The organism is Vibrio sp. E14, assembly GCF_020515785.1.
Taxonomy (GTDB): domain Bacteria; phylum Pseudomonadota; class Gammaproteobacteria; order Enterobacterales; family Vibrionaceae; genus Vibrio; species Vibrio diabolicus.
Genome location: NZ_JAHPJI010000004.1, coordinates 285,922 through 343,592, shown reverse-complemented (window position 1 = coordinate 343,592; position 57,671 = coordinate 285,922). Strand labels below are relative to the sequence as shown.

Sequence of the window (57,671 nt, the reverse complement as noted above, 5' to 3'; positions counted from 1 at the left end):
ATTGACTCGAATACCAACAACAGCACCTTCAATCTGACTTGAAGCCATGTCATCGAGCAAAGTATCCGAGCTTTCTTCAGGTTCGATAATGCCTTGCTCAACCGCCTCTTTTTCTCCGAAGTGCTCACTAGCTAAGGCTTCAAATGCCTTGATTGCTTCACTGGATTGAGAGCCGAGTGCGCACAGCGTGATCGTCTCTTGGCTACGAACACCAAGTTTCGCAATGCTGTTTAAGCTTTTCGCGTTCACACGGCGCTCGCCTTTTTTCAACCATAATTGGCAGTCAAAAGGCGCGAGTGCACCAACAATGGCCGCAGCGGGACGAGCATGTAATCCATGCGGATTTTGCACTACCCAATCAAATGTCCGCTCGTGTTCAAAGTTCTCTGATACTGGCGCTATCTCAGTGGATATTGTTGGCTGATCGCCAAGGTGCTCTCGTTTTACGCTTAACGCATTCTGTGCCTCTTCGACTACCGTCGATAAAGGCAGTCCGGCGGCAGCAGCCACCGACGCCGCCATGGTCCCTTCAACAATGGGGGCCGAGATAAGGGTGACATTTTCCCTCACGTGATCATCAATCAGATCCAGAGCCATTTCCGTGCTAAGCAACGCGCTGCCAAGATCCATCAACACAACAACCCCTTGTTGATCATGTACCTGCTCAATCGCTTCCATCACGGCAATGGCATCGGTTCCGATCGGGTTCTCTGGATCATCAATCCCAGCCGCAATCGCAAGCTTGGCTTTGCCTTGCGTCATTTGGGTGGCAAGTTCTGCCACCCCTTCTGCAAGGCGACGACTATGAGATACAACTACAATTCCCACCATCTTAATTACCTGCTATTGCCTGCTGTAGTGCTTTAATCATTAACAAAGAAGAGGTTGCACCGGGATCTTGGTGACCAATACTGCGTTCGCCTAAATAGCTTGCTCGCCCTTTTTTCGCCAACATTTCAATCGTGGCAACCGCACTCGTTTCTGCTAGCTCAACCATTTCATTCAGTAAGTGATCGGCGCTCATGCCATTTTCTAACGACGCCTTCACGCTAACTAAAACGGGTAACCAAACATCACACATGGTTTTATCACCCAGTTCCGCTTTACCACGAGACACCACGCCATCCACACCGCTTTTTAGTGCATCGACCAACTCTTCAAACGTTAGTTGCTCTCGGGTTCCGACAGCGGCAGCCGTGCGAATAAACAGCGTGCCATAAAGCGGGCCACTTGCCCCACCGACACTAGAAAGCAAGGTCATGCCCGTATTCTTGAGAATGCTGCCGATATTTTGGTCCGCAAATTGCGGCAGTTTCTCAGCAACTTTTTTAAAGCCTCGGTTCATATTGAGACCATGGTCCGCGTCACCAATATCACGATCAAGGTCGGTCAGAAAATCTTGATTCTCTTGATACGTTTTTGCACATAACTCTAACCAGTGAACGATATGTTGTTTTTCAATTTGCATGTTTGCTCCCCTCCCTGTTACCACTTGATCGCGGCCGTATCGACAGGAGCATCAAACAGCTCCAACATCTCTTTATCTGCTTTCAGCAACGTAATTGAAACGCCTTCCATATCGAGTGACGTACAGAAGTTACCAACCATATTACGCACGATACGGAACCCCGCTTGCTCGCAGTTATGAGCAAGACGGCGGTATACTCCGTAAAGCTCTGAAGTTGGCGTACCACCCATACCATTCACCATCACAATATAGTCGTGTTCAGAGGCGAAAGGCTCAATGCTGGATTCCACTTCATCCCATTCACCTTCGTCACGATTCCAAATACGCAAAGTGCGCTGATAAGGTGTGTTTTCAGCAACTTCAGCAAACATTTCATCCACTAACGTATCGACGTCGGTGTACTTCACTCGCTTGATACCTGGTTCACCATGGATACCAACACCAAACTCCACTTCATCATCTTCCAGAACAAAAGATGGTTTACCCGCCGCTGGCACAACACAAGCATTAAGCGCCACGCCAAATGAGCGACAGTGATTATTAACGCGACGAGCCAGAGCTTCACATTGCTCCAACGAATAACCTTTGTTCGCGGCAGCCCCAACTAACTTCTCAACCAATACCGTTCCAGCGACGCCACGGCGACCAGCGGTATACAGGCTGTCTTTGACTGCAACATCGTCATCCACCAACACCGACCCAACTTTAATGCCATCGGTATGAAGGAGCTCCACGGCCGTTTCAAAGTTCAACACGTCGCCGGTGTAGTTTTTAATGATAAACAGCACGCCCTCACCAGTATTCACTTGGTTACCACATTCGTACATTTGATCAGGCGTAGGTGAAGTAAATACCTCACCAGGGCAGGCACCTGTCAGCATGCCTTTACCAATAAAACCTGCGTGCAAAGGTTCATGACCACAGCCACCACCAGAAACCAATGCCACTTGCCCCGGCGTTTCCTCGTGCCACATGTAACGAGGCTCGTAGTTGGCTTTTAGCTCAGGGCGGGACAATGCCAGGCCCTCCATTTGCTGCAATACAACATCATCGACTTGGTTAATTAACTTTTTCATCGTTCTATCTCATTCCATTTATATTTTTATGTAGGGTATGAATTCATCTTAAACAGAGAAAAAACGTGCTCAACAAAAATCAATCTGTTTCATATTGAAACAACGACTTCGGTATTTTTGTTTCAATATGAAACGAAAAACGATAAATTCGCTTGAATAGTGATCGGCGCCATAAAGCATGCTGATGCTTATTACTTCTGACAGTCGGTTTGACACAGAGGTCATAAAAGCATGGAACAAAACCAGAGATATCCTTCACCACTTACCTCACCAAACCTAATATAAACCTTATCACTACAATGGATTTTCATTGCAGTCCAAAACACACATAAAAAAGGTTAAAGGTTTGAATTATGGACAAAATTATTATCAGCCCAAGCAAATACGTCCAAGGTGAACAAGTACTTACATCTATCGCTCACTATGTGAAAACATTAGGTGAACGTCCGTTAGTCATTGCCGATGAGTTCGTGACTAACCTGGTTGGTGATGACGTCAAACAAAGCTTTGCTGACGAAAAGCTTCCACTCACTATGAACATTTTTGATGGCGAATGTTCGCGCGTTGAGATTGAACGCATCACGGACATTTGTGCGACTCAAAAACACGATGTCATTGTCGGTATTGGTGGCGGTAAAACCTTAGATACAGCAAAGGCCGTTGCGTTTTACACCAAAATTCCTGTCGTGGTGGTTCCTACGATTGCCTCGACTGATGCGCCAACCTCTGCTCTTGCGGTGATATACACACCAGAAGGTGAATTTGCGGAATACTTGATGATCCCTAAAAACCCAGACATGGTCATCATGGATACATCAGTCATCGCAAAAGCCCCAGTTCGCCTACTGGTATCGGGGATGGGCGATGCGCTCTCCACCTACTTTGAAGCTCGTGCCAACATGACCTCTGGTAAGGCAACAATGGCCGGTGGTTTAGCGACGCGTTCAGCGCAAGCTCTTGCGAAACTTTGCTATGAAACCTTGCTTGAAGATGGTGTAAAAGCAAAAGCTGCGGTAGAAAATGGTGTGAGCACCAAAGCGGTAGAAAACATTATTGAAGCCAATACATACCTAAGCGGTATCGGTTTTGAAAGCAGTGGCCTAGCAGGCGCTCACGCTATTCATAACGGCCTAACCAAGCTCGAAGAGTGTCACCATCTCTATCATGGTGAGAAAGTCGCGTTCGGCACGCTTGTTCAATTGGTGTTAGAAAACGCAGCGATGGAAGAGATTAATACGGTTCTCGCCTTCTGCCGATCTGTAGGTCTACCAACCAACTTATTTGATATGGGCGTTAAAGAGCTTAATCACGATAAGTTGCGCGAGGTCGCCGAAGCTTCAACGGCCGAGGGAGAAACCATCCACAATATGCCATTCCCAGTGACGGCAGAAAATGTCTACTCTGCAATTCTAACCGCTCATCAACTGGGTCAATAACCCAAATAACTTCAAACAAGTTTGAGTCCCAAAGGCAAGCCTTAGCTTGCCTTTTATGCTTCAACTGACTTATCACTTCCATTGACACTTGACGATGGCAACATCATGACAAACTGCGTCTTTTCTTTATCTGATGTTACTTTTATCTGTCCTTCATACGCTTGCACGATAGATTGGGTAATCGACAAACCTAGCCCTGCACCGACGCTGCCGACATGTTGGCGAGACTTATCTGCGCGGTAAAAACGGTCGAAAAGGTACGGTAAGTTTTGCTCGGCAATGGTGTCACCTTGGTTGCTGACCGATATCGTCACCCATTCATCAACCACTTGAACGTCAATCACAATGGTTGAATCAGCATACGCATGACGAATCGCGTTGGAGAGCAAATTGCCCACCGCACGCTCAAACATGTTTTTGTCCATATAGAGCTGACCGTCGCCTGAGTTCACGATTCGAACCTCGGCATCTTCGGCCAATATTTCAAAATACGCGACCAAGCGGTCGATTTCCTCCCGCACCGCAAACACTTCGTCATGGCGATGAATGAGCTTGTTTTCAGCCTTGGCAATGTAGAGCAAATCGTTGATGGTTTTCGTGATGCGGTTGAGTTCTTCTAACGTTGAGGCAATCGCATCCTGATATTCCTCAGGCGTTCGACATGCACCTAAAATGACCTGATTTTGCGTAGTAATGTTGGTGAGTGGCGTTTTTAACTCATGTGCTATATCAGAAGAAAACTCGCTCAAGCGGCGAAAACCAGTTTGCAACCTATCGAGCATCGCGTTGTGTTTGTTGGCTAACTCGCGCAGTTCTATTGGCAACGAATCGGGGTCGAGACGAATGCCCATTTGCTCTGGGGATATCTGTTGAATGTGCTGATTCAACCCCACAATCGGCTTCAACCCACGTTTTACAATCCAACCGCTCAACGCGGAAGAAATCACAAACGCCAAACCGAGCGCCCAAAACAAAATCCAGTCGAGTTTATCCAAAAACAAAATATGGTGGTTGATACTCATGCCGAGCACCACCTGATACTCCCCAGCTTGAAACGCAAACGCGCGGATATTCAGCGAGTCCTCACTCCATTCGATGGCGCGCTCGTGATTTAAAACCTGAGGTGAGCTAATGCTATAGGCTCGGTTCTGAGGAATCGTCAGGCTCGAATTCTGATACACGTTCTGCTTGCCTTCAAACACCCACATGTAGAGCGTGCTGTTATTCGCTTGCTTGAACACATCCTCTGGCGAGCGTTTTAACGCTTTCTCAATGGCATTGAACTTACTGGAAATATAGCTGAAATCTTGCGAATAAAAGTGGCGCTCAATGGCGTACTGTAGGATGAAAGCCAAAGAAAAATAGGTCACGAACGTCATGCTAACAAACATCAGCACGAGCTTATTTTTCATGGAAAAAGGGAGCGAAAACTTAGGCATCACAACTCTCTTCGAGTTTGTAGCCCATCCCTCTGACTGTATGAATCAGTGGTTTATCGAACGGTTTGTCCACTTTGCTACGCAGACGTTTGACCGCCACATCAATCACATTGGTATCGCTGTCAAAGTTCATATCCCACACTAACGACGCAATAGTGGTACGTGAAAGCACTTGGCCAGTTTTGCGCATCAACAACTCAAGCAGGGCATATTCTTTGGCGGTAAGCGACATCGACTGCCCCGCGCGCGTGGCAACGCGTTTGATCATATCAAGTTCTAAATCTGCCACACGTAATGTTTGCGGCGATGCGACCACTTGCGCGGAAATATGATGACGAAATACGTTTTGAATACGCGCCAGTAGCTCCGCAAACGCGTAAGGTTTTACGACATAGTCATTGGCACCCAGCTCAAAACCGCGCACGCGATCTTCCACTTGCTCCTTCGCTGTCAGCATGATCACTGGGGTGTGAATCCCACTACTGCGCAATGTATTAAGCACCTGCCAACCATCGAGTTTAGGCAACATAATGTCGAGGAGGATTAAGTCATATTCTTCACTAGTAGCGTGATACAGCCCATCGACCCCATCATGTACTAAATCCACCACATACCCAGATTCAATCAAACCTTTTTGCAGATATTCTCCGGCTTTGTGCTCATCTTCGACGATCAATATTTTCAAGTTCACTTACCTAGTGTGTTAGCGGGAGGATGAGAACCCAGTATAAAGCTCGAAAAAGAGCATGATGTGAACCACACCATATTCTTTCCCATTGGTAAACCATTATCGATTGTTATCGCGTTCGGCATAATGCACTTTGACATTCACTTTACCCAAATATTCCAACTGACCATCTTCATTCATGCGTTCTTGCACGGTCACGAAGCCACCATCTTTTAAATGCGTACTACGAGACTTCACATTAAATGTCAGGATATTGAGCTCTTTATTCAGTTCACGAGCCGTCATGGTTTTAAGTGAATTGAGTTCAGACAGAGCCTGTTGATAAGCCTCATCTGACGTTGCTGTCGGGGTAACTGAGATGGTTTTCATCTCTTCGCGGCTCACGTAGTTGCCACCAGTGAAAAGTGGTTGAGCGAATGCAGATGCGCTAGTCATTGCCATTACCGTTACAAAAAGAGCAGTTTTGATTGCGTTCATGTTGTTAACCTTTGAGTGCTTGTTTTCAATGAGGTCATTATTGAACACCGCCTCTGACACCACCCTTTCAACAAAATGACATTTTTGTCATGAAAGCAACCTACTGGCGAAGGCTCTTGAGCGTTCCATCACGCTTAGAATAAGACAAAAAAAAGCGGCACATACTCTCGCATGTGCCGCTTGGGATTTTTGCTGTTCAGCGTAATTACTCAACCGTTACCGCTTTCGCTAGGTTACGTGGTTGGTCTACGTCCGTACCTTTGATCAGCGCTACGTAGTATGACAGCAACTGCATTGGGATGGTGTAGTAGATCGCCGCCGTGATTTCACTAACGTGAGGCATCGTGATGATCTTCATTGTTTCATCGCCTTCGAAGCCTGCGTCTGCATCTGCGAATACGTATAGAAGGCCGCCACGTGCACGTACTTCTTCAACGTTTGATTTTAGCTTTTCAAGTAGGTCGTTACTTGGTGCAACCACAACAACAGGCATGTCAGCGTCAATCAGCGCTAGAGGACCATGTTTCAGTTCACCCGCCGCGTAAGCTTCTGCGTGGATGTAAGAGATCTCTTTCAATTTTAGAGACGCTTCCATCGCGATTGGATAGAATTCACCACGACCTAGGAACAGTGTGTGGTGCTTGTCTGCGAAATCCGTCGCTAGTGCTTCAATGTCTTTCTCGAAAGAAAGTGCCGCGTTGATTTGCTTAGGAAGTGCGTGTAGCGCTTCAACAATCTCTTTTTCTTTCTCTTTACTAACGCGACCTTGCTCTTTACCTAACGCCGTAACCAGCATCAATAGTGCAGAAAGCTGAGTCGTGAACGCTTTGGTTGAAGCGACACCGATTTCAACACCAGCGCGAGTCATGAATGCAAAATCTGACTCACGAACCAAAGAAGAACCTGCTACGTTACAAATAGTCATCGCCGCCATGTAACCTTTTTCTTTCGCAAGACGAAGTGCTGCTAGCGTATCGGCGGTTTCACCAGACTGAGACAACGTGATCAATAGGCTGTTTGGACGAGTCACAAACTTGCGGTAACGGAACTCAGAGGCGATTTCTACGTCACAGCTCACGCCAGCAATGTCTTCAAACCAGTAACGCGCTGTCATACCTGCGTTGTAAGACGTACCACACGCAACGATTTGTACGTGTTCTACTTTGCTTAGAATGTCAGCCGCATGCACACCGATCGCATCAGTTACAACAGAGTCTGCCGTGATACGGCCTTCCATTGTGTTGATCAACGCTTTAGGTTGCTCATAGATTTCTTTTTGCATGAAGTGGCGGTATTGGCCTTTATCGCCAGCATCATGTTCTGCGTTAGATTCTACGATTTCACGCTCAACCAGCTCGCCCGTTGCGTCAAAGACAGTAACTTCACGGCGAGTGATTTCTGCCACATCACCTTCTTCTAGGTACATGAAACGGCGCGTTACATTCAGTAGCGCAAGTTGGTCAGAAGCCAGGAAGTTTTCACCCACACCAAAACCAATTACGATCGGGCTGCCTGAACGTGCAACTACGATGCGTGAAGGATCTTTGCGATCCAACGCTACCGTGCCGTATGCGCCTTCAAGTTGTTTTGCTGTTTTTTGTACTGCTTCTAGTAGCGTTTCTGAAGTGCGAAGTTCCCACTCAACCATGTGTGCGATAACTTCTGTATCCGTTTGAGATTCAAACACGTAACCACGAGATTGAAGCAATTCACGAAGCTCTTCGTGGTTTTCGATAATACCGTTATGTACAACAGCAATATCGCCGGACATATGTGGGTGTGCATTAACTTCAGATGGTTCACCGTGCGTCGCCCAGCGAGTGTGTGCAATACCCGTTCCGCCGATCACTTTTGCTTCTTCTACTGCATCAGCCAATTCTTGCACTTTACCCAAGCGACGAACGCGCGTTAGGTTTGACTCGCCATCAACAACAGCAACGCCAGCTGAGTCGTAACCGCGGTACTCTAAGCGGCGTAGACCTTCAACCAAAATTTCTGCAACATCTCGTTGTGCTACTGCACCTACGATTCCACACATGTGTTTATCTCCGTTTGTAGTTTTGTTCTTCCCTAGCCATGTTTCAGATAGAGGCAGCAAGCAAAGGCCTGTATTCAGAGGGAAGTGAAATATGAAACTGATTACATTATTAGATTAGGCGCAAATGACTTTCACGCCATGTTGTTCAATCTGTATTTTGTGTTCTTGCTGAATATCAGCATCCGTCACTAGCACATCAATTTGATGCCAAGCGAGCTCTAAATTCGGGATCTTACGACCGATTTTTTCCGATTCGATCATGACGATCACTTCGCGCGACACTTCCGCCATTACCTTACTCAAACCAACCAATTCATTAAATGTTGTGGTGCCGCGTTCGAGGTCGATGCCATCCGCACCGATAAATAGCTGGTCAAAGTCGTAAGCTCGTAACACAGATTCGGCTACTTTGCCTTGAAAAGATTCTGAGTGCGTATCCCAAGTCCCGCCAGTCATCAGCAGTGTTGGTTCGCTCTCTAATTCATTAAGGGCGTTAGCAACATGCAACGAGTTGGTCATGACAACTAAGCCACGTTTGTCATTCAACTGTTGAATCAACGCAGCCGTCGTACTACCACTGTCGATCACGATGCGATTATGGTCTCGAATCAGTGATGCCGCTGCTTTTGCCAAGTTTAGCTTTCGAGTCGAAACATTAGCGCTCAATTCTTCGTGAATGACTTCTGTTGGGATAGCAATCGCACCGCCGTAGCGGCGTAGAAGTTGGCCATTTTTCTCTAAAGAAGCTAAATCCTTTCTAATCGTGACCTCTGAGGTTTCGAATTTCTGAGCGAGTTCGTCAACGCTGACTTCTCCTAGCTCAGAAACCAAGTTAGAAATGGCGTGTCTTCTTAGTTGAGTGTTTCGTTTCGACATTTACGTTTTGAATTTAAGTTTCGATGTGAAACTTATTATAGTCAAACCGAAACTTTCAAGTCCATTTATTTCGATCCAAAAAATTAATATTTCTCGATAAAACCTTGTCCTAAGACAATTCTTAAACAGTGATATTGGATTCATTCAGTGGTAGAATTCGCCACCGAAAAGAAAAAAAATTACAGAATTGAAGGCTATTTTTTTGCAACTTTCTGCATATAAAGTGGGATTAGTCACAAAAAGGTAACCAAAATCGCCGATCTTTTAGTCATAAAATGACTAAACTTGGTGAAAGACTTTCAGAATCTGAAGTACTGATAATGAGGCGAAAAATCGGTGGGTGACAGGCACTAAATGTCATCAATAACGCCCTAACTTCAGAGTAAACAACCGACTTTCAAATTGTAACTATACTTACCGGAGAGTATCTTCCATGAAAAAGACCAAAATCGTATGTACGATTGGCCCTAAAACTGAATCTGTAGAGAAGCTAACTGAGCTAGTGAACGCAGGCATGAACGTAATGCGTCTTAACTTCTCTCACGGTGACTACGAAGAACACGGCACTCGTATCGCGAACTTCCGTAAAGTAATGGAAGCTACTGGCAAACCACTAGCAATTCTTCTAGATACTAAAGGTCCAGAAATCCGCACTATTAAGCTAGAAGGCGGTAACGACGTTGATCTAGTAGCTGGTCAAGAATTCACTTTCACAACTGACACTTCAGTTGTAGGTAACAAAGATAAAGTTGCAGTAACTTACGCAGGTTTCGCAGCAGACCTAAACGTAGGTAACACTATCCTAGTCGACGACGGTCTAATCGAGATGGAAGTTATCTCTAAGACTGAAACAGAAGTTAAATGTAAAGTACTTAACAACGGTGCACTAGGCGAGAACAAAGGTGTTAACCTTCCTGGCGTTTCTGTAAACCTACCAGCTCTATCTGAAAAAGATAAGAACGACCTTAAATTCGGTTGTGAGCAAGGCGTTGACTTCGTAGCAGCTTCTTTCATCCGTAAAGCTTCTGACGTTCAAGAAATCCGTGAAGTTCTAGCGGCAAACGGCGGCGAGAACATCCACATCATCTCTAAGATCGAAAACCAAGAAGGTGTTGATAACTTCGACGAGATCCTAGAGCTTTCTGACGGCATCATGGTTGCTCGTGGTGACCTAGGTGTTGAAATCCCAGCTGAAGAAGTAATCTTCGCTCAGAAAATGATGATCGAGAAGTGTAACCGTGCACGTAAGATGGTTATCACTGCAACTCAAATGCTTGATTCTATGATCAACAACCCACGTCCTACTCGTGCGGAAGCAGGCGACGTTGCTAACGCGGTAATGGACGGTACTGACGCAGTAATGCTTTCTGGTGAAACAGCGAAAGGTAAGTACCCAGTTGAAGCGGTAACTATCATGGCTCAAATCGCGAACCGTACTGATTCAGCTCTAAAAGCTGAGCTAGGTTCTCGTCTAGACAGCCCACGTCTACGTATCACTGAAGCAGTATGTAAAGGCGCAGTAGACACAGCTGAGAAACTGGCTGCTCCACTTATCGTTGTTGCAACTGAAGGTGGTAAATCTGCACGTTCAGTACGTAAATACTTCCCAACTGCAAACATCCTAGCACTAACAACAAACAAGAAAACAGCAGCACAACTTGTTCTAACTAAAGGTGTGACGCCAGTTGTTGTTGATTCTATCGAAAGCACTGACGCATTCTACGTAGCAGGTAAAGAGCTTGCTCTAGAATCTGGTCTAGGTAACAAAGGCGACATCGTAGTGATGGTTTCTGGTGCTCTAGTCGCTTCAGGCACTACGAACACAGCTTCTGTACACGTACTATAAGACTGAATTTTTCATACTTCAGTTGATTGATAAAGAGGGCTTATGCCCTCTTTTTTTATATGGCTTTCTTGCTCTAATAATAGCCTAACTGTATCATTCACCATGCGCAGAATTGCGTACTGTTTAATTTTGTCGTCACGATTAAAATTTCTATGAGGTGTATGTGTCCAGTCCCACTCTTACCGACAAAGTATCAAAAATGATCCGTCAGGATATTCTCGATGGCGTGCTTAAACCGGGTCAAAAACTCGTGGTTGCGGAACTCAAAGAGAAGTACAACGTAGGAGCGTCACCCATTCGCGAAGCTTTGGTGCAGTTATCGTGGAGCAAATACGTCAAACTCGAGCCGCAAAAAGGCTGCTGGGTTGCACCTGTATGTAAAGATGAGTTGAATGACTTGTACGAGAGCCTACAAATGGTCTCTGCATGCCTACTAAATAAAGCAATTGTGATTGGCGATGAAAATTGGGAACTGGACGTCCTAACCGCTTATCACAAGTTATCCCGCTCTAAATCTGGCGAAAGCTTTTGCTGGAAGGAATGGGAAGAGCGCCATAATCAGTTTCTTACTGCGCTGTTTGAAGGCGCTGGCTCTGCCAATATGTTTGGGTTTTTCCGCGATCTACTCACGCAAGTTAAGCGTTACCAATATTTTGCTATGCAAATGTTAGGTACTGGAAACCCAGGGCACTGTAATATCGATGAGCAAGAAATGCTGATGAAGACGTCGTTAGATAAAAAGAGCCAGGATGCTTTAGGTTATCTAGAGCGTTATTTGAGACAGTCAATGCAGTGTATCGAAGCGGCCATCGACAACCAATATCGCATACTGGCTAGCGAATAACGCTGAGGCTAAAATAAGCATAAAAATCGGGGTCTATCCCCGATTTTTTGTTTTTGAAAAAGAGCTAAGCAATATCATCGAAACTATGACATAGTGATACGCAGTTACGCCCTGCACTTTTGGATTCATACAAGGCAATATCAGCACATTTATAAGTGCGCGTGCGATCGGAGGTTAAATCACTATACCCGGCGCTAACGGTAATCGCTCTATCACTGCGCAGTTGAACCGCCACACGTAACCGGTTCAATACAACTTCTGCTTCTTCGAGCGTGGTGTGCGGCATGATCACCGCAAACTCCTCACCACCGACACGAGACACAAAGTCAGTACTGCGCACCTCTTTAAGAAGAGTCTCAGCGACACTGCAAATCACTTTGTCCCCTTCATCGTGCCCAAGTTCATCGTTAATGCGCTTAAAGTGGTCAATATCAAACAACGCCAAACATGCAGGGGGACTGTCAGGATAACGCTCAATAATCCCGGCATATTGCGCTAATTGCTCTTCAAATTTTCGACGGTTCCACAAGCCCGTCAAACCGTCTTTTTCACTGAGGTTGCGTAGCTTTTCTTCCAGCTCTTTTTGCTCGGAAATATCCACCAGCGACGTGATGTAATAGCTTACTTTACCTGACTTGGTTAAGTTTGCCTGAATGCGCATAATGGCGGTAAATACGTGATTAAACTTGGTTCGACAACGAACCTCACCTTCCCAAACGTGCTCGTTCGCAAGCTTATTCCAAATATTGAGGGTCGACTCGAGATCTTCCGGTAAGAAAATTAGATTATGCGCATTCCAGCCTTGAGTATGCTTGGTTGAATAGCCCATCATGTTTTCAAACTCTTGGTTCACCATAATGATTCGATGCGACGCATCTGAGATCATCACCGCAGTCATGCCATCAAGTGCAGCCCGAGCTAACTTCGATTCCATACTATGACGTCGATAGTGCAGGGCCAACGCGGTCGTTGGTAAAGTAAAACCAAACACCAAACTTAATACAAAAAACGCTTCTTGGATTAAGTCATCAATATCTCGCTGAGATCGAGATAGTAATTGCTCATTCGTGAGATCAATCACTAGATGAAGTGGTTCACTAGAAACAAATTGGATCGTGCTATACGCTATCAAATTCGAGCCGTTGTACTCATAGCCCGAAACTTCTGAGATCATCGTGCGCCAAATGTTGGGGTACATCCGGCCAAAATTAAATTGAGAACGAGCTGGAATAATGTTGCCGTACAAGCGTGATGACTTAGGACTCGCGATATAAAAGCCATCACTTTTAATTAACTCAATATGAAAATCCCGCACCGGTGAGTAGTTGAGTCGAGAAGATAAATACTCAATATCAACATTAAGAACAAGATACCCTTCGCGTTTCCCATTGAGAGAAATCGGCATCATAATACGCAATGAAGGGCTATAAGGGTAAACAAGCTCACCATTTTCCCGCTCCAGCTCAATCCCCCACGACGCAATTTCATCATTACCTAAACCTTGCGCGTAATGAAAATAATCCCGCTCTGACTTGTCATGTAATTTGAGGGCGGGTGCAGCGATACCCGTTTTGAAATCGTAATTAATCCGTGCTTTTTCCTGACCGGTAACATCAAGAAAACGAATTTGTTTATATAGCTTTTGGTTGATCGCAACCGAGATCCACATATCTTCTAAGATAGAAAGGTTGACCCGGTTCGGCTGACGTAGATAGTCGTAAAGACTTTGGCTGTGACCGAGAAGATCGCTGATCGTCTCAATTTGATCCTGAATATTGTTGTATTCGCGACCAGTATAAGCCAGTTGGTGTAATGCTTCTTGAGCGGTATTCTCAACGTTACTCTCTAATAACGTCAGATATTTCTGATAATAGTAAACTGCAGTGAGCGCACTAAAAAATAGTGCTGTCGCCAACAATGTGCCGACTCGCTTAGGTATTTTCACGCGTCTACTGCCTATAATGCTTACTAAAACGACAATTATATCATTAATTGTTATTTTCTAAACAAAAAGCCACTTAGATTAAGTGGCTTTTCTATATGCAGTTAGATGGCTAAGGTTTGAGTGCGCGCTCACCTCGGGCAATGCCCACTACCCCACTACGAGCAACTTCGACGACTTCAGTTACTTCAGATATCGCTTGAATGAAGGCATCCAACTTTTCACTCGTGCCCGCAAGTTGTACAGTGTATTGAGCAGCAGTGACATCCACGATCTGGCCACGGAAGATGTCTGCCGTCCGTTTCACTTCTGCTCGCGCAAAACCGCTGGCTTTCACTTTCACCATCATCAGTTCACGTTCGATGTGCTCATACTCGGTGACTTCTTGTACTTTCAGCACATCGATCAATTTGTGTAACTGCTTCTGAATTTGCTCCAACTGCATCTCATCAGACGTCGTGGTAATGTTCATTCGCGAAAGCGTTTCATCATCTGTCGGTGATACCGTCAAAGATTCAATGTTGTAACCACGTTGAGAGAACAAACCAACAACACGAGACAACGCACCCGGTTGGTTTTCCAATAGCAGTGAAATAATGTGTCTCATGTTAAGTTCTCTCCGTTTTGCTTAGCCACATTTTATCCATACCCTCACCTTTGATTTGCATCGGGTATACGTGTTCGGTTTCGTCTACGTTGATGTCCACAAACACCAGACGATCTTTCATATTCAACGCTTTTTGTAGCCCTTCTTCGAGCTGATCAGGCGTTTCGATACGAATACCGACGTGACCATAAGCTTCTGCAATCGCTGCAAAATCAGGAACAGAACTCATGTAAGAATTAGAGTGACGACCTTGATAAATAATGTCTTGCCACTGTTTTACCATGCCTAAGAAGCGGTTGTTTAGGTTGATGATCTTCACTGGAATGTCGTATTGCATGGCTGTCGAAAGCTCTTGGATATTCATTTGAATACTGCCATCGCCCGTAACAACCACGACTTCTTCTTGTGGCATGGCAAACTTAACACCCATACCAGCCGGAAGGCCAAATCCCATAGTGCCCAATCCACCCGAGTTTACCCAACGGCGCGGCTTATTGAATGGGTAGTACAGCGCCGCAAACATCTGATGCTGGCCCACATCAGACGCCACATACGCGTCGCCATTAGTTAGCTTGTGCAGCGTTTCAATTACTTGCTGTGGCTTGATTCGTTCTGGAGACGTTTCATAAGACAAGCAGTTGCGGTCACGCCACACTTGAATGTCATCCCACCATGCGGTGATAGCATCTTGATCATTTTCACTACCTTGCTCTGCAAGCAGCCCGAGCATGGTTGTCAGCACTTTTTCCGCAGAACCTACGATCGGCAAATCCACTTTCACGTTTTTCGAGATCGATGACGGATCGATATCAATATGCATCACTTTTGCGTTTGGGCAGTACTTTTCAAGGTTGTTGGTTGTACGGTCATCAAAACGCACACCGATACCAAAAATAAGATCCGCTTCATGCATTGCCATATTAGCTTCGTAAGTGCCGTGCATACCCAACATGCCCAGTGAGTTTTTATGTGTACCCGGGAATGCCCCCAAGCCCATCAAAGTACTCACTACTGGTAGGTTCAGTTTGTCGGAAAGCTCTAAAATATGTTCATGGGCGCCAGAAATCACTGCACCACCACCGATATAAAGCACTGGTTTTTTCGCTTCTAATAGCGATTTAAGCGCTTTTTTAATCTGGCCTTTATGGCCCGAAGTTGTCGGCTTGTAAGAGCGCATTGAAAGCGTTTCTGGATATTGATAAGGCAGTTTGATTTGCGGGTTCATTACATCTTTTGGCAAATCAATCACAACTGGACCAGGTCGACCTGTGGTCGCGATATAAAACGCTTTTTTGATTGTTTCAGGAATATCTTCAGCTTTTTTCACTAAAAAGCTGTGTTTGACCACTGGGCGAGAGACACCAACGATGTCACATTCTTGGAAAGCATCATTACCAATTAGGCTATTAGGTACGTTACCCGAGATAACGATCATTGGGATGGAGTCCATATAAGCCGTGGCAATACCAGTAATGGTATTGGTCGCGCCCGGACCTGAACATACCAGTACGACACCCGGTTTACCGGTAGCGCGAGCGTAACCATCTGCCATATGAGTGGCGGCTTGCTCATGCCTTACAAGTACGTGTTTGATTTGATCGGTTTTGGCATGCAGTGCATCGTAGATATCCAAAACGGAGCCACCTGGGTAGCCAAAGATCTGCTCTACGTGCTCTTCTATCAGAGATTGAACCACCATCTCTGCGCCTGACAACATTGCTGTCATAATTGCTCTCCTTAGCCAGTTTCCTCACCGTAAGGTCAACGGATTGGTCTGGTTTTACATAGTCTAGGTCTTATTCGTAGCCTAATCGAAATACTTCCACGTTTTCGGCTATGTCTTGCGTTCGTCATAACATCCCGCAAGGTTACCCAACAAATGTAACGTTTTATTATCAACGGGTCTAATGAGAGATTGGTCTACTTTTTAAACAAGATGCTAGTAATTAGAATGTTAGTAGGAATAGCAGCCACACATACCTTATTTCACAGTACAACCTAAAAATTTAACGTTCAAAAAAAGAACATTATTTCAGAACCTTTTAAGTATAGGGTGCTAAATAGCTGTATTTGGTGAGCAAAATAGAAAGAATCAACACAAACAAAAATCCCCAGCAATGCGCAATAACATCACTGGGGATTTTTTCATCAATATAAAATCTAAGTCAGCTTAAGTTACTTTTTCTCTGACTTTTCCTTATACATTTCTTCAATTTCATCTTGGTATTTGTCATTGATGACTTTACGACGCAGTTTTTGAGTTGGCGTTAACTCACCATCATCCATAGAGAAAGCTCTTGGTAACAGTTTAAACTTCTTCACCTGTTCAAACTTTGCCAACTCTTTTTGGAGATCGTTAACACGCTTCTCAAGCATTTCGACCACTTGGTGATGCTTAATCAATTCAACGCGATCGTGATACTTGATATTCAGCTCTTTCGCATACTCTTCAAGAGAATCAAAACACGGCACAATCAGCGCCGAGACAAACTTACGCGTATCCGCGATAACCGCGATTTGCTCGATGAAGTGGTCTTTACCAATCGCACCTTCAATCATTTGTGGAGCGATGTATTTACCACCTGAAGTTTTCATCAACTCTTTGATACGATCAGTGATGAACAGGTTGCCATTTTCATCAATGTAACCCGCATCGCCAGTTTTTAGGAAACCGTGCTCATCAAAGGTCTTTTCGGTCTCTTCTGGCATTTTGTAATAGCCACGCATCACCATTGGACCACGCACCAGAATCTCGTTGTTCTCACCGATCTTCACTTGCGCGCCAGGCATCGACATACCAATAGAGTCTGGGTTAAAGCACTTATCATCCCAACACGATACTGTCGCCGTGGTTTCAGTCATGCCGTAACCTAACTTCACATTGATACCAATCGCGTGGAAGAATCGGCCTATGGTTTCATCTAACTTTGCACCGCCACACGGCATAAAGTTGATTTGTCCACCAAGTAACGCTCGCAGCTTGCTCAGAACCAATTTATCCGCCAGGGCATATGACTTGCGCAGCATGAGCGATGGCTGACGTTTTTCTTGATGACAAGCGGCCATTTTTGCGCCCATGTTCACAGCCCAAGTAAACATGATCTTGCGATGAATTGGCGCGCGAGACACTTTCTCGTGAATCGCAGAGAAGATCTTCTCATAGAAGCGCGGCACGGCACACATCACGGTAGGTTGCACTTGGCTCAGTGCATCACGCACCTGCATGGTGTCTTGCAAATAGCAGTTGGTCGCCCCTTTGTACAACACATAAAAGGTCCAAGCGCGTTCAAATACGTGTGACAGCGGAAGGAAACACAATGACACATCACTTTGAGAAAGGCTCAAACGTTGATCGTGCCCTTCCAATTGCGCCGCAATGTTTGCGTAGTCCAACATGACACCCTTTGGTTGGCCTGTTGTGCCCGAGGTGTAGATCAGCGTAAGTAGATCATCTTCCTTTGCTTGCTCTAAACGTGCGTCTAATTCAACTTGGTATGTGGTATCGCCTTTGGCGACAAATGCTTGCCAAGAGATAACGAAATCATGCTCGCCAAGTTCGATATCATCAGACATGGCAACAATGAGCTCTAACTGCTCGCACTGGTCGAAAATGCTCACTGCTGCGTCAAATTGTGGCTGCTCACCAACAAACAGCACTTTGACGTCTGCGTTGTCAATGATGTACGCCGACTGAGCGGCGGTATTGGTTGGGTAAATAGGTACTGTTACGCCGCGTAGTTGTAGCGCTGCAATATCAGCAATCGTCCATTGCGGCATGTTGTTCGAGAAAATGCCGATTTTATCTTGGACTCCTAATCCCTGAGCCAAAAGTGCAAGTGATAAAGCATCAACTTGCTGACCAAATTGCGTCCACGTAATACCTTGCCATTCCTCACCCACTTTATGCTTGAGTGCAACGCGTGTACCACCGTTCGCAATTTGTTCACGAATACGTTTAACGATATGAAAATCTAACTTGGCCATTCTTTTACTTACCTTTTGGCTTACAGGCGTAAGCTAATTGAGCGAACAAGTGTACTCACGGCTTGCTAAAACGCAACTGACCAGTATCAAACTTATCACTAATAAGAGACAACTATCACTTATACGTCGCGAACATACCCAAAACTGCTGAATGATTACTCTATTTAACTTACTGTTTCGATTGTTGATTGCTAAAACAAAAAGCCCCGAGAGACAAAAAATCTCTCGGGGACCAATGAATTGTAAAAATTGATTATTACCAATATGGTCTTAACCGATAAGACCAAACGTCATCTATTTTGCGGCAACCACTTCACCACAAGTGATCATCAGTTGATCGCGCAGCCAAATGTGGCCTTTATCTTTTTCACTTGATTCATGCCAGCTTAAGAAGCCGCTGATTTCCTTGTTTGCAAATGGGAAGTCTAGAATTTGCAGCTGATCGCTGTTTACCGCATTTTCTGCCATCCAACGTGGCGCGATAGTCACAAGCTCAGATTGACCCACCACATATAGTAGGTTGCTTAGACTAGAGCCTTCGTACGCGGCTTGGCAATCCAGTTCACGATATGCTTGTTCTGAGAAGCTGCGTTGACCGTGCACTTTCGATAACTTCGCATGTTTTTCGTTAAGCAGTTGCTCGGCCGTTACACCACCTTGAATGCGTGGGTGTGTTTTTGACGCGATAACCACTAATTCATCTTTGAAAATTTCAGTACTTGAGAAACCTTGCTCATCAAAGCGAGCATAATCGATCACGAAATCAATTTCTTGATAGCGCATACGCTCAGACAAAAGACGGTCAAATTCTGCATCTAGGTGAAGCTGAACGTTTGGTGCTTGTTGATTCACTTTTGCCATGATCTTCGGAGCAAAACGCATGTCACAAGGGCTGCAAATCGCCAACTTAAATAAGCGAGTCGAAGATTCTGGTTGGAATACGGAGCTAGGAAGTTCATTACGAATCAGCTGTAATGCTTGGCGAATTGGGCCAAACAACTGACGAGCGCGTTGCGTTGGCTGAATACCACGGCCCTGACGCATAAAGAGCTCGTCGTTAAACATCACTTTTAGGCGTGCCACGGCATTACTTACTGCTGGCTGAGACATGCCTAAGTTATGTGCTGCACGAGTAATATTTTGCTCTTGCATCACAGCATCAAATACAGTCAGTAGGTTTAAATCTACACCACGCAAAGTGCTTTCCATACGGTAGCTAGCAATTGCGCTCATCGCATCTTTCTTCTCTAACATTGAGTGCGCCTCTTTTGTAATCGTCAACTTTGTTCATTAAATTCATAACGAATAGAATCCCATCTCGCACAAAAGACGGCGGCTGGATTCGAATCATTTTACGAATAGATAACCTAACTTTTTATTATATTTGCCGTCCGGATACTTCCGGCTCGAACTGTACTATCAACTAATCGATTGCGGTTTCGCAACTAGATTGATATTTAATCAGTAAATTTTAGCCGATTAGGTATTTATCCTTTAAATAACAATGGCTTGATAAAAACATAAAAAACTATAAAACACGTAAAAGCGCATTCTTTGAGGAAGTATTTAGCAAATTGATGAGACGGATGGTCACCACACGCATGCATTTACCTCAGTTATTAGTCGAGAACAAACCAACAGATAACGACTATATCTCTGAGTGAAATTTGCACTTATCAGTCAAATTATCAGCAAATACACATTGAATAGAAATGAAAGAGAAAGAATAAAAATGCAGCCTTCTAGATTGAAAGGCTGCAACAAAATCGTGTCAAAAATAGGAAGGAACAATGTACTTAGAACAACGTACTTAAATGTTCGACACGTAACTTGGGAAATCAACTTGCTCCCACAACTGTTTGGATAACTCCGCTTGTGAATCCCACGCGCCTTGCAATACCCAATGGACAATGGCCTGAGCAACATCTGGGTATTTCACACTTTCGGCTTGTTGCTCCTTTAGCCACTGGCGTACTGCGGAAATGTCTAAGCTCTCCATCGACATCGCAAGTCCTAAGTCTTCTAAGGTCGCGACATTGCTTTGTTGCTCAAACTGACCTGCGAGTGGCTTAAGCAATAATTTTTTCCCTAGAGACAGAGCTTCCGAAGGGAGCTCAAATCCACCATTGGCAATGACACCACTACACCGATGCAAATGATGCTGAAAGTTGCTGTGGCATAAAGGGCGTAATTCTATGTTTTCCACTTGCTCACATTCGATCACATCGGGGTGATAACAGATGAACACTTGCTGGTTAAAATGGAACAGTAAATCCGAGATGTCTTCAATGGATTCGAACGGTAGATACACCAAAACAAAATCATCATTTTCTGCTTGGCTATCGACGGTATGCACTATCGGTGGTAGCAAAGGTTGATCAAAATGATGCCAATGCAAACCAAGGTGGTATTGAGAAGGCGCAAAGTATTCAATGACGGATTTGTCTAACCAACTCGCTCCCTTTAACGGCACTGGATAACGGAAAGCATTTTGATGACTGATACCAATCGACGGCTTATTTTGTTGTTTTGCCGCCCATGCCGTAACAGGCTCGAAATCATTGAGCACGAGATCATAGGACGACAAATCAAGCTGTTTAACTTCTTTGCAAAATTGCACCAAATTGTTACTCAATGCTGTTTTCGCATAGTTCACTGAACCTTTTTCAGTGATAAAGGTGAAGCCTCGGCGAGTCTGATAATCGCCAAACGCTTCCATTGAAAAGTACTTTTCAGGCGCTCGTCCAGAAAACAAAAAGTCGACCTCAACATCGTGCTCTTTAAACGCATGACTCATCGCCCTCGCACGCGCAATATGTCCGTTTCCTGTACCTTGAACACCGTATAAGATTTTCATCAATTAACCTCCCAGCATCGCAATCGCTAATCCACCACAAAAGCTACCTAGCAGTGCACCAATGATGACATCGGTAAAAAAGTGCACCCCCAATAAGATTCGCGCAGTTCCGATTAAACTTGCCCAAAAGAATGCTGCAATACCTAAACTTGGATAGAAGTGCTCAATCAGCGTCGCCATCACGAACGCTGCAGCGGTATGTCCTGAAGGCAGGCTATAGCGATCAGATGGGGTAATAAAAGCAGGAAGGAGTGCACTGAGTTCTTCAGGGCGACGACGCTTAAAACTGTTTTTCAGCGTCCAATAAATTGGCAACTCGATAGCAAAAGCAAGTAAACCCGCCAGTAAAAACCAGACTCCCTGCTCTTTATCTAAATACCAAGCTAATAAACCTAGCACCAAGTACAGATGTCCGTCACCACTGTGGGAGACTCCTTTACTGATGTTGGCAACTTGCTGATTAAAACGGTGCTTAAGACAAACACTAGAGAGCGCTAAATCAAACTTAGCAATGGTTGCAATTGGCTGTGTAATTGTCTCTATGGTTCGCATGTGGCCTTTCCTTACTTTGACAACGCCGTTGTGTGAAAAGTAGGAGGTTTAGGTGACAACTGCATGACGGGAGTTTGGACAATTAATGACAAATGCCAAATTAGAGTGTGCCCAATAATCTATCTATTGAGCACAATCATAGGAGAGATCTATTAAGAAGGGTTTGCTTGCTGCGGTTGAGGCGTATCGATATACCAGACTTTTCTCTTCTTACGACAGGCGCGCAAAGAGCCAATCGTCATGTCGCCATCTTTTGTCAGCTCGTAGCTAAGGGAGCGGCAAGTGTAATTTCCTGACAGTTCATGCTCTATACCCGTTTGCTCAGTTGTGCTCGAAACAGACTCTAAAAGAGGATTAGGCTGTGTCGATAGAATGTCACGATTTACCACATTGCTGCGCGCATAATCCTTATGGACGTAACCTTTTATCACGCCTTTCTGTTCAACGAGAAACCAAGGTTGATCCACCACTTTTGCCAACACATTAAAAACTTCCCCTTTCGATAACACGCCAAGCTTTTCTCCTTCTAGGCTCGGCTTGGATCGCAGGTTTAATGTGGTCTTAGAGCGATAGGAGACATCCATAAACTCAACGGGGTTTGAGGTATCCACACCGTCAGCAGTTGGTCGGAAGACTTCCGCTTGTTGTTTCTCACTAGGTTGCACTCGGATCTTCCACCACGAATAGGTTTCCGGATCTTTGCCTTTAAATTTATCTCGACTGTCCGACTCAAGAGCAACGAGCATTTGATTCAAAAACGACTCACGTCCCTCGTAGCTCAAGAATCGATCCATTTGATCATTAATCACCATGACACTCTGAGAGTGATCATTAATAGCAACAGGGGAAACCTCTGCCATATAGGTTTGAGATTGAAACAGCTGACAACCCGATAAGCTGACCAGAGTAATTACTGCGGCTGAACGTCCAAATTGTTTTGCTAACCTCATTATTCCTTAACCCTTCTTTTTACCTAGTGCAACTGCACTACTATAAATGGTCATTCAAAACTTTTGCCAAACAATTCGGGCCTTTGTGTGACAAGTCGCAATCCCAATGTTTGTTTTGGTAATGAAACGTCGCAAACTTGATGAGAACTTGCCTCTTCTAGCACGTTTCTATCGCACCATGCAGTTTCACTTAGCGCATCATTTTTCTCGAGTAAATGAAAAGACTCATCCGATATGAATAAAAAATCGACTTTAGGGTTGACGCGCTCCATGGAGTGCGGTACTAATTTGTTAACTTAATTATGTGGAAAGCTTAACAACTATGTCAGCTCATTTTTCTATTCTGCTTAGCCTCCTCCTGATCGTGACCAGTTCGCGCGGGTAGGCTGTGGAAGAAAAATAACCACACCAATTTCTAAGAACCCGCATGAGAATGCGGGTTTTTTTATATCTAAATACTGGAAGTAAACGATTAACTTGCACGTAAAGTGCAGAAATCAGGAAGGAAGCAAACATGAACGATCAGGTCATTATATTCGACACCACATTGCGTGATGGCGAGCAAGCGTTGTCAGCAAGCTTGACGGTTAAAGAAAAACTGCAAATTGCCTATGCGCTGGAAAGACTCGGCGTTGATGTTATCGAAGCTGGCTTCCCAATCTCTTCACCAGGTGATTTCGAGTCGGTACAAACCATTGCAAAAAACATCAAAAACAGTCGAGTTTGTGCCCTTTCGCGTGCCGTTGCGAAAGATATTGATGCCGCCGCTGAAGCATTAAAAGTGGCCGACCAATTCCGTATTCACACGTTTTTAGCCACTTCCACCATTCACGTAGAAGACAAACTACGCCGCAGCTACGACGATGTACTTGAAATGGCGGTCAACGCCGTTAAACATGCGCGTAACTACACCGATGATGTCGAGTTTTCTTGTGAAGATGCAGGTCGTACTCCTATCGACAACCTATGTCGCATGGTAGAAGCTGCCATCAATGCAGGTGCGAGCACAATCAACATTCCAGATACCGTTGGCTACACAGTACCAAGCGAGTTTGGTGGCATTATTCAAACCCTTTTCAACCGCGTTCCAAACATTGATAAAGCGATCATCTCCGTTCACTGTCACGACGACTTGGGGATGTCAGTTGCCAACTCTATTGCCGCCGTTCAAGCCGGCGCACGTCAGATAGAAGGCACCATCAATGGCATTGGTGAGCGAGCAGGTAACTGTTCTCTTGAAGAGATCGCAATGATCATCAAGACGCGTCAAGAGTTCTTGGGTGTTCACACTGGCATCAAACATGATGAAATTCACCGCACCAGTAAATTGGTGAGCCAATTATGCAACATGCCAATTCAGAGCAACAAAGCGATTGTGGGCGCGAATGCCTTTAGTCACTCTTCAGGTATCCACCAGGATGGCATGTTAAAGAATAAGAATACCTACGAAATCATGACCCCTGAGTCGATTGGCCTTAAAAACCAAGCACTAAACCTAACCAGCCGTAGTGGTCGCGCAGCCGTGAAGAGTCACATGGATACCATGGGATACAACGAGGACGAGTACAACCTAGACGCTCTATACGCGGACTTCTTGAAACTTGCCGACCGCAAAGGCCAAGTGTTCGATTACGATCTAGAGGCTCTAATGCACTTCTCGAACCTGCGTGAAGAAGATGACTTCTACAAACTGAACTACCTAAGCGTGCAATCGGGCAGCGTAATGGCCACCACCAGCATCAAAATGCAATGTGGCGATGAAGAAATGTGTGAAGCGGCAGTCGGTAATGGCCCAGTTGATGCGCTATACCAATGTATCTACCGCGTGACAGGCTACGACATCGTACTGGATAAATTCGACCTAACCGCGAAAGGCGAAGGTGAAGATGGTTTGGGTCAAGCTGACATCATTGCCAACTACAAAGGTCGTAAATACCACGGTACAGGCGTTTCCACCGATATCGTTGAAGCTTCCGGCCAAGCACTATTGCACGTTATTAATAGCATCCACCGTGCAGACAAAATCGAAGAAATGAAGCAGAAAAAGATTGCGACTGTGTAATAACAACCAGGCTACATGGCTCAGGAAAGAACACGCTCGTTGAAATAATTAAGCTCAAAATTAGAAAACTTAAAGGATTAACATGACAGACAAATCATACAAAATTGCCGTCCTACCCGGTGACGGCATCGGCCCGGAAGTAATGGCGCAAGCACACAAGGTATTGGATGCTATCGAAAAGAAGCACGGTATTGCGTTTGAGCGTGACGAACATGATGTAGGCGGCATCGCGATCGATAATCATGGCAGCCCACTTCCAGAAAGCACCGTAAAAGCGTGTGAAGAGTCTGATGCAGTACTATTTGGCTCGGTTGGCGGCCCGAAGTGGGAGCACTTGCCACCCAACGACCAACCAGAACGTGGCGCCCTACTTCCGCTACGTAAACACTTTCAACTGTTTTGTAACCTACGCCCAGCGCAAATCCACGCAGGTCTGGAAGCTTTCTCACCACTACGTGCAGACATCTCAGGCCGTGGCTTTGATATCGTCGTGGTCCGTGAACTGACAGGCGGGATCTATTTCGGTCAACCAAAAGGTCGTGAAGGCGAAGGTCCAACAGAGAAAGCGTTCGACACTGAGGTGTACCACCGCTTTGAGATCGAACGTATTGCAAAAATCGCTTTTGAGTCTGCTCGTCTACGTCGCAAGAAAGTGTGCTCTATCGACAAAGCGAACGTTCTACAAAGCTCTATTCTATGGCGTGAAGTAGTCGAAGAAATCGCAAAAGACTACCCAGATGTTGAGCTATCACACATGTACATTGATAACGCAACCATGCAACTTATCAAAGACCCAGCACAGTTCGACGTAATGCTATGTTCAAACATCTTCGGCGACATCATTTCTGATGAGTGCGCGATGATCACTGGCTCTATGGGTATGTTGCCTTCAGCGAGCCTAAACGAAAGCAAATTCGGTCTGTACGAGCCAGCAGGCGGCAGTGCACCAGATATCGCAGGTAAGAACATCGCTAACCCAGTGGCGCAAATCCTATCTGCGGCACTGATGTTACGTTATAGCCTTGGCGAAGAAGCCGCAGCACAAGACATCGAAGCAGCGGTGTCGAAAGCACTTTCAGCTGGCGAGCTAACAGGCGACCTTGCAGGCGACAACCCGGCACTCTCAACGTCTGAAATGGGCGATAAGATTGCTGAGTACATCTTAAACTCGTAATACAGAACAGATTCATAATAAATACTAAATCCTCTATCCACCAATGACTTACCTCTAAGTCATTGGTGCTAAAACAAAGCAACAAGGATAACGAGGAAAGGAAGCAAACAATGGGCAAAACACTATACGAAAAAGTCTACGACGCACACGTTGCCGTCGCAGCAGAAGGGGAAAACCCTATCTTGTACATCGACCGTCACTTGGTACATGAAGTAACGTCTCCGCAGGCTTTTGATGGCTTGCGTGAAAAAGGTCGTAAAGTGCGTCAGGTCAGCAAAACTTTTGCCACTATGGACCACAACGTTTCGACCACCACCAAAGACATTAACGCATCCGGTGAGATGGCACGTATCCAGATGGAAACGCTATCGAAAAACTGTGAAGAGTTTGGCGTTACGCTTTATGACATTAACCACAAATACCAAGGTATTGTGCACGTCATGGGCCCAGAGCTTGGTATTACCCTACCGGGCATGACCATTGTTTGTGGTGACTCGCACACGGCTACACACGGTGCATTTGGCTCGCTAGCATTTGGTATTGGTACCTCTGAAGTTGAGCACGTATTAGCAACTCAAACGCTAAAACAAGCGCGTGCTAAAACGATGAAGATCGAAGTGAAAGGCAAAGTAGCTCCGGGCATTACTGCGAAAGACATTGTGCTAGCAATCATCGGTGAAACGACAGCAGCAGGCGGTACAGGCTACGTAGTTGAATTCTGTGGTGAAGCGATCACTGACCTTTCAATGGAAGGTCGCATGACCGTATGTAATATGGCGATTGAGTTAGGTGCAAAAGCCGGTTTGATTGCGCCAGATGAAACTACATTCGAATACATCAAAGGCCGTAAGTTCTCACCTCAAGGTGCGGATTTTGATGCCGCTGTAGAATATTGGAAGACATTAAAAACTGACGATGATGCCCAGTTTGATGCGGTCGTGACACTAAACGCAGCGGATATCAAACCACAAGTCACTTGGGGTACTAACCCAGGACAAGTTATCGCGGTAGACCAACCAATCCCAGCCCCAGAAAGTTTTGCCGACCCAGTAGAAAAAGCATCGGCAGAAAAAGCTCTGGCTTACATGGGTCTAGAAGCAGGCAAGTCATTGTCTGATTACAACGTCGATAAAGTCTTCGTTGGCTCTTGTACTAACTCACGTATCGAAGATATGCGCGCAGCGGCGGAAGTCGCGAAAGGTCGCAAAGTCGCGTCTCACGTTCAAGCGCTAATCGTTCCTGGCTCTGAGCAAGTAAAAGCGCAGGCGGAAGCAGAAGGCCTAGATGTCATCTTTAAAGAGGCGGGCTTTGAGTGGCGCCTACCAGGTTGCTCGATGTGTCTAGCAATGAACAATGACCGTTTGGGTCCACATGAACGTTGTGCGTCTACTTCAAATCGTAACTTTGAAGGCCGCCAAGGTCGTGATGGCCGTACCCACCTAGTGAGCCCTGCGATGGCAGCGGCAGCAGCAATTGCTGGTCACTTTGTAGATATTCGTGAACTAGACTAAGGAGCAAACAAATGTCAGGCTTTAAACAACACACAGGCTTAGTTGTTCCTCTAGATGCGGCGAACGTTGATACTGATGCCATCATTCCAAAGCAGTTCCTACAAAAGGTCTCCCGCCTAGGCTTTGGTAAACACTTGTTCCATGACTGGCGCTTCCTAGACGATGCTGGCGAACAACCAAATCCAGAGTTCGTGATGAACGCACCTCGCTACCAAGGCGCGTCTATCTTGCTGGCTCGTGAAAACTTCGGCTGTGGCTCATCTCGCGAGCACGCACCGTGGGCACTGGCGGATTACGGCATAAAAGCGATGATCGCACCAAGCTTTGCCGATATCTTTTACGGCAACTCGATCAACAACCAAATGGTGCCAGTTCGTTTGACTGAGCAAGAAGTGGATGAGATCTTCCAGTTTGTTGAGGCGAATGAAGGCGCAGAAGTCGAGGTCGATTTAGAAGCGAATGTGGTTCGTGCCAACGGCAAAGAGTATGGTTTTGAAATCGATTCGTTCCGTCGTCACTGCTTACTAAACGGTTTGGACAACATTGGCCTAACCCTTCAGCACGAAGATAAGATTGCTGAGTACGAAGCGAATATCCCAAGCTTCTTGCGTTAAAACGCATTAGTAAATACACAAATCAAGGGCTGGCAATTGTCGGCCCTTTTAATGTTTTAGGTGACTGATTTTATAGCGTTTTACTTACGGAATACCGAACGCCTCTGTTGAAATTCGTCATCCTGAACAGCGGCGAAGGAGCGTGATTCAGGATCGACTGCCAGAATGTACTGTGCAGATTCATACTTTCTTTACTCAAGCGTTTGTGGGGATTAGATTCCTGCTGTCGCTTATGCTCCTCGGAATGACGGAGAATAAAGGCAACGGATAACTGATTACTGATTACTGAAAGAAAACAAGCACTCAACAGGTCTACACTATCAACAATATCTCATTCAAAGGTATCTCTATGAAGCGTCTGTTATTGCTATTGTGTACTCTGGTTTCTTTCTCGGCGTTCGCTGCTCCTAAATCTGACTTGTGGCCGTATTGGCAACAATCGAATCAGGCCAACCAAACACACATTTCCCACCAGGAATGGCAACAACTGTTAGACAATTACTTGGTTGAACAAGGTGAGAATACTTTGTTCCGTTATAGCAAAGTCACAACTTCAGACAAAACCAAGTTAAAGCAGTACATCCGACGACTGGTAAAACTCGATCCATTGCAGTACAACCAAGCAGAGCAATACGCCTATTGGGTGAACCTTTACAACGCCATCACGGTAGATCTTATTTTGGATAACTATCCCGTCGAATCCATCACCAAGCTGGGTGACTTATTTAGCTTTGGTCCTTGGGGAGATGATGTGGTCGTGGTCAACGGCAAGGATCTGACTTTAAACGATATTGAACATCGAATTTTGCGTCCAATTTGGAATGATCCAAGAACGCATTACGCCGTAAATTGTGCAAGTTTGGGATGCCCTAACCTACAAGCTCAAGCATTCACTGCCGAAAACACTGAAGCCTTACTTGAAAGTGCTGCCAGAACGTTTATTAACAGCAACAAAGGCGTATCCATTCAAGGAAACACGGCACAGTTGTCTTCCATTTATGATTGGTTTGCAGCGGACTTTGGTGGAGAAAAACAAGTCTTCAACCACATCGCGAAGTACGCGCCACAGTACAAAGACTTCTCTGGAAAAGTGAAGTACGAATACGATTGGCGTTTGAATCAAGCTGACTAATTTATCGTCACCGTTCAGCTTGCAACGCTTTTGGTCACCCGTAACCCAAAAGCTAAAAGGGCACCAAGTGCCCTTTTTATTTTCTAGATTTTGACAAAATCACTTAAAGCCTTTGACCTTTTTAATCAGATCGTAAGCGTTTTGAATCTCTTGAGATTTTTCTTTCGCTACGTTCATCATCTCTGGTGGTAGGCCTTTAGCCATCAATTTGTCTGGGTGATGCTCGTTCATCAGTTTACGATAAGCACGCTTGACGGTTTTACTGTCGGCATCTGAAGACACATCCAGAATTTTGTACGCGTCAGCCAGTTGATCCGCTTGTGAAGCTTGTTGCCAGCTACCACCAGAAGATTGGCCTTGATGCTGATCATGAAAACCACCCTGGCTTTGGAAACGGAATGCGGCTTCTTGCATTTGCAAGCGACGCTCTAGCTGCTCAGAAGAGAAACCCAAACCACGTGCTATTTTGTGTAACACATTTCGTTCACTAGGATGAATCGAGCCGTCAGCAAAGGCCGCCGAGATTTGTAGTTCAAGGAAAAATTGCAACAAGTCAAAACGGCCTGCTGTCGAAATTTTCACACGAACAAGAACGTCTTCTAACGGAAAGTCACTGTCTTTACCTTCACGAAACTCATCTTGCGCAGCGCGGCGCTGTTCGCCATGCAAATTCATGCGGTCCATCATGGCAGAAGCCAGTTGGATTTCCTCTTTGGTGACTTGGCCTTTCGCTTTTGCTACATGTCCCATTACCGCAAACGCCGCTTTAAAAAATTCTTCTTGGCGCTGAGCTTGGCTCGGCCCTTTTCCAAAGCCGCCAGTAGAGAACCCGGCTTGACTCAAGCGACGTGCTTTATCGAATTGATGGCCAATAAATAAGCCAAAGAGTAAACCTAGCGGCCCGCCAAGTAACAAGCCAAAAAAGGCACCCAGAATTTTGCCAAAAATATGCATTATGTGTTCTCTATCAATGAATTTTTATCGACGACGGCGGTCTTATAGTGCCGGATGCAACGATTTCCTTTATGATAATGGAATTAGTTTTATTTCGGCTAGGCCATTTCGCCTGCTTATCTTTGCAGCTATTTTGTCGTCATTATGCCACAGTGAATCAATACGCTGGGATAAATGCGACTATAGTTGATTCATTTGGCTATTACGCTAGGGTACAACAAGCCCTATAGCCATCGAGTAGTAGTGACACAGGAAAGTTCAATTCAATGCAACATTTCTCCCGCACATGTTTAGCGGCCTCTATCAGCACCGCCTTGTTTGTACCCACCACTCAAGCTAAAGCGAATATCCATGATAGTGTGCAGGAAATGCCCGCCACAGATCAATGTTTGGTCGATACCAGTGGCGAGGAGGACGCTCTTAATACCCCAGTAGTGGTAGAAGCTGACACCCTGCAAGCCATCAATGGTGACAAAGCTCAGTACTCAGGTAATGTACAAGTCACCCAAGGCCAGAAGAAAATCACCGCAGATAGCGTAACGCTGCACCAACAAGACAACGTCGTGGTTGCCGAAGGCAACGTGACTTTCAATGACGGCCAAGTCAAAGCTCGATCTGATCGTGTTACTAATGACATCAACCAAGACACGTTTTCACTGGAGAACACCGATTATCAGTTCCTTTGCCAACAAGGTCGAGGTACAGCAGCATACATTGCGCGTACAGGTCAGTCGGTTTATGAACTCGAAGATGGTTCTATTACATCATGTCCTCAAGGCGACAATTCATGGCGTTTAGTGGCATCAGGTATTGACGTTGACCAAGATGAAGAGACAGCGACGCTGCACCACCCTCGATTTGAAGTGTTAGATGTGCCTGTTTTCTATGTGCCGTATCTAACCATGCCAATTGGAGATACGCGTAAAACGGGTTTCCTCTTCCCTTCTTTATCGTACGGTTCTAGTGATGGTATGGAAGTCGAGGTGCCATTCTATTGGAACATCGCGCCTCAATATGACATGACACTCACCACGCTCTATATGCAGCAACGTGGTACAAAACTCGATACTGATTTCCGCTACCTAACAGATGGTTGGGGAAATGGGGAAATCAAAGGCGAATACCTCAATAGTGATCGCAAATATCAGGACGAGTCTCGTTGGGGCTACCAAGTTAAACACGACGGTATCATCAATAAACAGTGGATAGTCAAAGTCGATTACTCAAAAGTGAGTGATATTGATTACTTCCTCGATCTCGACTCCGATATTGGTAACCGTGAAGATGGTCAACTGGTTCAAGAAGGACAAGTACAATATCGTTCTGACTTCTGGGATGCTTCGTTAACTGTTCGTGACTTCCAAATCTTATTGAAAGAAGAGAACCGCCCTTATCGCCTGCTTCCTCAGTTAGACTTGAACTACTACACGCCATTGTGGGGAGATTACCTCAACTTTGACGTGAAGAGCCAAGTCAGCCGCTTCGATACGAGCGATGCTGCGCGACCAAATGCGACCCGTGTTCATATTGAACCAGGGCTTACATTGCCGCTTTCAAATTCATGGGCAACGTGGACAACGGAAGCTCGCGTGCTTTCCACGTACTACTCTCAAGACTTAACGGGTCTGACAGATGTAAACTTGCAAAACCAGTTAGATGACGAAGTTTCTCGTGTTATCCCCGAGTTCCGTACGCATGCGCAACTTTACTTAGAGCGAGACACGAGTTGGATCAAGGGCTACACACAAACACTGGAACCTCAGCTGCAGTACTTGTACGTACCTGAAGAAGATCAAACCAACATCTACAATTACGATACCACCTTGCTACAAACCGACTACTACGGGCTATTCCGCAGTCGTAAGTACAGTGGCATTGATAAAATCGCCTCTGCGAACCAGTTAAGCTACGGTGCGAGTACTCGCTTCTTTGATGATGACTATAAAGAGCGTCTTAACGTTTCATTTGGTCAGATTTACTACTTCGATAAAAAGACCAAACTGAGCAACAGCCCAAATCTTCCGGATGAGACCACCAACTATTCATCATGGGCGATTGAAGCCGATTTCAACTACAACGATTATTTGTTCTATCACGGTGGAATTCAATACGATATCGATTTGAGCTCCATGCAGTTGGCGAACAGTACCTTAGAGTACCAATTTAACGGTGGCTTTATTCAGGGTAACTATCGTTACGTCACGCGTGAATACATCGAAGATACGATCATTCTCGAAAACCTAGACACAATTACTCGTAAAGGCATTTCACAAGCAGGTATTGTAGCGGCCTACGAGTTCAACCCGAACTGGTCTGCAAGTGGTCAATACTACTACGACCTAAATGAAAATGCGGACCTAGAATGGCTAGCGAGCCTGCGTTACCAGTCTGACTGTTGGTACATTGGTGTGACTTACGCCAACCAATTGCTTGGTTGGGAAAACCAAACTATCGGCAGCACTGGCGCATCACCTGAATACGAAAATAACTTTAGCGTTAACTTCGGTATTCAAGGCTTTGCGACCAATCAGCATGAAGACACTGCAGTCAAAGAACTGGATGGTTCTGACAACGCGATTAAGTACGGCCGCCCATTCTATCTGAACAATTAATCGAAATAGGCGTCTTAAATGAATAAGACGCCTATTCAAAAAATACTGACGGAATTTTAAATGAAAATTTGGAAATCAATCTTATTCACGACCCTACTCTCTTGCGGAGCGGTTGCAGCACCAGTAGAGATCGATAAGGTTGCGGTCATCGTGAACGACGGTGTAATTCTACAAAGCGACATCGAAACAGCGATGAAAACGCTGCAAGCCAACGCACGTCAAAGCGGAAAGAGCTTACCTTCTGCTAGCGTGTTAAAAGAACAAGTTGTTGAAAAGCTGATTATTGACACGTTGCAAGGCCAAGAAGCAGACCGTATCGGTGTGCGTATTGACGATAACCGCTTAAACCAAGCGATTGCGGAGATCGCACGTAATAATGAACAATCTGTAGAACAACTCGCCGCTTCTGTAGAAAGTGAAGGCTTGAGTTACCCAGAATTCCGCGAACAAATCCGTAAGGAAATCGCCGCTTCAGAAGCCCGTAATGCACTGGTTCGTCGCCGTATTAATATCCTTCCAGCAGAAGTCGACAGCCTTGCTGAGCAACTATCACAAGAAACCAATGCGACCGTTCAATACAAAATTGGACACATTCAACTACGCTTCTCTGACGGCAAAGAAAAATCTGCTGTAGAAGCAGAAGCAAAAGCGCTGGCGAAAAAGCTGAACGAAGGTGCAGACTTTACGGAGATGGCCTACGCCTACTCAAAAGGTCCTAAAGCTTTACAAGGTGGCGACTGGGGTTGGATGCGTAAAGAAGAGATGCCAACCATCTTTGCCGATCAGATCAAAATGCAAAACAAAGGCAGCATCATTGGTCCATTTCGCAGTGGCGTCGGTTTCCACATCCTAAAAATTGAGGATGTAAAAGGCCTAGAAACGGTTGCAGTAACGGAAGTAAATGCGCGTCATATCCTGATCAAACCAACCGTGATTCTGAGTGACGAAGGGGCGAAGAAGCAACTGAATGAATTTGTACGCCGCATCAAAGCTGGCGAAGCCACTTTCGCTCAACTGGCAACACAATACAGTCAAGATCCAGGCTCGGCAGCGCAAGACGGTGAGCTAGGTTATCAAACGCCAGATCTTTACGTGCCTGAATTTAAACACCAAGTAGAAACTCTGCCTGTTGGCTCAATCAGCGAACCGTTCAAAACCGTTCACGGCTGGCATATCGTTGAAGTGTTGGATCGTCGCCAAGTTGACCGCACAGACTCAGCGATGAAGAATAAGGCTTACCGTATTCTATTTAACCGTAAATTTAATGAAGAAGCGGGCGCATGGATGCAAGAACTACGCGCAAGTGCGTTTGTTGAAATCGTGGATGACAACAATGACAACTAATACAATTCGTAGAATTGTCGTAACCGCAGGGGAACCTGCGGGTATCGGCCCAGACTTAGTGCTTGCCTTATCGAAGGAAGATTGGGCGCACCAAATTGTCGTCTGCGCCGATAAAAACATGCTGATGGACAGAGCCAAGCAGCTTGGCATTGAAGTCCAACTGTCTGATTACAATCCAGAAGAAGCGCCTAAAGCACAAAAAGCAGGCACGCTTATCGTTGATCATATCCAAATATCGGAACCTGCGGTCGCAGGCGAGCTCAACGAAGCGAATGGTCACTATGTACTAAAAACGCTAGAAAGAGCCGCTTTAGGCTGTATGAATGATGAATTTGATGCTATTGTCACCGGCCCTGTTCATAAGGGGGTGATTAATCGCGCAGGTGTTGCATTCAGTGGTCATACTGAGTTTTTCGCCGAGAAGTCAAAAACGCCGCTAGTCGTCATGATGCTAGCAACGGAAGGGCTACGCGTGGCGCTGGTCACAACACATATTCCTTTAGCGTATGTGTCCAAAGCGGTCACCGAAGAGCGATTAGAAAAAATCATCGATATTCTTCATAAAGACCTTGTAGAAAAGTTTGCTATCGCACAACCAAACATCTACGTTTGCGGGCTTAACCCTCATGCTGGCGAAGATGGCTGCTTAGGTCGTGAAGAGATCGAAACCATCACTCCGACACTGGAAAAGATTCGACAAGAAAAAGGTATCAACCTGATCGGCCCTTTGCCGGCAGATACCATTTTCAATGAAAAATATTTAAATGATGCTGATGCTGTTTTAGGCATGTACCACGACCAAGTGTTGCCAGTATTAAAATACAAAGGCTTTGGTCGTTCAGTAAACATTACTCTTGGCCTACCTTTTATTAGAACATCGGTGGATCACGGTACTGCATTAGATCTGGCAGGGACAGGTCAAGCGGATACAGGGAGTTTCCGAACAGCGCTCACGCATGCGATAGATTTGGTAGAGAAGAAACAATGAGAAATGATGTCCATTTAGGACACAAAGCGCGTAAACGTTTTGGTCAAAACTTCCTGAACGATCCATACATTATTGATGGAATCGTATCAGCGATTAACCCAAAACCAGGTCAAAACCTGGTTGAAATCGGTCCTGGTCTTGGTGCAATCACTGAGCCGGTAGGTCGTGAAGTGGATAAGTTCACAGTTATCGAATTAGACCGCGATCTGGCGGAACGCCTACGTACTCACCCTGAACTGGCGGATAAGTTGACCATCCATGAGGGTGACGCTATGCGTTTTGACTTCACTCAATTAGTGAAGCCAAACAACAAGCTACGCATTTTCGGTAACTTGCCGTACAACATCTCTACACCATTGATGTTCCACCTTTTTGAATTCCATAAAGACATTCAAGACATGCACTTTATGCTGCAAAAAGAAGTGGTAAACCGCTTAGCCGCCGGCCCTGGCAGCAAAGCTTACGGCCGTTTAACGGTAATGGCTCAGTACTACTGTAAAGTGGTACCAGTACTGGAAGTACCGCCAACGGCATTCGTTCCACCACCGAAAGTGGACTCTGCCGTTGTTCGTTTAGTGCCATATGAAGAGCTACCATGCCCTGCGAAAGATCTGCGTTTGCTGGATCGCGTTTGTCGTGAAGGCTTTAACCAACGTCGTAAAACAGTTCGTAACTGCTACAAATCGTTGTTAAGCACAGAAGTACTAGAAGAGCTAGGTGTTAATCCAAGCATGCGTCCAGAGAACCTGACGCTAGAACAATTCGTCGCGATGGCGAACTGGCTTGCGGATAACCCGCAGCACTAAGAACTCAAACGATAAGCCAAACCCTTGCCGGTTTGGCTTATTATTATTGGGATATTACGTTTCTGAGGAGTGCACATGGACGTCATTCAACCTTGCATCAAAATTCAAGTTCACACCAAATACATCGAAGAACAGTCCAATCCTGAGCTACAACGCTACGTTTTCGCCTATATCATCACCATCAAAAACCTTAGCCAACAAACCGTGCAGTTAGTGAGCCGTCGCTGGTTAATCACAGACTCGAATGGCAAGCAAATGACGGTTGAAGGTGACGGTGTGGTGGGTCAACAACCTTTTATTCCAAGCAATGATGAATACACGTACAGTAGCGGAACCGCGTTAGAAACCCCTGTCGGCGTTATGCAAGGGCACTACAAAATGCTGGATGAAAAAGGACAGGAGTTCATCACCGAAATTGAACCATTTCGTCTTGCTGTTCCAAATGTTTTAAATTAGTAAATTGGAGATTCAGTGGCTACTTATATTGTTGGTGATATTCAAGGCTGTTTTGATGAATTGCAGCGACTACTAGAACAAGTCTCTTTCTCTGCGAAAAAAGACCAACTTTGGCTCGCTGGTGATTTGGTCGCCAGAGGGCCTAAATCACTAGAAACTTTACGCTTTGTGAAGTCACTTGGCACAAGCGCAACAGTGGTGCTTGGTAATCACGACCTTCACCTGCTAGCCGTTGCTCACGGGATAAAAAAGGTCAAAGACAAAGATAAAACCGCGCCTATTTTCACAGCACCCGATAAAGAAGATCTATTGGCATGGCTAGCTCAGCAACCTCTTATGGCCGAGCATGACGAGTTCGTGATGTGTCACGCTGGGATATCACCGCAGTGGAATCTAAAAACCGCAAGAAAATGTGCCCGCGAAGTTGAACGCATCATCCAAAGTGAAGAGCTGCCTTGGCTCTTAAAAAACATGTACAGTAATCAACCTGATTCCTGGGATGACTCTCTACAGGGTTTGGACCGATACCGTTATATTATCAATGCTTTTACGCGGATGCGCTTTTGTTTCCCCGATGGTCGTTTGGATATGGATTGTAAACTACCACCACAACAAGTTTCCGGTAACGAACTTATTCCATGGTTTGATGTACCTCAGCGCGTTCACCTCAATAAAACGGTGTTATTTGGTCACTGGGCTGCACTACAAGGCCATGTAGACGAAGAGATCATCGGTCTGGATACTGGCTGTGTTTGGGGCGGAAGCCTAACCATGATCCGTTGGGACGATAAGAAAATCTTTACTCAGGATGCGTTAAGTTAAACACGGAATAATAGTCGATAATCCATCGTAAGGAGAATGCCTGTCACCTAACATCTCCTGTAGGGTCATTCCAGCGAGCCTTAGCGAGACTAGGAATCTAATATCCGCACGCTGCGGGTAGATAGAGATACCTTTAACAACAAAGTACTCGTATAGAAGATCCTGAATCACGCTCCTCCGTCGCTTTCAGGATGATGGCAGGCCGGGATGGCCGCTCGCTGTTATACGAACGGCATTATCGTATTAACTACGCTGTATTAATCTCGAATTACTTTTCTAACACAGTAAAGCGCATGTTGTAGGCGTTCTTCTCATCGGCTTGATACTTTTCTGAGTAAGTTTCCTTAAACTCGTCTCCCCAATCTGGGAACTGAGTATCACCATCAATCGCGGCTTCAATGTGTGTTACATATAGTTTATTGGCCATCGGTAGGCAAGCTGCGTAAATCGCACCACCACCAATGATCATCACTTCTTCCACGTCACCAGCCACGTCCAAAGCTTGCTCAATCGATGTTACGGTAGTGACGCCTTCGATCTTTAGTGTCTCATCACGGCTGATAACAATATTCAAGCGACCAGGTAAAGGGCGACCAATAGACTCATAGGTTTTGCGTCCCATCACAACCGGTTTTCCCATGGTACAACGCTTAAACCAAGCGAAATCAGCGGGAAGATGCCAAGGCATTTGATTGTCTTTGCCAATGATGCGATTGTCGGCCATCGCGGCAATCATACTAATGATCATGTTAGGTCCTTATACAATAGGTCTGCGGCGATAGAATAACAGCCCTGGAACAGCAAGACCAACAGCTAAACCTGCAATAATAAACATGGCCTTAAGAAAGTTCTCCATACAAGTTGCAACGAGCTCAGGTGAATAACCAATATGGTTGATCTCAACCATGGCTATCATTGCTTTGTATGCAAACACGCCAGGTACCATCGGGATCAAAGCTGCCACAGTGAACACTTTTGGGTGCGCGAGAAAGCGGCGAGACCAGTATACCCCGATCATCCCAACTAGCGTCGCGGCAAAAAAGGTCGCCCATTCAATGGGAATACCAAACTGCATCATCAAATAACGGCTGCCGTGTCCAATCGCGCCGCCAACAGCGCAATACACTAAAGCTCTTTGTGGCACGTTAAAAACCAGTGCAAATCCAACTGCGGGAATCGCAGCGAAAAACATGTCATTCAGCAGGCCAAGCATCAAATCAAATAAACTCATTAGATTGCCCACCCCCAAATTCCAGTAACGCTCATCGCAGCAACGATGCCCAAACACGTCGCCAACGTCAGTAAGCTGGCCATCACAAACCGGGCAATACCCATGTTAATGTGCCCTTTCAGCATGTCTGCCACTGAGTTAATCAACGGGAAACCCGGTACGAGCATTAATACCGACGATGCCATTGCAACGGTGGGCAGATTGCCGATTTGGTAGATTTCCGCTTGCGCAGAAATTAGGGTGGTGACAAAGGCGGTCGCTGCAAAGTTCAGTAAAGGGTTAAAGTGACGATGACCAATTTCTTGGCGAACGATCATGCCACCAGCTGATGCTAAAAAGGTCATAACAAATACCCCCCAATCGCCACCAGCCAGATGACTGAATGCCGCACATGACAAGCCAATCATAAACACCACCAGCCAGCGGTTATAACGCTCTGGACTGATGGCGTTCAGCTTTTTCTGCGCCATGGTTGCATCGAGCAGCCCACGCTCCATCATGATGCAGATACGTTGAATTTGCGTAATAACGCGCATATTAATGCCACGATCGGCACAACTTCGGGTGGTGGTGATGCAGTGTCCATCCATTACCGTCGTTACAACCAGTGCATTGGCTGATAGCGCAACCGCAACTTCATTAACCCCACAAGCAAGGCCAATACGGCGCATAATATCGCTCACCAGAGTACTTTCAGCACCATGAGCGAGTAGCATTTGCCCGGCTTGGGCAACAAGGCGAGAAATAGATCGTTGAGTGGATACCGCCAACTCTCCAGACGGTATGGTTTCTAGAGTCATAAATCAGTCTAATTCCTTTTAGGGTGTTGCTCATTCATACGCGAGAGGTCCAAACTAGCCCTCAAAAATCACGACGTATCGGCTATTGTGCCGTAAATCACACCATCTAAATATGATTTAGATACAAAAAAAGCCGCAATAAATAATTGCGGCTTAATGAATTATTGGCAAACAGGCATTGTTTGACGGTTCTGATTAGTCACGAACGTAGACAACGTGACCGTCATCTTCTTCATCGTCCCAGTCATCCCAATCGTCGTCGTCATCTTCAGTGATAACGTCTTTACCCGCCATCGCATCTTTATGGTAGTCATCCCACATGAAGTTAACTTTATCTTCTTCAGCCACTTCCTCCTCTTCGCGAGGTAGGTTATCCATAAAGTCAGCCAATTTGTAACAAAGCTCTTTAGTACCGTTACGATTGATCGCCGAGATCTTAAAGTACTCGTCTTCCCAGCCTAGTGCGTCTAAGATTTCTTGGATCTTCTCATTCGCTTCTTCTTCAGGCATTAAATCAACTTTGTTGAATACTAACCAGCGTGGCTTGCTTGCCAGTTTTTCACTGTATTGCTCTAGCTCATCAATGATCGTCAGTGCATTTTGCACCGGATCAGACTGATCAATTGGCATAATATCGATCATGTGCAGCAACACTCGGCAACGCTCTAAGTGCTTCAAGAATCGAATACCAAGACCAGCGCCATCTGCTGCACCTTCGATAAGACCTGGAATGTCTGCAACAACAAAGCTTTTCTCTGGTACGACACTCACTACGCCCAAGCTTGGAATCAACGTCGTGAATGGGTAATCAGCGACTTTTGGTTTTGCTGCTGAGACTGCGCGGATAAAGGTTGATTTACCTGCATTAGGTAGACCAAGCATACCAACGTCAGCAAGAAGCAATAGCTCAAGGCGAATTTCACGTACTTCACCTTTTGTGCCTAATGTTCTTTGACGAGGCGCGCGGTTTACTGAAGATTTGAAACGCGTGTTACCTAGACCGTGCCAACCGCCTTTTGCGATCATCACTTTCTTACCGTGTTCAGCAACTTCTGCCACGATTTCATTTGTGTGGATATCCACTGCGCGCGTACCTACAGGCACACGAAGAACGATGTCTTTACCACGTTTACCAGTACAGTTACCACCGCGGCCATTCTCACCACGCTCCGCTTCGTAGAAGCGCTGGAAACGATAATCAATCAGAGTGTTAAGGTTTTCATCGGCTTGGATATAAACATCACCACCGTCGCCACCATCACCGCCATCAGGGCCACCTTTAGTGATGAATTTTTCACGCCAGAAACTCACAACGCCGCTACCGCCGTCGCCAGCCTGAACTTTTACTACCGCTTCATCTACGAACTTCATCTTTTACTCCGACTACTTCGTGCGTGGATTAAATCTACTTTGTCATCTGACAATTTTAGCAGATGACAGATCTAAGCTCCCAGCCCACAAATAACGTGGAAACGAGAAACTTCGATATGTCGACTGCCATAAATAAAAAACCCCGCCGATTCGGCAGGGCTTTTGAATTCAGCTTAAAGCTATTAAGTAACTTGGTAAAAACCTAATTACTCAGCTTCGATGCTTACAAACTTACGGTTCTTAGGACCTTTCACTTCGAACTTCACTTTACCTTCAGTAAGAGCGAATAGAGTGTGGTCTTTACCGATACCTACGTTGTTACCAGCGTGGAACTTAGTACCACGTTGACGAACGATGATGTTACCTGCAAGTACAGATTCACCACCGAAACGCTTAACACCTAGACGTTTGCTTTCTGAATCGCGGCCGTTACGAGTAGAACCACCAGCTTTTTTGTGTGCCATTGTTAAACTCTCCTAATAGATTAAGCGTTGATACCAGTGATCTTCACTTCAGTGAACCACTGACGGTGACCCTGTTGCTTACGAGAGTGCTTACGACGACGGAACTTAACGATTTTAACTTTATCGCCACGACCGTGTTGTACAACTTCAGCAACAATTTTGCCGCCCTCTACAAGAGGAGCACCAACTTTGATGTCTTCGCCGTTAGCAACAAGAAGAACTTTATCAAATTCTACAGTTGCACCAGTTTCAACGTCTAATTTCTCTAAACGAAGAGTTTGACCTTCGCTTACACGGTGTTGTTTACCACCAGATTGGAAAACAGCGTACATATTTTACTCCGCTTTTTCCGCACAGCCTTTCTTGAGGGTGTGCGCTAAACTAATCATCAATAGGGCGCAGATTCTACAGAATAGATGCTCCTATGACAAGCCATATTTTGAAAAAATTGGCGAAAAGCTAATCGCCAAAGAAAAGTGCGGCAATCATGCCCTTTAGTAATGTATTAATCAACGTTTTTTAGTGTATTATTCGACAATTATATAAATCGAATAAGCCTTGCAGGGTCTAACTTCAGCCGGATATACGATGGATTTTAAAACTATCCAAGCGCTTACTGCCGATGACATGGCAAAAGTGAATGAAACAATTCAAGCCCAACTTAATTCTGATGTCTCTTTAATCAACCAGCTCGGTTTTTATATCGTGAGTGGTGGAGGCAAACGTCTGAGACCGCTTTTAGCGATACTGTCAGCCCGCGCACTTGGTTACCAAGGCAACGGTCATACAATGGCAGCTGCGTTTATTGAGTTCATCCATACAGCGACTTTGCTGCATGATGACGTGGTCGACGAATCAGACATGCGCCGCGGTAAAGCAACTGCGAATGCTGCATTTGGCAATGCTGCTAGCGTGTTAGTTGGGGACTTTATCTATACTCGCTCATTCCAAATGATGACGGAGCTAGGATCCATGAAGATCCTTAAGCTAATGAGCAACGCCGTAAACGTGATCGCCGAAGGTGAAGTTCAGCAGTTGATGAACTGTAACGATCCTGACACGACAGAAGAAAGCTACATGCAAGTCATCTATTCTAAGACGGCACGCTTATTTGAGTCTGCAACTCAAATTGGCGCAATCTTAAACGATGCTCCTGAGCATGTTGAAATCGCAATGCAAAATTACGGTAAGTATTTGGGTACTGCGTTTCAGCTTATTGATGACGTCATGGATTACACCTCTGATGGCGAAGACATGGGTAAAAATGTGGGGGATGATTTGGCTGAAGGCAAGCCAACTTTGCCTCTACTTCACGCTATGCGTAATACCACGCCAGACAATGCCCTCATGATTCGCGAAGCAATTGAGAAGGCCAATGGCATGGATCGCTTAGAAGAAATTCTCGCGGTGATGAAAGAGGCCGGATCTCTGGAATACACGACGCAAAAAGCACTAGAAGAAGCAGACAAAGCGATCGAAGAACTATCAGTATTGCCGGAATCTGAATACAAGCAAGCGCTTATTACTCTGGCTCATGTCGCGGTACAACGCACGAAGTAATCATAGCAACCCATAACGCAAGACTTAAAACAAAAAGGAAGAGCAAGCTCTTCCTTTTTTGTATCTGATACCTAATGCCGTGATAAGCGCTAGTAATATCTGTCACTACCGCCATGCAGTTGTGGGTCATCTTCTATTTCATCAAAGCTAACCGCAATCTGCTGATCAGAACCTTGTTTCGACAACAGTACCGTCTCTGCTTCACGGTCGACCACCAATATCGTACCTACGCCCTGCTGGCATTCAACAACCATGCCTTTACGGATTCGACTAGCTTCCATCATCTTCTCCTTCACCACGTTGTTTTGATCAAGTAATTTTACGAAGCAGAGAAGCCAAAGATCAAAAAAGCCGATCATTTTGATCGGCTTTCTTCTTATTCGAGCTTTCTAGATTACTTTGCGAATTCAACACCAATATTGATGTCGCCATTTAGTGTTTCTAGCATACCGTCTAGTGCAGACTTTTCGTAGTCGCTGAGTTTGCCGTAGCTTAGTACTTCTTCTACGCCTTCTTTCCCTAGTTTCACAGGCTGTGCGAAGTAAGTCGCGTGCTCACCGTCGCCTTCAACGTATGCACATTCAACTACGCCTTCTTCACCTTGAAGAGCACGAACTAGAGACAGACCAAAGCGACATGCAGCTTGGCCCATTGATAGTGTTGCACTACCACCACCCGCTTTCGCTTCTACAACTTCGGTACCTGCGTTTTGAATACGTTTCGTTAATGCTTCTACTTCTTCAGCTGTAAAGTCAACGCCTTCCACTTGAGACAGTAGAGGTAAGATCGTTACGCCAGAGTGACCACCGATAACAGGTACGCGAATGTCACCTGGATCTTTGTCTTTTAGCTCTGCAACGAATGTTTCTGAACGGATAACGTCAAGTGTTGTTACACCGAACAAGCGACGCTTATCGTAAACACCCGCTTTCTTAAGTACTTCAGCGGCAATTGGCACTGTTGTATTTACCGGGTTTGTGATGATACCAACACAAGCTTTCGGACAAACAACCGCAATCTTCTCCGCTAGCGACTTAACAATACCAGCATTTACATTGAATAGATCCGCGCGATCCATACCAGGCTTACGAGCAACACCTGCAGAAATCAGCACAACATCCGCACCTTCTAGTGCTGGAGTAGGATCTTCACCCGCGTAACCTTTGATAGAAACTGGCGTCGGGATGTGGCTAAGGTCAGCAGCCACACCAGGAGTTACTGGAGCAATATCGTATAAGGCTAAATCAGAACCAGCAGGAAGACGGTTCTTAAGTAGAAGGGCCAGGGCTTGACCGATGCCACCAGCGGCACCAATAACGGCTACTTTCATGTAGTTCTCCTTGAGAGTATTTCTCTTATAAACGTATTCGTAGGGTAGTTTGTAACCAACTTAAATAAAGCTATCGGAATCACAACTTGATTACAATCAATTAACGCTAGCTTTGCGACCTCGCGCAACTCGCTGTTACCGTGCTACAAATGGGGCTTGGATTATTCTTTTATTCTGTTGAAATGACAAGGAATTCAAGAAAACAAAAACAGCCCTACTTCATATAGTTAAAGAATTCCATGTGGTATATAGTTTACAGTGACGTAACTAACATAATACTGGGACTCTTTGGCACCGCATGAATATATATGCGAGAATATGCAAAATTGCTGACCCGTAATAAGAGATTCGTAATGACTATGCGCAATTCAGAAAAACAAGACAACTTAGTCCGCGCCTTCAAAGCCCTATTAAAAGAAGAGAGCTTTGGCTCACAGGGTGAGATTGTTGATGCACTCAAACAACAAGGATTTGAAAGCATTAACCAATCGAAAGTATCACGCATGCTGACTAAATTTGGCGCCGTCCGCACACGCAATGCAAAAATGGAAATGGTTTACTGCCTTCCTGCTGAGCTAGGCGTACCGACTGTAAGCAGCTCTTTGCGTGAACTGGTGCTAGACATTGACCATAACGCGGCATTAGTTGTTATCCATACTGGCCCTGGTGCTGCGCAGTTGATTGCTCGCTTGCTTGACTCACTGGGTAAATCCGAAGGTATTCTTGGTGTTGTTGCAGGTGATGACACTATCTTTATCACTCCAACGATGGCGATTACGACTGAACAGTTGTTCAAATCAGTATGTGAACTGTTCGAATACACTGGCTAAGTTCTTTCACATTTAGATCAGCTAACTCTTTGTGGGCTATAAAAGAAATCTCATTTTGTAGCCCATGATTTATGTAAATTTCTTGCTTATCCAGACCATTATTTAACCACCTATTTTGTGATTAACATCACGCAATTGATCTTTTTCACTTCGTTCACTTAATACTTATTAAGTGTTTGTTATAAAAAGAATTAAATCACAAATCTAACACTATCCTCCTGCACAAGATTCAGACTTATCAACTATAACATTTAACAATTGGATAATTTTCTGCCAATTTTTTGTTATGATTCGCTCGCTTTTTCAAACGATTGGATTGGAAAAGATGCCGTTTCCAAATAGGAAACTCCAGAAGTGATTTATGGTTATTTCCGGGTAAATAATGAATATAAGGAAGGGAAATTCATGGCATTTAACAAACTTCTCAAAGTAGGCGCTATCGCTGCAGCAGTAATGGGTGCAGGCGCAGTTAACGCTCAAGAGTTTATTACTATCGGTACTGGCTCTGTTACAGGTGTTTACTACCCTACTGGTGGTGCTATCTGTAAATTGGTCAATAAAGGTCGTAAAGAACACAACATTCGTTGTTCAGTAGAATCGACTGGCGGCTCTATTTACAACGTTAACACTATCCGTGCTGGCGAGTTAGATTTTGGTATCGTGCAATCGGATTGGCAGTACCACGGCTACAACGGTACGAGTAAGTTTGCGGAACAAGGCCCGTACAAAAAGCTACGTGCAATGTTCTCTCTTCATACAGAACCTTTCAACATCATTGCTCGTGCAGATTCAGGTATCGAAAACGTTGAAGACCTAAAAGGTAAGCGCGTAAACATCGGTAACCCAGGCTCTGGTGACCGTGCAACCATGGGCGTTGTTATGGAAGCGATGGGCTGGACAAACGACAGCTTCAAATTGGCTTCTGAGCTAAAGGGCTCTGAGCGTTCTCAAGCACTTTGTGACAACAAAATTGACGCATTCATTTACATGGTGGGTCACCCGAACGGTTCAATCAAAGAAGCAACAACATCATGTGATGCTAAGCTAGTTTCTGCAACTGGCCCGAAAATCGATAAGATTGTTGCTGATAACCCATACTACGCCTTTAGCTCAGTGCCAGCTGGCATGTATCGTGGCACAGACAAAGACGTAAACAGCTTTGGTGTTGCGGCAACGATGGTTACAACAGCAGACGTTTCAGACGATGTCACTTACAACGTTGCAAAAGCCGTGTTTGAAAACTTCGATACGTTCAAACGTCTACACCCTGCGTTTGCAAACCTGAAAAAAGAAGACATGGTGAAAGCGGGTCTATCTATCCCTCTTCACCCAGGTGCAGAAAAATACTACAAAGAAGTGGGTCTACTTAAGTAACTTCCTCAGACTCCAAATTCACAGGCAGGAAAAGATGGTTTTCTGCCTGTTTGAGCATGCAGGTTGTAGCACGTGCTAACTGCATGCTTCATTCGCCAGTTTTCTTCCGAAAATTGCGAGTTCATACCCAAGAAAACTTAAACGCCGCCTAGCAGAGTCTCCAAAATTCAACACTTTGAGTTCAGGCAGCAAAATACTCGAAAGCAAACTTCGCTCCATTCGCTACACTGATAAAGGCGAAGTGTGGTTCTCGATAAAAATCCGACAGGACCATCAATAATAAGGAAAAAGTACATGGCGACGAATCAAGCTCCGTCACAAGATGTGCAAGAAATGGTGGCTCAGGCAGACACAGGTGCACGTAGCCCCTCGGGAATGCAAGGACGAATCCTTTGGTTTGTTCCTCTGTGTTGGTCACTATTTCAATTATGGTACGCATCTCCGCTACCATTTATTTTTAATTTCGGCGTACTGAACGACACGGAAGCGCGATCAATCCACCTCACTTTCGCGATCTTCTTGGCTTTCACTGCTTATCCAGCTATGAAAAATTCCCCTCGCGATCATATCCCTCTTGTCGATTGGATATTGGCGCTAGCAGGTAGTTTTTCTGCGGCATATATTTACCTTTTTTATACCGAGCTAGCTGGACGTTCCGGTGCACCAACAACGGCAGATATCGTCGTTGCTGTCATCGGTATGGTTCTCCTTTTAGAGGCAACACGCCGAGCGCTCGGTCCACCACTGATGGTGGTTGCTGCTGTCTTCCTTACTTACACCTTTGCTGGCCCTTATATGCCCGATGTCATCGCGCATAAAGGAGCGAGCTTAAACAAGGCCATGTCTCACTTATGGCTAACAACGGAAGGTGTATTCGGTGTCGCATTAGGCGTTTCAACCTCTTTTGTGTTCTTGTTTGTATTGTTTGGCGCCATGCTGGAACGCGCTGGTGCAGGTGCTTACTTCATTAAAGTCGCCTTTTCTTTGCTGGGTCATATGAAAGGTGGTCCTGCAAAAGCGGCCGTTGTTGCATCTGGTTTATCCGGGCTTGTTTCTGGCTCTTCAATCGCAAACGTGGTAACTACTGGTACCTTTACCATTCCATTGATGAAACGTGTCGGTTTTCCGGGCACCAAAGCGGGAGCCGTTGAAGTTGCTGCCTCAACCAATGGTCAGTTAACGCCACCAATCATGGGCGCGGCGGCATTCTTGATGGTGGAATATGTCGGTATCTCCTACGTTGAAGTGATTAAGGCTGCCCTACTTCCGGCACTTATCTCTTACATCGCTTTGATTTACATCGTTCACCTTGAGGCGTGTAAAGCGGGTATGACAGGTCTTCCTCGTCGCCACAAGCCAACGTTAGTACAAAGTTTGCTTTCCTTTACTGGCACAATCTTAGGACTGTGTGTGATCAGCGCATTGGTTTACTACGGAGTGGGTTGGACGAAAGATGTCTTTGGTGATGCCGCGACGCCAATTGTTACGGTTGCCCTGTTAATTGCGTACGTTGGCTTGGTGAAGATCTCAGCAAATCACGTGCAAGATGGCGCAATTGAGATTGATGCAGAGTTAACAGAAGTACCTGATCCTGGCCCAACGGTTAAATCTGGTTTGCACTATCTACTGCCTATCGTTGTATTGGTTTGGTGTCTGACTGTAGAGCGCTTCTCGCCAGGTCTTTCAGCATTCTGGGCAACGGTGTTCATGATTTTCATTTTGCTGACTCAGCGTCCATTGATTGCTCTGTTATCAAAGCAAGGTGACATGATGCAGCAAACCAAAGATGGCTTCGTCGATCTGGCTGAGAGCTTAGTTGCTGGCGCTCGTAACATGATTGGTATCGGCGTTGCAACGGCAGCGGCAGGTACCGTGGTTGGTGTTGTCACGCTGACGGGTATCGGCCTAGTGATGACCGACTTCGTCGAGTTTATCTCTGGCGGTAGCATCATTCTTATGCTGCTGTTTACTGCAATTATCAGCTTGGTTCTTGGGATGGGTCTACCGACAACGGCGAACTACATCGTCGTCTCTACGTTGATGGCACCGGTTATTGTCACGCTAGGTGCGGCACATGGCTTGATCATCCCACTCATTGCGGTGCACTTGTTCGTTTTCTACTTTGGTATTTTGGCCGACGACACCCCTCCCGTAGGTCTTGCGGCATTTGCGGCGGCTGCGATTGCTAAATCAGACCCGATTCGTACAGGTATCCAAGGCTTTACTTACGATATTCGAACCGCCATTTTGCCATTCATGTTTGTGTTCAATACCCAGCTACTGTTGATGGGGATAGACTCTTGGTGGCATTTAGCACTCACTGTCATCTCATCGATCATTGCGATGCTGATCTTTTCCGCCGCAACACAAGGATGGTGGTTCACGCGTAACAAGTGGTGGGAAACCGTTCTATTATTAGTACTGACATTTTCGTTTTTCCGTCCTGGTTTTTGGTGGGACATGCTGTATCCAGCGAAAGTTCTTTCTCCTGGCGTTGAGGTAGCTCAAATCACGGAAACGTTAAATGTAGGAGAATCATTGGAGCTACGTGTTGCCGGCGAAAACCTTGAGGGCGACTACATCGAGAAAACGGTTCGTCTTCCATTCGAAGACAGTGCGACAACAGCGGAAGCACGCATTTCGTCTATGGGTCTGATGCTGACCGAAAGCGACAACAAAATGATTGTCGATATGGTCGAGTTTGGTAGCCCGGCAGAGTCTGCAGGTATCGACTTTGATTGGGAGATCAAGTGGGTTATCCAAGATGCAGAACGTCCGATGAAAGAATGGGTATTTGTGCCATGCTTAATGATTTTGCTGGTGCTTGCCATGAACCAAAAACGTCGTGCTCGTAAGGAACAATTGAGCGCATAACCGATTTGGCCCCGAGGAAGGGGCCTTAGTGAGAGACATTGAATGTACAAACAAATTCTTGTTCCGGTTGATCTAAATGACCAAGGCTTTTCAGACCGAGCGGTTGAACTAGCGGTTTGGCAGGCAAAGCAAGCGAATGCGCAAATCCACCTTCTAACAGTATTACCTGGAATTCACATGTCGATGGTTGCTACATACTTCCCAAAAGATGCAGCAGCCAAAATGAAGCAAGACGTGAAGCAGCAATTAAAAGCTTTCGCCAATAAGCATATTGCTGAAGATGTTGTGTACCAAGTGCATGTTGCTGAGGGCAAAGCCTACGCGACGATTCTTGATTATGCAGAGCGCTTGGGCGCTGATCTCATCATTATGCCAAGTCACAAGCGTTCTAAAATCAATAAAGTAATGCTTGGCTCTGTCGCAAGTAAGGTCGTGGAATATTCTCCAATCAATGTGATGGTCGTGAAACCGCAAGGTTAAACAACTAAAGAAACGAAAAAGGACGCTAACATTAGCGTCCTTTTTATATTGAACAAGTAAGGATTATGCCATTACTGGGTAATCGGTATAACCTTCTGCTCCACCTAAATAAAAGTGCTCAGGTTTTGCCTCATTAAGAGGTGCATTTTTCTTAAATCGCTCAACTAAATCAGGATTGGCGATAAATGGAACGCCAAATGCGACCACATCAACTTGATTTTCTGCAATTGCCGTTGTCGCTTCTTGTGCACTGTAGCCCACGTTGGCCATTAGGTAACCTTGATAGTTTTCGCGTGCTGGCTTGAGAACATCTGCTTTTTGTACGCCCTTTAGATCCGCACGCATCACGTGCCAATAAGCAAGATCGAAAGCATTAAGTTGCTTAGCTAAGTAACGAACCAAGCCAACCGGATCGCTGTCTTTCATATCATTAAATCCATTTAATGGTGATGTGCGCAGCCCTACTCTTCCAGATCCCCATACCTCGACCACTTCTTTAACTATCTCAAGTAAGAAACGAGCACGATTTTCGACCGAGCCACCGTACTCATCAGTACGTAAATTCGATCCATCACGAAGAAAGTTATCGATAAGATAACCATTGGCGCCATGTATCTCCACACCATCAAAGCCTGCTCTCTTGGCGTTTTCCGCACCTTGCTTAAACGCTGCCACAATGGAAGCTATCTCATCCACTTCGAGTGCTCGTGGTACCGTATATGCTTGCTTACCTGAAGGGGTATGGACTAACTCATCACGAATGGCTAGTGCGCTCGCTGCAACAGGCGTTTTCCCGTCATTCAGTTCAGGATGACAAGCGCGTCCCGCATGCCAAATTTGCAATACGATCTTACCGCCTCTTTCATGAACCGCATCCGTTACCTTTTTCCAAGCTGCAATTTGTTCTTCGTTATAAATGCCCGGTTCTGCCATAAAAGCAGACGTTCCTTCCATCACCATGGTGCATTCAGCAATGATAAGTCCAGCACTCGCGCGTTGAGCATAGTACTCAACCATAAGGTCATTCGGGATATGATCTGCGCTGGCACGAGCGCGCGTTAAAGGGGCCATAATGGCACGGTTATCTAATGCTAATTGACCGAGTTCGATAGGAGAAAATAAGTCTACAGAGTTGGACATGTTGTTTACCTCAAATGACAATAACTTGATGGCTAAGGATGAAGAGCCAGACTATAATCAGATCAATATTGAAACAATATGGATAATTGAAAGTGATTGTTCGAAATTTAGAAACAATTGACTTTAGGACGCTCTCTATCTTTGTCACAAGCTGTCGACTACTGAGCTTAACCAAGTGCGCGCTGGAGTTAAACCTACCAAAATCTACTGTTAGTAAAGCCATAACCAAACTCGAACAACACTTTGAAGCCAAGCTCCTAGAGCGCACGACCCGAAAGTTGGTGATTACCGAAGCTGGTCAAATGGTTTTAGAGCGTGCTGCAAGCTTAGTTGAGGAATTTCACTCGATTGGTCAAGACGTTCAGGAAATGGAACAGCAGATCCAAGGTCGGCTTCGCATTGCTGCGCCACCAGCCTTGGACGCGTATATGGCTGAGCACATCTTTTTACCATTTTTAAAACAATGGCCAAAAGTACAAATTGCGTTAGAAGCATCGAACGATTTTGTTGATCTGTTTTCACACGGTTTTGATATGGCAATTCGAGTCGGCCAGATCGTCGATGATCGACTGATTGCTAAAAAATTGGGCTACACCACCCGAGTATTGGCCGCCAGTCCTGAGTATTTAGCTGAGTGTGGCGTACCTAAAACGCCAGAAGATCTGACAACACACAACTGTTTGAGATATCAGTATGTTTCAGAGATAGGCCCTTGGACGTTGATTTCGCAGGACAGCACCGTCAACGTCTCGGTAAGCAGTAACTTCTCTAGCACCACCGTAGAAGCGGTATTAAAAGGCGCGCTCAAAGGATTGGGAATCGCTAACTTACCTATGCAAAACATGACGCAAGAGCTGGAAAATGGCTCCTTAGTCAGAGTTTTACCTCAATGGCACACGGTACCAATGCCCATTTATTTAGTCTATCGTCCTGGCGCAAACCGAACGCGACGAGTACAAGCGATGATTGACCATATCATGAGCCTAAGATCTCAGTTTGAATTTGGTCCTCGACATGGTTTGTGTTGCGGTGAAGCATAATCCCGCCACCATTGAGCATTAGCGTGCGGCTCGGATAAATGCCGCAAGCTTCTCACTAGCATGCTGTTCACTCAATGCAGACATACTATCCGCCGCTTCCACTTTGCCATCAGCCACAAACACAAAGTGGCTGGCAATGGCTTTGGCATCGCTTAAATGGTGCGTGACCATCAATACGGTTATTCCCCGCTCTGCCGCCAGTTTTTTTACCAAGCTCAGCATCTCTTCACGTAAAACCGGATCAAGCGCCGAGAAAGGCTCATCCAACAGCCACATGGGATGAGGCTGAACAAAACAACGTGCTAAGGCAACACGTTGACGCTGCCCACCAGAAAGGTGCTCAGGCAAACGGTCGAGGTACTCTGCAACGCCAACTTGCTGCGCAGCTTGTTCAACCTGACGTTTTTGGTCTACCGTGAGCTTTAGCCCTGGGTGTAAACCTAAGCCAATGTTGTCACGCACCGACAAGTGAGAAAACAAGTTATGCTCTTGGAACAGCATGGAGAAAGGACGCTGATAAGGCTCTTTGTGCACAATCGACTCACGATCAACCCGAATGTCACCTTGGTCAGGATGGATAAACCCAGCCACCAACGCCAGCAACGTCGATTTTCCAGCCCCACTTGGTCCCATCAGCGACACAATCTGACCTTGCTCAATCGTTAAGTCAAAACGAAACAGCTCACGTTGGTAGGTGTACTGCACATCATCCAACACTAACATTACGCTCTCTCCTTCGTTTTCAATACTTTCTCAATCAAGGCAAAACAGCCCACACTCAACAACAACAAGGTCACCGATACCACCGCAGCCGCGTCCATCTGATAGCTGCCAAGTAACTGGAACAAATACAGAGGTAAAGTTCGGAACTCTTGTCCACCAAACAACGCAATAGCACTTAAATCGCCAATCGCAAACATAAAGCTGATCGCAAACGCATGTGCGAATGGCTTGCACAGCGCCTGCCACTCCACCACTTTAAAGCGTTGCCAGCCACGCATACCTAAGCTGGCACACAGATACTGGTATTGCTGCTCGATGTGCAGCATTGGCTGTGCCAGCGTTTTGATCACGTAAGGCAAAGCCATCAAACCATTTACCAAAATCACAACAAAAAACGCCAAGCTAAAAACATCGGTAAATGATCGCAACAGCAAGAATAATCCGGTGCTAATCACCAAACCCGGCGTCACCAAAATAATGGTGCCGATTAGCTCAATCTGATCGGCTCGCGTATTTTTGTACTGCAATCGCCAACGGCGACTGGTCAACAATATAGACACGCCCGCAGCGACCGCAAGCGCACTGGCTAACCCTGCCACTTTGAGTGAGTTAGATAACGCAGACCAAAAACGCTCATCGGTTAATACTGTCCAAACTTGTTGGTTGATGCCACTCAGTAAAACCATCAATAACGGCGGTATTACCAGTAAAAAGGCACCTATGATCCAAAAGCTATCCCAAGCTTTTGACCACCCATGATCCTTCGTTAAATATTGCTGTACCGATGTGCTGCCAGCACTGATAGAAACAGGCTTTGTTAACTTCTGCACTCCAATGGCAAGCAGTCCACATAACAGCATCTGCCACAGCGCCAATAACGCCCCAGCTTGTAAATCAAAATCAAACTTAATCGCTTGGTAAATGGCCAATTCAATGGTGGTAGATTTTGGCCCGCCCCCCAATGCCATTACAGTGGCGAAACTGGTGAAGCATAGCATAAATACCAAACCACAAACGTGGGGAAGTTGCTGCCTTAAACGCGGCCATTCCACCCAACGAAACTTATTCCAATGGTTCATACCTAAATGCGCACACAGCTTATGTTGCTCGGCAGGAATGGACTCCAAAGCTTGCAACAGCAAGCGCGCCGCATAAGGTAAGTTAAAGAACACATGAGCGAGTAAAATGCCGTTCAAACCGTAAATAGAAAATGGCAGTTTGCTATCGAAACTCTGTAGCCACTGCGCTAACAAACCGCTGTTGCCATAAATCGCTAATAGCCCGAAAACACCAACCAAAACAGGCAAAACTAGCGTCGATGCAAACAGCTTAAGCAGTAATGACTTACCCCAAAATTGGCGACGTGAAAGCGCGTGCGCAACTGGCATGGCAAAGCCAACACTGAGCAATGTGGAAAGAAAAGCTTGGTAGAAGCTGAACTTGGTGACGTGTTGATAATACGGGTCGTCCCATACCACAGACACATCAAGTGAAGGGGCTTGAACAATCAAAGCACCTAGGGCAGAAACAACAAAGGTCGCGATGATCATCGCGACCCCTAAACCTATTTTTGGAACAGAATTCAAAGGTAAAACCTATCTCATTCAGATGAGGGTGGAAACGTCAGCTAAAACGTCAATGCGCTTTGCCATTCGCGAATCCAAGACTTACGCATTTTTGCCACTTCATCAGCACTAAAGCTCAACGACTTGTTTGGAACGCTCAAGGTTTCAAAACCTTTAGGTAACTCAACGTCTGTAACAGGGTACATCCAGTTACCCGTTGGCATCGCTGACTGGAACTCATCACTTAAAATGAAATTCATAAATTGATCAGCAAGTTCTGAATTTTTTGCCCCTTTCACTTTAGCGGCGACTTCAACTTGCATGTAGTGACCTTCAGCAAAATTCGCCGTCGCAAACTTTGAATCGTTTTCCGCAATTAAGTGGTACGCAGGTGACGTAGTGTAAGAAAGCACTAAGTCCGACTCGCCGTTAAGGAACATGGAATACGCTTCTGACCAACCTTTCGTGACCGTTACGGTTTTGCTCGCTAGCTTCTGCCACGCTTGCGTCACATCGTCGCCATAGATGGATTTCATCCACAGCATCAAGCCTTGGCCAGGCGTTGACGTACGCGGATCTTGATAAATCACTTTTAAATCGTCGCGCGTTTCCACCAGCTCTTTCATGCTTTTCGGCGGATTAGCCAGTTTCTCTGTGTTGTACACAAACGCGAAGTAGCCATAATCGTACGGTACAAACGTCGTGTCGCTCCAACCATTTGGTAGCACTGTGTTGGCCGTATCCACATTGTGCTCGGTAAGCAGACCGGTTTTCTTCGCTTCGGCCATCAGGTTGTTATCCAAACCTAACACGATGTCGGCTTTGCTATTACCGCCTTCAAGACGAAGACGATTCAGGATCGACACACCATCGTCCAACGCCACGAAGTTAACGTCACAGCTACATATTGCTTCAAAAGCTTGCTCGATTTTAGGACCCGGCCCCCAATCTGCGGCAAAAGAGTCGTAGGTATAGATGGTTAATGTGTTTTCAGCGGCAAACGCTGAAGTAGAGGTGATTGCAGCTAGGGCAATCAGATTTAGAGTGGGTTTCACTGCTCGCTCTCCATGAGTATTTCAGAGAAATAAGTTGAGCGGCACAGGGTTGAGGCGGCTATTAAGGACTTCCAATATCCAGACTCAATTCCTACGCCAGCATTATCTGGTTCAGGTAATACGGGTCCCTAGTTAAGAACTTAGGTCTCAGCGCCCAAATGCATTGATTGACTCAATGCTAAATGGGTTTGCTCCCCGATGAGTTGGATGGATTGTAAAGGTATTTGAGTGGTTACACAATCAGCTCACGAACGCTGGTCATAACCCCAACGAGGCACTAAACCTTGCTCAATACCTAAGTGGTCGAGAATTCTCGCCACCATAAAATCCACTAAGTCTTCAATGCTCTTTGGCTGATGATAGAAGCCCGGAGCCGCTGGCATGATGGTCACGCCCATTTGCGATAGCTTGTGCATGTTCTCCAGATGCAGCGTTGAAAATGGCGTTTCGCGAACGACGAGCAACAACTGCCCACGCTCTTTCATCACCACGTCAGCGGCGCGCTCAATCAAGTTATCCGACATACCATGCGCAATCGCCGCAACACTTCCCGCAGAACATGGGCAAACCACCATTTGCTTTGGTGCCGCAGAGCCAGATGCTACCGGTGAGAACCAGTCATCTTTACCACAAACGGTGATGTTATCGGGATTGCAGTTCAGGTGCTCTACCAACGCTTGCTTTGCGGCTTCTGGCCCACTTGGCAGCTTAAGGTTGTGTTCGGTTGCCATCACGACACGAGCCGCCGAAGAGATCAGAACGTAGACATGATAATCCGCCGCGACCAAACATTCTAAAAGACGAAGGCCATAAGGCGCACCAGATGCTCCAGTTAACGCTAAAGTGATGGCTTTTTCTGCTTGCTGCTGTTTGTTTTGCATAAAATCAGGCTTTTTGTTTAAGTTGCTCGAGGATCTTGCCGTGAATACCGCCAAAGCCACCATTACTCATCACGAGGATTTGGTCACCTGGCTGCGCACGTTCAACGATTTTCGCTACAAAGTTATCGATGTCAGCGTCAACAAAAGCAGGTTGCTGACATTGTTCCGCGATATCTTGCACCGACCATTCGATATTGTCTGGTTGGAATAAGAACACTTCATCTGCGCTGTGTAGCGAATCCGCGAGTGTGTTTTTGTGCACGCCGCGCTTCATAGTGGCAGAACGAGGTTCCAACACGGCAAGAATGCGTTTTTCGCCTACCTTGTTACGCAAACCACCGACGGTGAGTTCAATTGCCGTTGGGTGATGCGCAAAATCATCGTAAACCGTGATGCCTTGTTCTTCACCTTTGAGCTCTAAACGACGCTTAGTGTTGATGAAACGGCCCAGAGCCTGACAAGCAAGTTCCGGCGTTACACCAACGTGTCGTGCGGCGGCAATCGCCATTAACGCATTATCAACGTTATGATCACCCACCAAATCCCATTCGACGGTACCGACCTTCTCGCCTTGTAGAGCAACTTCAAATTTTGAGCCATCGACCACTAATTTGTGCGCTTGCCAGTCGCCACCAACACCTGAAAACTGCTTTTCTGTCCAGCAACCACGCTCTAATACATCCGCCAAAGCTTGGTCTTGCTTCGGAGCTAAGATTAAGCCATTGCCGGGAACCGTTCGCACTAAATGATGGAATTGGCGCTTGATCGCCTCTAGATCATCGAAGATGTCAGCATGATCAAACTCAAGGTTGTTCATGATTAAGGTTCGAGGATGGTAGTGCACAAACTTAGAACGCTTATCGAAAAAAGCACTGTCATATTCGTCCGCTTCAACGACAAAAAACATGCTTTCACCCAAACGAGCAGAGACTCCAAAGTTACCAAGTACTCCACCAACTAGGAAACCAGGTTGATAACCGCAGTCTTCGAGTATCCAAGCCAGCATGCTCGACGTAGTCGTTTTACCGTGTGTACCCGATACCGCCAATACCCAGCGATCGTGCAGCAAAAACTCGTTGAGCCACTGCGGACCAGAGGTGTAGCGCATGTTGGTATTGAGCACATGTTCAACACATGGGTTACCACGGCTCATGGCATTACCGATCACCACAAGGTCTGGTTGAGGGTCGAGTTGAGACGGGTCGAAGCCTTCAATAATTTCAATACCTTGAGACTCAAGCAACGTGCTCATCGGTGGGTAAACGTTGGCATCAGAACCAGTGACTTTATGCCCTAATTGGCGCGCTAAAATCGCAGCGCCGCCCATAAATGTGCCACAGATACCCAAGATATGAATGTGCATAAACTAAACCTTGTAATGCGTTCTTTAATGCTTTC

At 45.7% G+C, this 57,671-nt stretch carries 51 protein-coding genes and 1 riboswitch (1 of these 52 running past the window's edge); of the genes, 20 read left to right on the top strand and 31 right to left on the bottom strand.

The genetic code is table 11. From position 1 onward, the window contains the following. The 3 genes in view from ptsP to dhaK are tightly spaced (at most 17 nt apart) and all read right to left on the bottom strand, a layout consistent with a single transcriptional unit that may run on beyond the window. Positions 1–831: the 5' end (the start) of a phosphoenolpyruvate--protein phosphotransferase gene (gene ptsP, locus LIX84_RS13780; RefSeq protein WP_226421537.1), read on the bottom strand. It extends 1,569 nt beyond the left edge of the window; 831 of the gene's 2,400 nt are visible here — the first part of the coding sequence; it begins with the start codon at positions 829–831; its stop codon lies off the left edge, out of view. A 1-nt stretch (position 832) separates the two neighbouring features. After that, a complete protein-coding gene (gene dhaL, locus LIX84_RS13775; RefSeq protein ID WP_053304323.1) occupies positions 833–1,468 on the bottom strand; it encodes a dihydroxyacetone kinase subunit DhaL in 636 nt (211 codons plus the stop codon). A 17-nt stretch (positions 1,469–1,485) separates the two neighbouring features. Further along, positions 1,486–2,544: a dihydroxyacetone kinase subunit DhaK gene (gene dhaK / locus LIX84_RS13770; protein WP_005392233.1), complete on the bottom strand. Its 1,059-nt coding sequence runs from the start codon at positions 2,542–2,544 to the stop codon at positions 1,486–1,488. Positions 2,545–2,897: 353 nt separating this feature from the next. On the opposite strand from dhaK, the gene LIX84_RS13765 reads away from it, so the two are divergent. Continuing rightward, on the top strand, positions 2,898–3,980 hold the full coding sequence (locus LIX84_RS13765) for a glycerol dehydrogenase (protein ID WP_226421536.1): 1,083 nt from the start codon (positions 2,898–2,900) through the stop codon (positions 3,978–3,980). 53 nt (positions 3,981–4,033) lie between these two features. Here the strand turns inward: LIX84_RS13765 and LIX84_RS13760 are convergent, their stop codons facing one another. The 5 genes from LIX84_RS13760 to LIX84_RS13740 form a co-directional block, all read right to left on the bottom strand. After that, positions 4,034–5,419: a heavy metal sensor histidine kinase gene (locus LIX84_RS13760; protein ID WP_226421535.1), complete on the bottom strand. Its 1,386-nt coding sequence runs from the start codon at positions 5,417–5,419 to the stop codon at positions 4,034–4,036. After that, a complete protein-coding gene (locus LIX84_RS13755; protein ID WP_005392236.1) occupies positions 5,412–6,104 on the bottom strand; it encodes a heavy metal response regulator transcription factor in 693 nt (230 codons plus the stop codon). The genes LIX84_RS13760 and LIX84_RS13755 overlap by 8 nt, the downstream gene beginning before the upstream one ends. Positions 6,105–6,206: 102 nt before the next feature. Next, positions 6,207–6,584, bottom strand: coding sequence for a DUF3316 domain-containing protein (locus LIX84_RS13750; protein ID WP_005496993.1), 378 nt, complete (start codon positions 6,582–6,584; stop codon positions 6,207–6,209). Between the two features lie 205 nt (positions 6,585–6,789). After that, entirely contained in the window at positions 6,790–8,622 is a 1,833-nt protein-coding gene (gene glmS, locus LIX84_RS13745; protein ID WP_005392238.1) for a glutamine--fructose-6-phosphate transaminase (isomerizing), read from the bottom strand. Between the two features lie 114 nt (positions 8,623–8,736). Then, positions 8,737–9,498: a DeoR/GlpR family DNA-binding transcription regulator gene (locus LIX84_RS13740; protein ID WP_005392240.1), complete on the bottom strand. Its 762-nt coding sequence runs from the start codon at positions 9,496–9,498 to the stop codon at positions 8,737–8,739. Positions 9,499–9,931: 433 nt separating this feature from the next. On the opposite strand from LIX84_RS13740, the gene pykF reads away from it, so the two are divergent. Continuing rightward, positions 9,932–11,344: a pyruvate kinase PykF gene (pykF, locus tag LIX84_RS13735; RefSeq protein WP_005392243.1), complete on the top strand. Its 1,413-nt coding sequence runs from the start codon at positions 9,932–9,934 to the stop codon at positions 11,342–11,344. A 157-nt stretch (positions 11,345–11,501) separates the two neighbouring features. Beyond that, positions 11,502–12,188 (top strand): GntR family transcriptional regulator, encoded by a 687-nt coding sequence (locus LIX84_RS13730; protein WP_226421534.1) that lies wholly within the window; start codon positions 11,502–11,504, stop codon positions 12,186–12,188. Positions 12,189–12,252: 64 nt separating this feature from the next. On the opposite strand, the gene LIX84_RS13725 is transcribed toward LIX84_RS13730, so the two are convergent. The 8 genes from LIX84_RS13725 to LIX84_RS13690 all read right to left on the bottom strand — a co-directional run bounded on the left by LIX84_RS13725 (position 12,253) and on the right by LIX84_RS13690 (position 23,080). Beyond that, on the bottom strand, positions 12,253–14,133 hold the full coding sequence (locus tag LIX84_RS13725) for a sensor domain-containing diguanylate cyclase (RefSeq protein ID WP_226421533.1): 1,881 nt from the start codon (positions 14,131–14,133) through the stop codon (positions 12,253–12,255). Between the two features lie 109 nt (positions 14,134–14,242). Next, the gene (gene ilvN, locus LIX84_RS13720) at positions 14,243–14,737 is read right to left on the bottom strand and encodes an acetolactate synthase small subunit (RefSeq protein ID WP_005392253.1); all 495 of its coding nucleotides are present in this window, start codon (positions 14,735–14,737) and stop codon (positions 14,243–14,245) included. A gap of 1 nt (position 14,738) precedes the next feature. Continuing rightward, on the bottom strand, positions 14,739–16,463 hold the full coding sequence (locus LIX84_RS13715) for an acetolactate synthase 3 large subunit (protein WP_226421532.1): 1,725 nt from the start codon (positions 16,461–16,463) through the stop codon (positions 14,739–14,741). 449 nt (positions 16,464–16,912) lie between these two features. Continuing rightward, on the bottom strand, positions 16,913–18,721 hold the full coding sequence (locus LIX84_RS13710) for an AMP-dependent synthetase/ligase (protein WP_046874025.1): 1,809 nt from the start codon (positions 18,719–18,721) through the stop codon (positions 16,913–16,915). Positions 18,722–19,015: 294 nt separating this feature from the next. Continuing rightward, the gene (gene calR / locus LIX84_RS13705) at positions 19,016–19,975 is read right to left on the bottom strand and encodes a LysR family transcriptional regulator CalR (protein WP_005379693.1); all 960 of its coding nucleotides are present in this window, start codon (positions 19,973–19,975) and stop codon (positions 19,016–19,018) included. Between the two features lie 556 nt (positions 19,976–20,531). Then, positions 20,532–21,578 carry an MJ1255/VC2487 family glycosyltransferase gene (locus LIX84_RS13700; protein ID WP_226421531.1) on the bottom strand — a complete coding sequence of 349 codons (1,047 nt, stop codon included), beginning with the start codon at positions 21,576–21,578 and terminating at the stop codon, positions 20,532–20,534. Positions 21,579–21,581: 3 nt separating this feature from the next. Continuing rightward, complete coding sequence (locus tag LIX84_RS13695; protein ID WP_226421530.1) at positions 21,582–22,130, bottom strand: phosphatase PAP2 family protein; 549 nt, start codon at positions 22,128–22,130, stop codon at positions 21,582–21,584. A gap of 152 nt (positions 22,131–22,282) precedes the next feature. Then, a complete protein-coding gene (locus LIX84_RS13690) occupies positions 22,283–23,080 on the bottom strand; it encodes an SH3 domain-containing protein (protein WP_226421529.1) in 798 nt (265 codons plus the stop codon). A gap of 514 nt (positions 23,081–23,594) precedes the next feature. On the opposite strand from LIX84_RS13690, the gene leuA reads away from it, so the two are divergent. The 5 genes from leuA to LIX84_RS13665 all read left to right on the top strand — a co-directional run bounded on the left by leuA (position 23,595) and on the right by LIX84_RS13665 (position 29,573). Continuing rightward, complete coding sequence (gene leuA, locus LIX84_RS13685) at positions 23,595–25,142, top strand: 2-isopropylmalate synthase (protein WP_006742733.1); 1,548 nt, start codon at positions 23,595–23,597, stop codon at positions 25,140–25,142. A gap of 82 nt (positions 25,143–25,224) precedes the next feature. Further along, the gene (gene leuB, locus LIX84_RS13680; RefSeq protein WP_226421528.1) at positions 25,225–26,316 is read left to right on the top strand and encodes a 3-isopropylmalate dehydrogenase; all 1,092 of its coding nucleotides are present in this window, start codon (positions 25,225–25,227) and stop codon (positions 26,314–26,316) included. A 110-nt stretch (positions 26,317–26,426) separates the two neighbouring features. Next, the gene (leuC, locus tag LIX84_RS13675) at positions 26,427–27,827 is read left to right on the top strand and encodes a 3-isopropylmalate dehydratase large subunit (protein ID WP_039841408.1); all 1,401 of its coding nucleotides are present in this window, start codon (positions 26,427–26,429) and stop codon (positions 27,825–27,827) included. Positions 27,828–27,838: 11 nt separating this feature from the next. Further along, on the top strand, positions 27,839–28,441 hold the full coding sequence (gene leuD, locus LIX84_RS13670) for a 3-isopropylmalate dehydratase small subunit (protein WP_005383071.1): 603 nt from the start codon (positions 27,839–27,841) through the stop codon (positions 28,439–28,441). A gap of 349 nt (positions 28,442–28,790) precedes the next feature. Beyond that, positions 28,791–29,573, top strand: a complete 783-nt coding sequence (locus LIX84_RS13665; protein WP_226421527.1) for a DUF547 domain-containing protein — start codon at positions 28,791–28,793, stop codon at positions 29,571–29,573. A 99-nt stretch (positions 29,574–29,672) separates the two neighbouring features. Here the strand turns inward: LIX84_RS13665 and djlA are convergent, their stop codons facing one another. Next, the gene (djlA, locus tag LIX84_RS13660) at positions 29,673–30,527 is read right to left on the bottom strand and encodes a co-chaperone DjlA (protein ID WP_226421526.1); all 855 of its coding nucleotides are present in this window, start codon (positions 30,525–30,527) and stop codon (positions 29,673–29,675) included. Positions 30,528–30,793: 266 nt separating this feature from the next. Here djlA and lptD point away from each other — a divergent pair, with 266 nt between their 5' ends. The 6 genes from lptD (at position 30,794) to LIX84_RS13630 (ending at position 37,555) form a co-directional block, all read left to right on the top strand. Further along, positions 30,794–33,139 carry an LPS assembly protein LptD gene (gene lptD, locus LIX84_RS13655; protein ID WP_226421525.1) on the top strand — a complete coding sequence of 782 codons (2,346 nt, stop codon included), beginning with the start codon at positions 30,794–30,796 and terminating at the stop codon, positions 33,137–33,139. A gap of 60 nt (positions 33,140–33,199) precedes the next feature. Further along, the gene (gene surA, locus LIX84_RS13650) at positions 33,200–34,483 is read left to right on the top strand and encodes a peptidylprolyl isomerase SurA (protein WP_226421524.1); all 1,284 of its coding nucleotides are present in this window, start codon (positions 33,200–33,202) and stop codon (positions 34,481–34,483) included. Further along, entirely contained in the window at positions 34,473–35,471 is a 999-nt protein-coding gene (gene pdxA, locus LIX84_RS13645) for a 4-hydroxythreonine-4-phosphate dehydrogenase PdxA (protein WP_047009044.1), read from the top strand. Before surA ends, pdxA begins: the two co-directional genes overlap by 11 nt. Beyond that, complete coding sequence (rsmA, locus tag LIX84_RS13640) at positions 35,468–36,277, top strand: 16S rRNA (adenine(1518)-N(6)/adenine(1519)-N(6))-dimethyltransferase RsmA (protein WP_005379669.1); 810 nt, start codon at positions 35,468–35,470, stop codon at positions 36,275–36,277. Before pdxA ends, rsmA begins: the two co-directional genes overlap by 4 nt. A gap of 75 nt (positions 36,278–36,352) precedes the next feature. After that, positions 36,353–36,733: a Co2+/Mg2+ efflux protein ApaG gene (gene apaG, locus LIX84_RS13635; RefSeq protein ID WP_005379668.1), complete on the top strand. Its 381-nt coding sequence runs from the start codon at positions 36,353–36,355 to the stop codon at positions 36,731–36,733. Positions 36,734–36,748: 15 nt separating this feature from the next. Then, positions 36,749–37,555 carry a symmetrical bis(5'-nucleosyl)-tetraphosphatase gene (locus tag LIX84_RS13630; RefSeq protein ID WP_226421523.1) on the top strand — a complete coding sequence of 269 codons (807 nt, stop codon included), beginning with the start codon at positions 36,749–36,751 and terminating at the stop codon, positions 37,553–37,555. A 268-nt stretch (positions 37,556–37,823) separates the two neighbouring features. Here LIX84_RS13630 and folA read toward each other — a convergent pair whose 3' ends face one another. From folA to rplU, 6 genes are all read right to left on the bottom strand, one after another. Next, complete coding sequence (gene folA, locus LIX84_RS13625) at positions 37,824–38,303, bottom strand: type 3 dihydrofolate reductase (RefSeq protein WP_046874034.1); 480 nt, start codon at positions 38,301–38,303, stop codon at positions 37,824–37,826. Positions 38,304–38,312: 9 nt separating this feature from the next. Continuing rightward, complete coding sequence (locus LIX84_RS13620) at positions 38,313–38,786, bottom strand: threonine/serine exporter family protein (protein WP_005392295.1); 474 nt, start codon at positions 38,784–38,786, stop codon at positions 38,313–38,315. Then, a complete protein-coding gene (locus tag LIX84_RS13615) occupies positions 38,786–39,586 on the bottom strand; it encodes a threonine/serine exporter family protein (RefSeq protein WP_005392296.1) in 801 nt (266 codons plus the stop codon). The genes LIX84_RS13620 and LIX84_RS13615 overlap by 1 nt, the downstream gene beginning before the upstream one ends. Before the next feature lie 195 nt (positions 39,587–39,781). Further along, on the bottom strand, positions 39,782–40,957 hold the full coding sequence (cgtA, locus tag LIX84_RS13610) for an Obg family GTPase CgtA (RefSeq protein ID WP_005383091.1): 1,176 nt from the start codon (positions 40,955–40,957) through the stop codon (positions 39,782–39,784). Positions 40,958–41,163: 206 nt separating this feature from the next. Further along, positions 41,164–41,421, bottom strand: coding sequence for a 50S ribosomal protein L27 (gene rpmA / locus LIX84_RS13605; RefSeq protein ID WP_005383095.1), 258 nt, complete (start codon positions 41,419–41,421; stop codon positions 41,164–41,166). Between the two features lie 20 nt (positions 41,422–41,441). Beyond that, positions 41,442–41,753, bottom strand: a complete 312-nt coding sequence (gene rplU, locus LIX84_RS13600) for a 50S ribosomal protein L21 (protein ID WP_005383096.1) — start codon at positions 41,751–41,753, stop codon at positions 41,442–41,444. Between the two features lie 256 nt (positions 41,754–42,009). Between rplU and ispB the strand changes: the two genes are divergently transcribed. Beyond that, positions 42,010–42,981, top strand: a complete 972-nt coding sequence (gene ispB / locus LIX84_RS13595; RefSeq protein WP_005392297.1) for an octaprenyl diphosphate synthase — start codon at positions 42,010–42,012, stop codon at positions 42,979–42,981. Positions 42,982–43,070: 89 nt separating this feature from the next. On the opposite strand, the gene LIX84_RS13590 is transcribed toward ispB, so the two are convergent. Continuing rightward, complete coding sequence (locus LIX84_RS13590) at positions 43,071–43,262, bottom strand: hypothetical protein (RefSeq protein ID WP_005392299.1); 192 nt, start codon at positions 43,260–43,262, stop codon at positions 43,071–43,073. A 113-nt stretch (positions 43,263–43,375) separates the two neighbouring features. Beyond that, positions 43,376–44,311: a malate dehydrogenase gene (gene mdh, locus LIX84_RS13585; protein ID WP_046874036.1), complete on the bottom strand. Its 936-nt coding sequence runs from the start codon at positions 44,309–44,311 to the stop codon at positions 43,376–43,378. Between the two features lie 359 nt (positions 44,312–44,670). On the opposite strand from mdh, the gene argR reads away from it, so the two are divergent. From argR to LIX84_RS13565, 4 genes are all read left to right on the top strand, one after another. Further along, positions 44,671–45,141, top strand: coding sequence for a transcriptional regulator ArgR (gene argR / locus LIX84_RS13580; RefSeq protein ID WP_031780246.1), 471 nt, complete (start codon positions 44,671–44,673; stop codon positions 45,139–45,141). Positions 45,142–45,546: 405 nt separating this feature from the next. Further along, positions 45,547–46,515 (top strand): TAXI family TRAP transporter solute-binding subunit, encoded by a 969-nt coding sequence (locus LIX84_RS13575; protein WP_226421522.1) that lies wholly within the window; start codon positions 45,547–45,549, stop codon positions 46,513–46,515. Between the two features lie 294 nt (positions 46,516–46,809). Next, on the top strand, positions 46,810–49,389 hold the full coding sequence (locus LIX84_RS13570; RefSeq protein WP_226421521.1) for a TRAP transporter permease: 2,580 nt from the start codon (positions 46,810–46,812) through the stop codon (positions 49,387–49,389). A gap of 42 nt (positions 49,390–49,431) precedes the next feature. After that, a complete protein-coding gene (locus LIX84_RS13565; RefSeq protein ID WP_005392306.1) occupies positions 49,432–49,869 on the top strand; it encodes a universal stress protein in 438 nt (145 codons plus the stop codon). A gap of 63 nt (positions 49,870–49,932) precedes the next feature. Here LIX84_RS13565 and LIX84_RS13560 read toward each other — a convergent pair whose 3' ends face one another. Beyond that, positions 49,933–51,009, bottom strand: coding sequence for an alkene reductase (locus tag LIX84_RS13560; protein ID WP_226421520.1), 1,077 nt, complete (start codon positions 51,007–51,009; stop codon positions 49,933–49,935). Between the two features lie 92 nt (positions 51,010–51,101). On the opposite strand from LIX84_RS13560, the gene LIX84_RS13555 reads away from it, so the two are divergent. Then, positions 51,102–52,049 carry a LysR family transcriptional regulator gene (locus tag LIX84_RS13555; RefSeq protein WP_054867221.1) on the top strand — a complete coding sequence of 316 codons (948 nt, stop codon included), beginning with the start codon at positions 51,102–51,104 and terminating at the stop codon, positions 52,047–52,049. Between the two features lie 18 nt (positions 52,050–52,067). On the opposite strand, the gene thiQ is transcribed toward LIX84_RS13555, so the two are convergent. From thiQ to mpl, 5 genes are all read right to left on the bottom strand, one after another. After that, entirely contained in the window at positions 52,068–52,772 is a 705-nt protein-coding gene (gene thiQ / locus LIX84_RS13550) for a thiamine ABC transporter ATP-binding protein (protein ID WP_006742961.1), read from the bottom strand. After that, positions 52,772–54,358: a thiamine/thiamine pyrophosphate ABC transporter permease ThiP gene (gene thiP, locus LIX84_RS13545; protein ID WP_226421519.1), complete on the bottom strand. Its 1,587-nt coding sequence runs from the start codon at positions 54,356–54,358 to the stop codon at positions 52,772–52,774. The genes thiQ and thiP overlap by 1 nt, the downstream gene beginning before the upstream one ends. 41 nt (positions 54,359–54,399) lie before the next feature. Continuing rightward, positions 54,400–55,392: a thiamine ABC transporter substrate binding subunit gene (gene thiB / locus LIX84_RS13540; RefSeq protein WP_226421518.1), complete on the bottom strand. Its 993-nt coding sequence runs from the start codon at positions 55,390–55,392 to the stop codon at positions 54,400–54,402. Positions 55,393–55,463: 71 nt separating this feature from the next. Then, a riboswitch (TPP riboswitch) is annotated at positions 55,464–55,600 on the bottom strand. Between the two features lie 37 nt (positions 55,601–55,637). Then, positions 55,638–56,273: a flavin prenyltransferase UbiX gene (locus tag LIX84_RS13535; protein WP_046874042.1), complete on the bottom strand. Its 636-nt coding sequence runs from the start codon at positions 56,271–56,273 to the stop codon at positions 55,638–55,640. Positions 56,274–56,277: 4 nt separating this feature from the next. Then, entirely contained in the window at positions 56,278–57,636 is a 1,359-nt protein-coding gene (gene mpl / locus LIX84_RS13530; RefSeq protein WP_226421517.1) for a UDP-N-acetylmuramate:L-alanyl-gamma-D-glutamyl-meso-diaminopimelate ligase, read from the bottom strand. Positions 57,637–57,671 lie beyond the last annotated feature (35 nt).

What these genes read in the sequence shown, in the direction of transcription:
- dhaL (WP_053304323.1), bottom strand. Translation starts at nt 1,468, where the DNA reads ATGCAAATTGAAAAACAACATATCGTTCACTGGTTAGAGTTATGTGCA.
- dhaK (WP_005392233.1), bottom strand. Translation starts at nt 2,544, where the DNA reads ATGAAAAAGTTAATTAACCAAGTCGATGATGTTGTATTGCAGCAAATG.
- LIX84_RS13765 (WP_226421536.1), top strand. Translation starts at nt 2,898, where the DNA reads ATGGACAAAATTATTATCAGCCCAAGCAAATACGTCCAAGGTGAACAA.
- LIX84_RS13760 (WP_226421535.1), bottom strand. Translation starts at nt 5,419, where the DNA reads ATGCCTAAGTTTTCGCTCCCTTTTTCCATGAAAAATAAGCTCGTGCTG.
- LIX84_RS13750 (WP_005496993.1), bottom strand. Translation starts at nt 6,584, where the DNA reads ATGAACGCAATCAAAACTGCTCTTTTTGTAACGGTAATGGCAATGACT.
- glmS (WP_005392238.1), bottom strand. Translation starts at nt 8,622, where the DNA reads ATGTGTGGAATCGTAGGTGCAGTAGCACAACGAGATGTTGCAGAAATT.
- LIX84_RS13740 (WP_005392240.1), bottom strand. Translation starts at nt 9,498, where the DNA reads ATGTCGAAACGAAACACTCAACTAAGAAGACACGCCATTTCTAACTTG.
- pykF (WP_005392243.1), top strand. Translation starts at nt 9,932, where the DNA reads ATGAAAAAGACCAAAATCGTATGTACGATTGGCCCTAAAACTGAATCT.
- ilvN (WP_005392253.1), bottom strand. Translation starts at nt 14,737, where the DNA reads ATGAGACACATTATTTCACTGCTATTGGAAAACCAACCGGGTGCGTTG.
- LIX84_RS13715 (WP_226421532.1), bottom strand. Translation starts at nt 16,463, where the DNA reads ATGACAGCAATGTTGTCAGGCGCAGAGATGGTGGTTCAATCTCTGATA.
- LIX84_RS13710 (WP_046874025.1), bottom strand. Translation starts at nt 18,721, where the DNA reads ATGGCCAAGTTAGATTTTCATATCGTTAAACGTATTCGTGAACAAATT.
- calR (WP_005379693.1), bottom strand. Translation starts at nt 19,975, where the DNA reads ATGTTAGAGAAGAAAGATGCGATGAGCGCAATTGCTAGCTACCGTATG.
- LIX84_RS13700 (WP_226421531.1), bottom strand. Translation starts at nt 21,578, where the DNA reads ATGAAAATCTTATACGGTGTTCAAGGTACAGGAAACGGACATATTGCG.
- LIX84_RS13695 (WP_226421530.1), bottom strand. Translation starts at nt 22,130, where the DNA reads ATGCGAACCATAGAGACAATTACACAGCCAATTGCAACCATTGCTAAG.
- LIX84_RS13690 (WP_226421529.1), bottom strand. Translation starts at nt 23,080, where the DNA reads ATGAGGTTAGCAAAACAATTTGGACGTTCAGCCGCAGTAATTACTCTG.
- leuA (WP_006742733.1), top strand. Translation starts at nt 23,595, where the DNA reads ATGAACGATCAGGTCATTATATTCGACACCACATTGCGTGATGGCGAG.
- leuB (WP_226421528.1), top strand. Translation starts at nt 25,225, where the DNA reads ATGACAGACAAATCATACAAAATTGCCGTCCTACCCGGTGACGGCATC.
- leuC (WP_039841408.1), top strand. Translation starts at nt 26,427, where the DNA reads ATGGGCAAAACACTATACGAAAAAGTCTACGACGCACACGTTGCCGTC.
- leuD (WP_005383071.1), top strand. Translation starts at nt 27,839, where the DNA reads ATGTCAGGCTTTAAACAACACACAGGCTTAGTTGTTCCTCTAGATGCG.
- LIX84_RS13665 (WP_226421527.1), top strand. Translation starts at nt 28,791, where the DNA reads ATGAAGCGTCTGTTATTGCTATTGTGTACTCTGGTTTCTTTCTCGGCG.
- djlA (WP_226421526.1), bottom strand. Translation starts at nt 30,527, where the DNA reads ATGCATATTTTTGGCAAAATTCTGGGTGCCTTTTTTGGCTTGTTACTT.
- lptD (WP_226421525.1), top strand. Translation starts at nt 30,794, where the DNA reads ATGCAACATTTCTCCCGCACATGTTTAGCGGCCTCTATCAGCACCGCC.
- surA (WP_226421524.1), top strand. Translation starts at nt 33,200, where the DNA reads ATGAAAATTTGGAAATCAATCTTATTCACGACCCTACTCTCTTGCGGA.
- pdxA (WP_047009044.1), top strand. Translation starts at nt 34,473, where the DNA reads ATGACAACTAATACAATTCGTAGAATTGTCGTAACCGCAGGGGAACCT.
- rsmA (WP_005379669.1), top strand. Translation starts at nt 35,468, where the DNA reads ATGAGAAATGATGTCCATTTAGGACACAAAGCGCGTAAACGTTTTGGT.
- apaG (WP_005379668.1), top strand. Translation starts at nt 36,353, where the DNA reads ATGGACGTCATTCAACCTTGCATCAAAATTCAAGTTCACACCAAATAC.
- folA (WP_046874034.1), bottom strand. Translation starts at nt 38,303, where the DNA reads ATGATCATTAGTATGATTGCCGCGATGGCCGACAATCGCATCATTGGC.
- LIX84_RS13620 (WP_005392295.1), bottom strand. Translation starts at nt 38,786, where the DNA reads ATGAGTTTATTTGATTTGATGCTTGGCCTGCTGAATGACATGTTTTTC.
- LIX84_RS13615 (WP_005392296.1), bottom strand. Translation starts at nt 39,586, where the DNA reads ATGACTCTAGAAACCATACCGTCTGGAGAGTTGGCGGTATCCACTCAA.
- cgtA (WP_005383091.1), bottom strand. Translation starts at nt 40,957, where the DNA reads ATGAAGTTCGTAGATGAAGCGGTAGTAAAAGTTCAGGCTGGCGACGGC.
- rpmA (WP_005383095.1), bottom strand. Translation starts at nt 41,421, where the DNA reads ATGGCACACAAAAAAGCTGGTGGTTCTACTCGTAACGGCCGCGATTCA.
- rplU (WP_005383096.1), bottom strand. Translation starts at nt 41,753, where the DNA reads ATGTACGCTGTTTTCCAATCTGGTGGTAAACAACACCGTGTAAGCGAA.
- ispB (WP_005392297.1), top strand. Translation starts at nt 42,010, where the DNA reads ATGGATTTTAAAACTATCCAAGCGCTTACTGCCGATGACATGGCAAAA.
- LIX84_RS13590 (WP_005392299.1), bottom strand. Translation starts at nt 43,262, where the DNA reads ATGGAAGCTAGTCGAATCCGTAAAGGCATGGTTGTTGAATGCCAGCAG.
- mdh (WP_046874036.1), bottom strand. Translation starts at nt 44,311, where the DNA reads ATGAAAGTAGCCGTTATTGGTGCCGCTGGTGGCATCGGTCAAGCCCTG.
- argR (WP_031780246.1), top strand. Translation starts at nt 44,671, where the DNA reads ATGCGCAATTCAGAAAAACAAGACAACTTAGTCCGCGCCTTCAAAGCC.
- LIX84_RS13575 (WP_226421522.1), top strand. Translation starts at nt 45,547, where the DNA reads ATGGCATTTAACAAACTTCTCAAAGTAGGCGCTATCGCTGCAGCAGTA.
- LIX84_RS13570 (WP_226421521.1), top strand. Translation starts at nt 46,810, where the DNA reads ATGGCGACGAATCAAGCTCCGTCACAAGATGTGCAAGAAATGGTGGCT.
- LIX84_RS13565 (WP_005392306.1), top strand. Translation starts at nt 49,432, where the DNA reads ATGTACAAACAAATTCTTGTTCCGGTTGATCTAAATGACCAAGGCTTT.
- LIX84_RS13560 (WP_226421520.1), bottom strand. Translation starts at nt 51,009, where the DNA reads ATGTCCAACTCTGTAGACTTATTTTCTCCTATCGAACTCGGTCAATTA.
- thiQ (WP_006742961.1), bottom strand. Translation starts at nt 52,772, where the DNA reads ATGTTAGTGTTGGATGATGTGCAGTACACCTACCAACGTGAGCTGTTT.
- LIX84_RS13535 (WP_046874042.1), bottom strand. Translation starts at nt 56,273, where the DNA reads ATGCAAAACAAACAGCAGCAAGCAGAAAAAGCCATCACTTTAGCGTTA.
- mpl (WP_226421517.1), bottom strand. Translation starts at nt 57,636, where the DNA reads ATGCACATTCATATCTTGGGTATCTGTGGCACATTTATGGGCGGCGCT.